This window comes from Paenibacillus sp. N22P23, from assembly GCF_059383735.1.
Window position 1 is genome coordinate 1 of the sequence record NZ_JBXENT010000011.1, and the last position, 57,671, is coordinate 57,671.

The window sequence follows — 57,671 nt, forward strand, 5'->3', positions numbered from 1 at the left end:
AGCGTTCGTCCTGAGCCAGGATCAAACTCTCCATAAAAGTGGTAAGCCCGAAGGCTTGGCCATTTTTAAGAATTCGCTTGTTAGCTCATTCAAAAAACTAGCTTTGCGAAATGTTAATTTCGCGATTTATGACCATTTGACTGGTCGCTCATTGTTCAGTTTTCAAAGAACAAATACTTCTTGTTTAATCGCCTATGTCTCAGCGGCGACTTGATTAATATATCACATTCGCTTACTCGATTGCAAGCTTTTTTTATTTTTTCATATAAAAAACTGTGTTATATTTCATTGCCTCAAAAGCGGCAAGGAGTAATATAACACAGTCTGACAAACGAGGTCAACCTTTATTTCGAAATAATCTTATTGCTTGATTTTCGACATTACTTCTTCTATATAGAGCTGTCGTTCAGTGATAAGGTTCACAATCGTTCCGGATACAGATACCCACGGCCTTGTTGGATGGTTGCGGTCTGAGAATACGATCTCACCGATCCGATCATCATTCAAGCGTACGATTGTTCCATTATTAAACTGAGTGGCCTTATCAATAAAGATCCGTACATAGGCAGGATCCAGCTTGCCGAATGAATCCTGCAACAGCTGTTCAAGCACTAAGTAATGCGAGGACGCTTTACGATAGGCACGTTTCATCGTCATAGCATTGAAGATATCAGAAATCGCTACAAACTTGGCATATGGATGGATTTTCTCCGATCCGATACCTAGAGGATAGCCGCTTCCATCATATCGTTCATGATGCTGAAGTGCCGCCAACTTTACACCTTCATTGATAGCCGCCGCGTTCTTGAGCAGCTGGTAACCAAGAACGGTATGCCTCTTCATATCCTCTACTTCCTCAGCCGTCAGCTTCGTTGGCTTATTGAGGATATTACGGTCAATCTTGGCGTTGCCTATATCATGAAGCAGCCCAGCGAACGCTGACTGCATCCAGTCCTTCTTGGGGAGGTTATTCCACTGAGCGAGCATGTAGCAGCTTAATGCCGACATGACGCTTTTGTGAAACAAGTAATCCTCATTCGGGACATTTTGAGGTGAGAAGGTCATGATCTTGTATTCATGACTATGCGCAAGCAGTGCTTCGAGCTGATTACGCAAATCAAGAATCGGCAGTGCCATACCGCTCATCATCTGATTGAATACCTTCTTGAGCAGCACAACTGTTAAGTCATACTGCTCCATCAATCCCGATTTTGCAGAACTGTCTTTGCCTTGTTCTAGACTTTTCTCTTGTTCTAATTCATCTGCTTCCTTCTTCTCTCCCGGTATGTCGATACTAACACTGGGTACAAGGAAGGCATGCAAAATATCATACTCACGTGGAGTCACCACTTTACCTTTATGCAAAAGCACACTGCCAAGCGGGGTGAGAACGTCTTGTGCAATTTTGTCCCCAAGCTTTACTTGCGAAATCGCTACTGTCCCCATAGCTCTCCTCCACGATGCCTGCGATTATCTTTCTCGTTTATGACTCTTCTTCGGTGGAAGACGTTGCTTCTGTCTCCTCGCCCTCTAGCTCTTCATCATTGTTGTCTGACTCGTCATTACGTGCCACACGTGTCACAGTCGCAACTGAGTCATCTTCACGAATGTTAATGAGTCTAACCCCTTGTGTATTACGGCCCATCGTGGAGATGCCGTCCATGCTCATACGAATGAGTGTGCCTCCGGATGTCATAATCATCAGATCTTCATCGTTTTGTACGACTTTCAAGCTGACAATCGCACCGTTTCTCTCCGTCACATTGAGCGTTTTGATCCCTTTACCTCCACGGCTTTGGCTCCGGTACTCACTAACCGGGGTACGCTTACCGTAACCGTTCGCTGTAACGATCAATACTTCATTCTCCGGCTCTACAACATCCATACCGATTACCTGATCATCATCGTCGGAGTTGATCCCTTTAACCCCAGTTGCTGAACGTCCCATCGGACGAACATCGGTTTCTGGGAAGCGAATGGACATCCCTTGGCTTGTGCCCATAATGATTTCTTTCGTGCCGTCTGTCAGCTTCACGCCAATCAGATCATCGTCATCGCGCAGGTTAATCGCGATAAGTCCAACTTTACGGATGTTCGAATAGTCATCAAGAGGCGTCTTCTTCACGATGCCTTGTTTCGTCGCAAAGAACAAGAAACGATCCGGCTCGAACGATTCTACTGGGATAACCGCATTAACGGTTTCTCCTTGCTCGATTTGAATGAGGTTAATGATCGGTGTCCCACGTGCCGTACGGCTGAGATCTGGAATCTCGTAAGCCTTCAGACGGTACACCTTCCCTTTATTCGTAAAGAAGAGAAGGAAGTGATGCGTATTGGATACAAACAGATGCTCGACGAAGTCGGTATCCTTGGTATCCATCCCGATCACGCCTTTACCGCCACGCTTCTGGCTGCGGTAAGTCGTAACCGGCAGACGCTTCACGTAGCCGGAGTGAGTAATGGAGATGATTACATCCTCACGCGGAATCAGATCTTCATCCAGGATCTCCTCTTCGCTCGCCATCAGTTCGGTACGACGCTCATCACCGAACTTCTCTTTCACTTCTTCAAGCTCATCGTTAATGATTTGCAGAACCAGCTGCTCATCAGCAAGGATCGCTTTGAATTCCGCAATTTTGCGAAGCAGTTCTGCATATTCGGCTTCGATTTTGTCGCGCTCGAGTCCTGTCAGACGCTGCAAGCGCATGTCGAGAATGGCTTGTGCCTGATCGAGACTTAGGCTAAAGCGCGAGATCAAGCCTTCTCTTGCTTCTTCCGTTGTTTGCGATGCGCGAATTAACTTGATGACTTCATCAAGATTATCAAGCGCTATACGCAAACCTTCCAGAATGTGAGCGCGAGCTTCTGCTTTCTTCAGGTCAAACTCCGTACGACGGCGGATGACTTCAATTTGATGCTCTAGGTAGTAATACAAAATATCACGCAGGTTGAGTGTACGCGGCTCGCCTTTAACAAGTGCGAGCATGTTGAAGCCGAAGTTCATCTGCATTTGAGTTTGCTTGTATAGATTGTTCAGTACAACTGTAGGTGTTACATCACGACGAAGTTCAATGACGACACGCATACCATTGCGATCGGATTCGTCACGAAGATCGGTAATGCCCTCGATTTTCTTCTCGCGGACAAGCTCTGCAATTTTCTCAACAAGTCTTGCTTTAACAACCTGGTAAGGCAGCTCATGCACGATAATCCGTGCTTTACCGCCATTCTCCTCGATTGTTGCGCGTGCACGCATGGTAACGGATCCGCGGCCTGTTGTATATGCTTGGCGCATCCCTTCGCGTCCCATTACGAACCCGGCAGTCGGGAAGTCAGGACCTTTAATATAATCCATCAGCTCGATTGGAGTGATATCCGGATTCTGAATGAGCGCTTGTACACCATTGATAACTTCAGTCAAGTTATGCGGCGGAATGTTGGTAGCCATACCTACTGCGATCCCTGTCAAACCATTTACCAAGAGATTAGGGAAACGGGCAGGAAGTACTTTCGGCTCATGCTCTTCGCCATCATAGTTTGGTACGTAATCGACCGTTTCTTTATTGATATCGCGTAGCATTTCCATCGCGATCTTAGACAAACGCGCCTCTGTGTAACGCATAGCTGCGGCCATATCACCGTCAATGGAACCAAAGTTGCCATGACCGTCGATAAGCATATAACGCAGTGAGAAATCTTGCGCCATCCGGACCATGGTCTCGTAAACTGCAGAGTCACCGTGCGGATGGTACTTACCGATAACTTCGCCGACGATTCTGGCCGACTTCTTGTAAGGCTTGTCCGGAGACATGCCAAGCTCGGACATTGCAAAGAGAATCCGACGGTGAACCGGTTTCAGTCCATCTCGTACATCCGGAAGTGCGCGGCTTACGATGATACTCATTGCATAATCCATAAACGATTCGCGCATCTCAGTACCGATATCGCGATCCCTTACTTGCAGATTTTTCTCTTCCGCCATCGTTGACCTCCTAGGGTTGCTTATAACATCAACATGAGCCTTCGAATGCGATTACAGTGTTGTCCGCATTTCGAAAGCAGGGATAATTCGTATAACAGAATACTAGAATCCATTATAGTTTTTTCTCAATCCAGCCAACCTTAAACGTTTGCCAGCAATAAAGTTGCTTCAGGCATCCGCCTTTCAACAAACTTTCGCAAACGTAGGTATACGCCCACTCCATGCACCGTTCTCCGCCATAATCTAAGAGGGAATCGAAGTCCGATTATTAGAGCTTCTTGCGTAGAAGCAAAAATAGGCATTATCCCTATTATAACATCGTTTTCAACCTCTGTCTCCTGCAGGCTGGGGCATTCATGCACCACCTAATATCCCTCTGGAAGGCGGGACCTTGTTGGCTATTCAACGCATCGGAAGTAAATGGGAGAAAACAAAAGTACTGCTGCATTCGGACGAATTACGTCAACGTATTCCGGTCACTCAAGTGTGGAGCACGTCTGACCTTGAGCAGATGCTCAATGAGTTTGAAATGGTTTATGTAAAACCCGATCATGGCACATTCGGCAACGGCGTTATTCGGGTGGAGAAAACAGCCGATCATACGTTCACCTATCAGCTTGGGACCAAACTGCAAACCTTTCCTTCTTTTGAAACGATGGCCCATTCCTTGGGGCAGGCCATTCAAGGACGCAAATATTTGATCCAGCAGGGTATTCACTTACTTACCTATGACAAAAGAAGATTCGACGTACGTGTCATGGTTCAACGCAACCTGAAACGGCAATGGGTAACGACTGGTGTCATCGGCAGAGTCAGCCATCCCTCCAAAGTGGTAACCAACTGTCACAATGGCGGCACTGCAATGTCCTTTGAGAAGCTATTGCGATCCCATCTTTCCGGTGCGCAAATTGCCAGCTATCAAGAATGGCTTGCTGAACTAGGCGTAGCCACCGCCCACCAGATGCAAACCAAGTTTAAGGGAATCAAGGAGATCGGTCTCGATTTAGCCATTGATCAATCGTTCAGGCCGTGGATTCTTGAGGTCAACACGATGCCTGATCCCTATATCTTCCGAAAGCTGCCGGACAAAGACATTTTCCGCCGCATTTACCGCTACCATACCGCAAATAATCGCCGGATGAAATAACACAAGCCGCCCGAAACGCCGGACGGCTTGTTTGTTTGTTTGATATCCTATACGTCGAGGTTCTTCACGTACTTCGCAAACTCTTGAATGAATTCACGACGTGGTTCGACGTTATCTCCCATAAGGGTTTCAAAAATATTGTCAGCCTCAATGGCATCTTCGATTGTAACCTGAAGCATCGTACGGCTCTCTGGATCCATGGTTGTCTCCCATAGCTGCGATGCATTCATCTCTCCGAGACCTTTATAACGCTGCACGTTTACTTTAGCACCTTCACCGAATTCGCTGATGATGGCATCACGTTCTTTCTCGCTTTGCGCATAACGAACGACTTTGTTGCGTTCGATCTTATAGAGCGGCGGCTGCGCGATGTAGATGTAGCCGGCTTCGATAATTTTACGCATGTAGCGGAAGAAGAAAGTCAGCAGCAGTGTACGGATATGCGCACCGTCGACGTCAGCATCGGTCATGATAATGACTTTGTGATAACGAGCTTTGGCGATGTCAAAGTCATCGGCAATGCTTGTGCCTAGTGCCGTAATAATCGCACGAATTTCCGTGTTGGACAAAATCCGATCAAGACGTGCCCGCTCAACGTTCAAAATTTTACCCCGCAGCGGCAGGATCGCTTGGTAATGACGATCACGGCCCTGTTTCGCCGATCCACCCGCAGAGTCACCCTCTACGATGTAGATTTCACTGATGGAAGCATCCTTCGAGGAGCAATCCGCCAATTTACCCGGTAATGCACTCACTTCCAGCGCACTCTTACGACGAGTTAACTCACGGGCTTTACGAGCTGCCTCACGCGCACGCGCTGCTTGAAGGCCCTTCTCGATAATTTTCTTCGAAACAGCCGGATTCTCATTTAGGAACTCTTGGAACTTCTCCGCGAAGAAGGATTCGACAATCCCCCGCACTTCACTGTTACCGAGCTTGGTTTTGGTTTGACCCTCAAACTGCGGTTCCGGAATCTTAACGGAAATGATCGCCGTTAAGCCTTCACGCACATCGTCACCGGACAGATTGGAATCACTGTCCTTGATGGCGTTCATTTTGCGGGAATACTCGTTAATGATACGTGTCAGCGCACTCTTGAAGCCGGACTCATGCGTTCCACCTTCATGCGTATTGATATTATTAGCGAACGAGTAAATATTCTCTGTGTAGCTATCGTTATACTGCAAGGCTACTTCCACGTAGATGTTATCCTTGGAGCCTTCAACGTAAATCGGCTGCTCATGCAATGCCTCACGATTACGGTTCAAATACTTGACGAATTCGTTGATCCCGCCTTCGTATTTGTACGTGTTGGTTGCGCCTGTCCGCTCATCAAGCAGCGCAATTTCAATCCCTTTATTCAAGAACGCAAGCTCACGTATACGAGATTGAAGAATCTCATACTCATAAACCAATGTCTCTGTGAAAATCTCCGGATCCGGTCTGAAACGAGTAGTTGTGCCGGTTTCATCGGTATCTCCGATTACTTTAAGATCATACTGCGGTACGCCGCGACGATACTCTTGTCTATGAATATGACCTTCCCGCTTAACGGTCACCTCTACATGCTCAGATAATGCATTCACGACGGAAATACCGACACCATGCAAACCGCCGGACACTTTATAACCCTCGCCGCCAAACTTACCGCCTGCATGAAGAACGGTCATAACCACTTCGAGAGTCGATTTCTTCAGTTTCACGTTCTCTCCGACCGGGATACCGCGGCCGTTATCGACGACAGTGATACTGTTATCTTCATGAATGGTGACTTCAATGCGTGTGCAGTAGCCAGCTAGTGCTTCGTCAATACTATTGTCAACGACTTCCCATACGAGATGGTGAAGTCCTTTGCCACTGGTAGAGCCTATATACATACCGGGGCGTTTACGTACCGCCTCTAATCCTTCAAGTACCTGAATCTGACTTTCATCATACGTATGCTGATTCGACGACATGCTCAATTTCACTGCTCCTCTCAACTACTCTTGCCGCATCTAATGCTGCAATATCAATTCCCGTTGTGCGACCCTAATTGGTCGCAAAATGGTGCGATCGTTTCTTCAGCGTTGAGGATGAAATCGGCGAATAGTAGATCTTATGCTCTGTCACTACAATGGATTTCGCTTCTTCTTCTCCTATAACTTCAACGTCTTTGCGCTTCCGAGCCTGTGCGACGAATTGCTTGGACAGCTTGGAGGACTGCTCGATTGAGATATCAAATATAGCTACGAGCTCCGTAGCACGAATAATTTTTTCTCCGCCCAAATGAATGTACATAGCCTCCACCTCTCATAGGCAACGCCTTAAGGCTTACTGTTCGACATGACCGTCCTTCACCTGGTACACGCGGGAATCATGGAGCTTGTTAATATTGACGCTTTCAAGCCCGGTCGTCGTAATAAAGGTCTGCACTTTACTTTGAAAAGTTTCTATAAGCTGCGTTTGCCGGTGCTGGTCCAGCTCGGATAAAACATCATCGAGCAGCAGCAACGGATACTCGCCGATTTCTTCATGGATAAGTTCAATCTCAGCCAACTTAAGCGATAAAGCTGTCGTTCGCTGCTGGCCCTGTGACCCATATACAGAGGCTTCTTTGCCGTTTATAAAAAAGGCCATGTCATCACGATGAGGACCAACGAGCGTCATTCCACGACGAAGCTCCTGATCCTTTACCTGTGTTAACTTTATCATAAATTGCTCAAATAATATAGATTCATCTTCGGCCCCGTCGCTTTCGAAAGAGGGACGATAAACGATTGTCAGCTCTTCAGCGCCTGCTGTAATGCCTGCATGAATCTGCTGCGCCCATTTCTGAAGCTTCTCTATGAAGTTTTGCCTTTTTTTCACAATTTTAACACCGTACTCTGCAAGCTGCATATTCCAGACATCCATCATGGCCTGATTGGCATGACCAGGCGACGCTGTTTTCAAGTAATTATTACGCTGCACGAGCACTTTGCTGTACTGTCCTAACGCATGCAAATAACCGGGCTGAACCTGGCCGATTTCCATATCCAGAAATCGCCTTCGGATGCCCGGCGTGCCTTTTACGATTTCCAAATCCTCGGGAGCGAACATAACGACATTAAGCGAGCCGACAAACGCACTTAGTTTGCGCTGCTCAAGCCCGTTAATCTTCGCTTTCTTCCCCTGTGAAGACAAAGAGAGATCCAGTGTGAGCGGACCATATCGTTTCTCCACTTCACCCCGGATCCGCGCTTCAGAAGATTGCCAGCCGATTAGCTCCTTGTCTTTGCTCGTACGGTGAGACTTCGTCAGAGCCAGCACGAAAATCGCTTCCAGCAGGTTGGTTTTGCCTTGTGCATTACGACCGACAAACAGGTTGACCTGATTGTCAGTCGCAAGCTCAATATGCTCGTAATTGCGATAGTGCTGCAATTGAATATTTTTTAAACGCACTTGGATGCCCCCCGGTTACTGCTGACAAGCCGATTTGCTTGCTGCATTACCGTTTCACAATCGTAAAGCTGCCGAACCCTTTTACATCAATCTTATCGCCGACATACAATTTGCGGCCGCGGCGATCGTCTGGCTCTCCGTTAATAAGTACTTCGTTCTCCTGTAAGAAGAATTTAGATGCTCCTCCGGAATCGATACAATCCGAGAGCTTGAGGAATTGTCCGAGCGCAATATATTCTGTTGAAATTCCAATATCTTTCATCGTTTCATTCTCCTTCTTTAGCCTGTCGTCCGGTATGGCAAGATGAGGTGCAGGCTGTGCGGATGGTCGGTCGGCTTAATGATGATCGGGCTCATCGCGCCATTAAATCCGATAAACAAATACTCGCTATCGATAACCTTCAGCGCATCAAGCATGTATTTGGAGTTAAAAGCGATGCGAAGCTGTTCACCGTTCATTTCTTTCGCATCTAGTTTCTCCGTTACTTTTCCGAGTTCCGTGGAGCTTGATGAAATTTCGATGGAGCCGTCGTCATGCGAAATGAGGCGAACAATGTTCGTTTTCTCCTCACGCGACATCAAGTAAGCGCGATCGATCGCATCCGTCAATTTTTTTGTGTGCAGAACGAGTTCTGTTTTGAACTGCTGCGGAATAATTTTAGAAGTATCCGGGTAGGTCCCGTCCAAAATACGCGAGTAGAACAACACGTTACCCACTTTGAAGAGGACTTGATTATCCGCGACAACGATATCCACATGTGTATGATCGTCCGGAATGAGTTTGGATAACTCATTTAGCGTCTTACCTGAAATAACAACATTGGAAAAACGGTAGTTTTCAGGTGTTTCGACAACGGCTGTGCGGCTGGCTAGACGATGACGGTCGGTTGCAACGAATTTCAGCTGCCCCTCTTGTAAATTCCAGAGTGCACCGGTCAATATCGGCGTTTGTTCACTCGTAGAAGCTGCAAATACGGTTTGTCTTATCATCGATTTCAGCAGATCTCCAGGAACTGCGATCGTTTCGCTTTGTTCGATTGTCGGCAAAATCGGGAATTCTTCAGGATCAAGGCCAACCATTTGAATATCGGTCGAACCGGAACTAATCAACGTTTGATGATGATCCTTCACTTCAATTTCGAGATCTTCCGACGGCAGTTTCTTAACGATTTCTACAAAAAATTTGGCCGGAAGCACAACACTGCCTGGTTTCTGTACTTTCGCAATAACAAATTCACCGTTCTCAACGGGAATAAAGCTTTGAATGGAAATATCGGTATCGCTGGCGGTAAGTGTTACACCTTGGTGAGTTACGTCGATTTTGATACCGCCGAGAATTGGAATTGCTGGTCTGCTGGAAGTTGCTTTAGAAACTTGTTGAATCGCGTCGTTCAATTGATCTTTTCGAATGGTTAATTTCATGAATGTCACTCCTATATTGCAGGGATCAATGCGGCGATTAAGGAGGCTGCGTTGTCACCTATATTTGATGATGTTTATTTAAAGTTATTAGTAGAAGTCGTAGTAGGGGCCCTGAATATGTGGATAAGTGGTTCAAACACGGATAAAGCAAGCCTATCCACATGTGTATAGCGTGTGCATAGGCTTGCTGATGAAATGTTGAAGAAGTGTATAACTTTTTGGGCTATATCCACAGTCTTCTTATTTACGTGTGGTTTTTAATTTTATCCGTTAACGTTTGAACAATTTTGTAGAGCTCCGAATCCACTTTCAGCTGCTGCGTAATTTTCTCGTGCGCGTGGATGACGGTTGTATGGTCACGACCGCCGAACGCTTCCCCGATCTTAGGCAGCGAGTAATCCGTTAACTCCCGGGATAGATACATCGCGATTTGTCTTGGGAATGCAACTGCCTTCGTACGCTTACGCGCTTTAAACTCCTCCAGCTTGAGCCCATACAGCTCCCCAACTTTTTGCTGGATATCCTGCATCGTGATCATTTTTGGCCGACTTGATGGAATAATATCTTTAAGTGCTTCGGCCGCCAGATGGGACGAGATGTCTTCATTAATGAGCGATGAGTAGGCTACGACGCGGATAAGCGCGCCTTCCAGCTCTCGAATATTCGTATCGATTTGGCTGGCGATGTAGACCATGGCTTCATTCGGGATGTCCAGGTTCTCCGCTTTCGCTTTCTTCCTGAGAATCGCGATCCGCGTCTCTAGGTCCGGCGGCTGAATATCCGTTATTAAGCCCCATTCAAACCTGGAACGAAGCCGTTCCTCTAAGGTTGGAATTTCTTTAGGCGGGCGGTCACTCGAAATTACGATTTGTTTGCGTTCCTCATGCAGTGCATTAAAGGTATGAAAGAACTCTTCTTGCGTTTGTTCTTTGCCGGCTAGGAACTGTATATCGTCAATGAGCAGCACATCAATGTTTCGGTATTTGTTTCGGAAACTCTCGCCTCTGTTGTCCCGAATGGCATTGATGAACTCATTCGTAAATTTCTCGGATGATAAATATAGAACCCGCGTGTTGGGGTTATGTTCCAAAATATAATGCCCGATCGCATGCATTAAATGCGTCTTGCCTAGTCCAACCCCGCCGTATAGGAACAGCGGATTGTACGCTTTGGCCGGCGCTTCGGCGACAGCTAAAGAAGCAGCATGGGCAAACCGGTTATTGGCGCCAATGACGAAAGTATCAAACATATATTTGGGGTTAAGCATATGCGTGTAGGGCTCTTCCGGCCCAACATGCACAGTTGGCATTATGATTGGTTGGATTTCTGCTGGCTCGGGCGGTTTATTTTCTTCAATGACAAATTTAATGTCATATTGGCGCCCCATAAATTCCTGCAGTGTGGTCCGCACAAGCTTTGTATACCGGCTTTCGAGCCATTCGGCTGCAAAAGTCGTCGGCGCTGTCACAATGACAGTAGAATCACCACTAAACGAAGCCTTAGTCGCTTTAAACCAAGTGTCGAAACTTGGCTTGCTGAGCTTCGTTTGAATGATCGACAGCACCTGTTGCCACATTTCGTGCGTATGGCTATCCACAGATTGTCACTCCTTATCCAATTCACCGAAAACGGCGCGGTCGTGCTACTGATGTCGAAACATCGGGCATTCTGTTCAATTTCATCCACATTATTAAGGATGGGTGCATAAAAATTATCAAAAGGGGATGAATGTTGTTCACATTGTTATCCACAGGGTGTTGATAATGTTGAGGGGGAGTTGGAGTCATCCACACGGAAAACATAATCATCATAGCAAAATAACCCTTGATATTCAACGATTCCGCTGATTTTATCCACAAATTCTATAGGTTGTGTATAAGAGTTATCGACAACACTAGATATTGTTTATATCTTGTTACCAATTCGACATAATACGGGAATCTCCGATAAATTCATCCACATGTTATTAAATTATCAACCTAATGGCCCTGTTTATACTTTTATCCACAGCCTGGCTTTGGAGACTCTTCCCACAGCTGATTCCGGTTGACTTTTGGGCATCTACATGGTTTAATTGAAAAAGGCGTTTTTTCACCGATGGACGCTCGTGGTTTGACTATCGCGGCTGCGCAGCTGTTCACGCTTAGAAAAAACTGATGATCGCTAATCGCGCCAGACGATAGAAATAGTAAATACGCAAGTTGATTTGAGTAAGGTATAGGAGGTGCATTGATAATGAGACCGACATTCAGACCGAACGTTAGCAAACGCAAGAAAGTTCATGGTTTCCGCAAACGCATGGCTTCCGCAAACGGACGTAAAGTGCTTAGCGCCCGCCGTCAACGTGGAAGAAAAGTATTGAGCGCGTAACCTTAAGACCACATTACGTGGTCTTTTTTTCATTTTTACGGCAACAATAAAGGTAGAAGAACGGATTTTTTGCTTCCTTGTAATGAGGGAGAGACGATTGTTCGCATGATTTTTAATTAGAATTGTGTGGCTGAGAAACTCTTTGCTTACTGATATATAAATAAAGGTTCGGTGAAGGTGTACCCGTGCAAAGAAAATTGCGATTGCGTAACCGCGAAGATTTCAGCCGGATTTATCGCAACGGCAAATCATTCGCAAACAGCCAATTTGTCGTTTATTGGTCTCGCCAGCTGAAGGCTGATCCTTTGCGACTTGGTGTATCGGCGAGCAAGAAGATCGGGAATGCCGTCGTTCGTAATCGAATGCGGCGTCTTGTGAAGGAAATCGTCCGTGGGCAGAAGGACCGTATAACTGGGCAGCTGGATCTTATCGTCATTGTGAGGAAGCCGGCAGTAGGTCTTGAGTTGAAGGAACTTGAAAAAAGCATGCTTCACGTATTGAAACGAGCAGGGCTTCTGAAGACTTCACGTTAAGGTGTGTAATCGCTTTTACGTGCACAGGAGGCTTGTTTCTTTGTGCCATAAAATGTGATATAGTTTATTCGAATATGAAAATGCAATGGTCCTTATTACTGGACCTTACGCCATCGGTATGCAGAGAGGAGATTTACATGTTGTCCCGTATTTCGAAACGAACATGGCTGACGGCAATTGCGCTAATTGCGGTCATGCTTTTTCTGAGCGGCTGTTCTTCGGCTACTCACACGGTATCAATGACTGATCTTGAACACGGCAACTTCTGGCAGAGAAACGTAGTGTATTACTTCTCGTTAGTGCTTGAAACGTTTGCCAAATGGTTCGGCGGCGAATATGGTATCGCGATTCTGCTAATGGTTATCATCGTCAGAACGCTGATTCTCCCGCTTACGATTAAACAATACCGCAGCTCGAAAGCGATGCAGGCCTTGCAGCCAGAGCTGGCGAAATTGAAAGAGAAGCATAAAGACAATCCACAAAAGCAGCAGGAAGAAACGATGAAGCTGTTCCAACAGCATAAAGTTAACCCGCTTGCTGGTTGTCTGCCGCTGCTCGTGCAAATGCCGATTTTCATTGCGCTTTATAATGCGATTTATATGAATGAAAACATTCGTGAGCATACATTCCTGTGGTTGGAGCTTGGTGAGAAGGATCATACTTATGTGCTGCCGATCCTGGCTGCCATTACAACGTTCATTCAATCTAAGATGATGTCGTCCCAGCAGAAAACAATGCCAGCGATGCAAGGGATTATGATGATTTTCCCGGTATTGATCTTCGTTATGGCGTTGTCATTCCCGGCTGCATTGCCTCTTTACTGGGTATTCAGCAATATCTACACGATTGTGCAAAACTATTTCCTATATGTACGCAACTCACCTAAGGGCAAGGAGAGTGTACCTGCGAAATGAAGAAAATCGTAGCATCGGGCAAAACGATCGAAGATGCTGTACAAAATGGTTTAACGGAATTGCAAGTGTCAGCGGATCGCGTTAATGTAACTGTTCTGGAGAAACCGTCTAAAGGATTATTCGGCTTGATCGGTGCGCGAGCTGCGAAAGTGGAGCTCGTGCTCGTACCTGTGATCGAGCAGGTGAAGACACCTTCGGTACCTGCAGCAACAGCCAAAGATCCGCTCCTTGAAACGGAACGATTCATCACCGAAGTGGCAAGAACGATGGGGCTTGACATTACGATTGCTCGTAACGATTCGAAAGACGGATTAACCCTCGCGTTATCGGGAAGCGGCGATCTTGGCATGCTCATCGGACGTCGAGGCCAAACACTTGACGCTTTGCAATACCTGGTCAATATTGTGGCCAACCGTTATTCCAACAGCCATCTTCGCATTGTGCTTGATGCGGAAGATTTTCGTGAGCGTCGTCGGAAGACGCTTGAGGATTTATCCGATCGGTTGGCGGGACATGTTATCCGTACACGTAAGGAAGTTGTACTGGAGCCGATGTCCCCGCACGAGCGGAAGATCATTCACTCGCAATTACAGAATCACTCTAAGGTTAAAACATTCAGTAAAGGCGATGAACCAAATCGCCGTGTCGTAATTACGCTTAAGTAAGATGCATACAGCTCTTTTTCAGCAATGGCTCTTTAATGGTCATTGCTCATTTTTTTAAATATGAGGGAAAATAACATGATGATTCAAGATACGATTGCCGCCATTTCGACTGCCGTCGGAGAGGGCGGCATTGCCGTTATACGGGTAAGTGGACCTGAGGCGGTTGCTGAAAGTGCAAAATGTTTCCGATCCAAATCGAATATTGTCACGGCTGATTCGCATACCGTCCATTATGGGCATATTGTCGATCCCATTAACGGTGAAGTCGTAGAAGAGATTTTGCTGACGATTATGAGGGGGCCGCGTTCGTTTACGGCGGAAGATGTCGTCGAGCTAAGCACACACGGCGGTGTTGTCGCAGTTAAGCGCGTCCTGGAGCTACTGCTTCGCTCTGGGGACGTTCGGATAGCAGAGCCCGGCGAGTTTACAAAGCGTGCATTCCTAAATGGGAGAATCGATTTGACGCAGGCAGAGGCAGTCATTGATCTGATCCGCTCCAAGTCGGATCGTGCATTCTCAGTTGCGATGAAGCAAGCCGAAGGGATGCTGTCGAAGAAGGTTAAAGCGCTTCGGCACAATCTGATCGAGCTTCTTGCACATATTGAAGTCAATATTGATTACCCGGAGCATGATGTGGCTTCTATGACGAGTGATTATATCCGTGAGCGCTGCACAGAGGCATGTGCCGAAATCGATCGTTTGTTAAAAACGGCAAGCGAAGGCAAGATATTAAGAGAAGGCATTATGACGGCGATTGTTGGGCGTCCAAATGTCGGCAAATCTTCGCTGCTTAATGCGCTGGTACAGGAGAACAAAGCAATTGTGACAGACATTCCGGGTACAACGCGTGATGTCATTGAAGAGTACGTGACACTTGGCGGAATTCCGCTGCGATTGCTGGATACAGCCGGCATCCGTGAAACTGCGGATGTGGTGGAACGGATCGGGGTTGAACGCTCGCGCTCGGCGCTTGAAGAAGCGGATCTTATCTTGTTCGTGCTTAATGTAAATGAAGAGCTGCATCCGGATGACCGTTTGCTGATGGAGCAGTTTCGAAACCGACCTGTTGTTGTATTGCTGAACAAGACGGATCTTCCCGTAGTGATGGATACTTCTGAGGTAGAAGCCATTTTTACCGCTGAGCAAATCGTACGTTTGTCGGTTCTGCATGAACAAGGGCTCGAAACGCTGGAGGATGTTATTAAGCGCATGTTCTTTGGCGGCGAATTGGAATCCGCGGATTTGACGTATGTCAGCAATGTTCGACATATTACGCTGCTCGGTCATGCCCGCCAATCGCTTGTTGAGGCAATGGAAGCGACGGATATCGGGATTCCGATTGATATTGTGCAAATTGATGTGCGCACAGCATGGGAGCAATTAGGTGAATTGATAGGCGATTCGGTATCAGATTCGCTAATCGATCAAATTTTCTCTCAGTTCTGTTTAGGTAAATAATTTTAGTTGTAAAGGCAAGGAGGGGTAAAGTAATGGGATATCATGCAGGAGATTTTGATGTCATTGTGGTTGGTGCCGGTCATGCGGGTGTTGAAGCTGCACTCGCTGCTGCGCGGATGGGCTGCGAGACGCTGTTGCTTACGATTAACTTAGATATGGTTGCTTTCATGCCATGTAATCCATCGATTGGCGGACCGGCCAAAGGCCATGTTGTGCGTGAAATTGATGCGCTTGGCGGGGAAATGGGCCGCAACATTGATAAAACGTTTATCCAAATGAGGATGCTTAATACGGGTAAAGGACCAGCTGTTCACGCGCTGCGCGCGCAGGCGGATAAGTTTCTTTATCAGCACTTTATGAAACAAACGATTGAAGAAACCGATCATCTGACTCTTCGCCAAGGGATGGCGGAGGAACTCATTATTGAGGATGGCACTTGTGTAGGGATTATTACGAAGACAGGTGCAGAGTATCGGGCGAAAACGGTTGTTGTCACGACAGGAACATATCTGCGCGGTAAAGTGATCATGGGTGAGTTGATGTATGAGAGCGGGCCGAACAATCAGCAGCCTTCGATTAAGTTGTCTGAGAGCTTGCGTGCACTTGGCTTGAAGCTTGTTCGTTTCAAAACCGGAACGCCGCCTCGCGTGCATAAGGATACGATCGATTTCTCTAAAACAGAGATTCAGCCTGGTGATGAGAAGCCTAAGTTCTTCTCTTATGAAACGGAGTATTCGGATAATGAGCAGCTCCCATGTTGGCTCACGTATACATCAGAAGAAACACATAAGATTATTAACGATAATCTTCATCGTGCTCCTATGTTCTCCGGTGCTATTGAGGGAACGGGTCCGCGTTATTGCCCGTCTATAGAAGATAAAATTGTACGTTTCGCCGATAAACCGAAGCATCAAATCTTCTTAGAGCCTGAAGGGAAGAACACATCGGAGTATTATGTTCAAGGGCTCTCTACTAGTATGCCTGAGGATGTACAGCTGAGCATTCTCCGTTCTATCCCAGGATTGGAAAAAGTTGAAATGATGCGCACGGGCTATGCCATTGAGTACGATGCCGTTGTTCCAACACAACTGTGGCCATCGCTTGAAACGAAGGTGGTTCCGGGTTTATTCACAGCTGGACAAATTAATGGAACTTCCGGTTATGAGGAAGCAGCGGGACAAGGCGTTATGGCTGGTATTAATGCAGCACGTAAAGCGCAAGGGAAACCACCGGTTATCATTGATCGTTCGCAAGGCTATATCGGTGTGCTGATAGATGATTTGGTGACAAAAGGTACAACAGAGCCTTACCGCCTGTTAACCTCGCGAGCGGAATACCGATTGTTGCTCCGACATGATAATGCCGATTTGCGCTTGACTCCAACCGGTTATGAGATAGGTTTGATTTCTGAAGCTCGTTATCAGAAGTTCTCGCAGAAGAAGTTGTTGGTGGAGCAAGAGATTGAGCGTTTGAAAACAGTGAAGATTCGTCCTGATGAAATTACGTTACAGTTACTGGAGGAAGCTCAATCCACTCCAATTACACAGACAACGGATGGACTTTCCTTGCTCAGACGTCCGGAAGTTTCGTATGGCATTATTGATCAACTGTCTCCATCGCCGGAAGTGCTTACGGATGATATGAAGGAGCAAGTTGAAATTCAAATTAAATACGCCGGATATATCGAGAAACAGCAATTACAGGTTGAGCGTCTTGCTAAAATGGAGAAGAAGCGGATCCCGGATGATATTGATTACATGGCGGTCAACAATCTTTCCAAAGAAGCAAAATCGAATTTGTCCAACATTCGTCCATTGTCGATTGGGCAAGCGTCACGAATTGGCGGTGTAACACCGGCTGATATCTCCATTCTTCTCGTCTATTTAGAGCACTATAATAAAGTTGTCGCAGCACGGGGGTAACTATGAACGCTACCGATACTTGGTTTATTGAATTATTGCAAGAGCATGGAGTGGCACTTACGTCGCTCCAGCTGGAGCAATTCCAAACGTATTATGAACTGCTTGTGGAATGGAACGAAAAAATGAATTTAACAGGCATTACGGAGAGAGAAGCGGTGTATGAGAAACATTTCTACGATTCCGTGACTCTCTCTTTCTTTGTGAAGATGGATAAAGTATCTTCACTGGCGGACATCGGTTCGGGTGCCGGCTTTCCAAGCCTACCGTTGAAAATTTGTTTTCCGCATCTTAAAATTACGATTGTAGATTCCTTAAACAAGCGCATTCAATTTTTACAGCATGTTGTTCAAACGTTAGGTCTTCATCATGTGGAATGTGTTCATGGGCGAGCCGAGGACATTGCACGCCTAACTAATCACCGAGATGTCTATGATGTTGTAACTGCTAGAGCGGTTGCAAGGCTTAGCGGATTAAATGAGTTATGTCTTCCTTTTGTCCGCAAAGGTGGAGTGTTCGCTGCAATGAAGGGGTCTGATCCTGCTGAGGAAGCTAATGAATCCAAACGCAGCATGATCGAACTGAAGGCGAAACTCACTTCTGTAGAACATTTGAAGCTGCCTTTCGAACAATCTGATCGTCACATTCTTTTGATAGAGAAACTTGGAGCCACACCTGCGAAGTATCCAAGAAAAGCGGGTTTACCACTGAAACAACCAATTATGTAGTGATTATAATTCGATTTTGTTTCACGTGGAACATTTCACGGATAGTCACAATTGTTTCGATAATATATGTCTGTCAAGCAGGAAATCAACTTACAGCCGGCGAATTATATAGGAACGACAATACTCGGCACTTTGAAATCGGGTGGTAGTTGACGATATGAAAGAACAGTTCTCACGTTTATTTGGATTGAGTGATTCCAAAAATGTAAGCCAAGATGAAGTGAAGCAGCTTCCAATTGAAGATGTGGATACAAGTCCGTATCAACCGCGTACTGTCTTCGACGATGATCGTATTGAGGAGCTCAGTCAAACCATCCGCACACATGGCATGATACAACCAATCGTTGTAAGGGTGCGTGGCGGCAGATATGAAATCATTGCAGGTGAACGGCGCTTTCGCGCGGTTAAAAAACTTGGTCTTGAGACGATTCCGGCTATCGTTCGTGAATTCAATGATTCTCAAGCGGCTTCAATTGCTCTGATTGAGAACCTTCAACGTGAGGGACTTACATCCATAGAGGAAGCAGTCGCCTATCAAAAACTTATTGATCTTCACAATCTTACGCAAGAAAGCTTGGCTCAGCGCTTGGGGAAAAGCCAATCAACAATAGCCAACAAAATTAGGCTTCTTGGTCTCGGTGAAACAATTAAGAATGCATTGATGGAACGTAAAATAACGGAGCGTCATGCAAGAGCATTGTTATCGCTTGATACGGAAGAGCTGCAATTGAAAGTGCTTGACGACATTGTTACTAAAGAACTGAACGTGAAACAAACCGAAGCTCGAGTGGCTTTCTACAAAGAAGCTACGAAAGCTAAAAAGCCAAAGCGAATTTCCTTTACGAAGGATGTGCGTTTGGCGCTTAATACAATAAGACAATCCATTGATATGGTTTCGGGATCAGGTTTGCAAATTAAAACCAATGAACAAGATTACGAGGATCATTACGAAATTGTAATTAAGATTCCAAAACGATAATAGCCAATCGACCAGCCGTCCGAACCAGGGACGGCATCGTCATTTTCTTGAAAATATGCGATAATGATCTTTGAGTATGCTTTTACCCAAATAATTATCGTTTTATAAAGCTTCAATAAAGTAATCAACATAGAGGTGAACGGTTTGTCTAAAACGATAGCAATAACGAACCAGAAGGGCGGTGTCGGAAAAACGACCACGTCCGTTAATCTGGGTGCTTGTCTAGCTTCGCTTGGCAAGAAAGTTTTGCTCGTAGATATTGACCCACAAGGTAATACGACGAGCGGAATTGGAATTAATAAAGCAGACGTTGCGCATTGTATTTACGATGTGCTTATTAACGATGTTCACCCGAAAGACGCTACTTGTTCTACTAATATTGAAGGTCTTAATATAATCCCAGCTACGATTCAACTGGCCGGAGCGGAAATCGAGCTTGTTCCAACGATTTCTCGTGAGCAGCGCTTGAAAAAGTCTCTTGCCTTGGTGAAGAATCAGTATGATTACATTTTGATTGATTGCCCTCCATCATTGGGCATCTTGACGATTAACTCTTTAACAGCTTCTGATTCGGTTATCATTCCTATTCAATGTGAATATTACGCGCTGGAGGGTTTGAGCCAGCTATTAAATACAGTACGTCTAGTTCAGAAACATCTGAACACAACACTTCAAATTGAAGGTGTATTGCTTACGATGTTTGATGCTAGGACAAACCTAGGCATTCAAGTTATCGAGGAAGTGAAAAAATACTTTCAACAAAAGGTGTACCAAACGATTATCCCAAGAAATGTCCGCTTAAGCGAAGCTCCTTCGCATGGACAATCTATCATTACTTACGATCCAAGATCCAAAGGGGCAGAGGTGTATCTTGAACTCGCGAAGGAAGTGATTATGTATGAGCAAGCGGCTAGGTAGAGGACTTGATGCGCTTATCCCATCGCTATCCGTAAGCGAAGATGATAAAGTTGTAGAGGTATCGTTAACACAACTTCGTCCGAATCCGTATCAACCGCGGAAGACTTTTGATGACGATGCGATTAAAGAACTCGCGGAATCAATCAAACAACATGGTGTCATTCAACCGATTATTGTGCGTACCGTTCTTAAAGGGTATGAAATTATTGCCGGTGAGAGACGTTTTCGTGCATCGCAGCTTTGTGGCAATCCAACGATACCGGCAGTAATCCGTAACTTTTCTGACCAACAGGTAATGGAAATTGCATTAATTGAGAACCTTCAACGCGAAGATCTCAACGCAATGGAGCTTGCAATTGCATATCAAGCACTCATGGATAAATTTGAACTAACACAAGAAGAACTCTCCATGAAGGTGGGCAAGTCGAGATCACACATCGCTAACTTCTTGCGGTTGTTGTCACTGCCAGAACAAATCAAAGATAATGTTTCACGTGGAACAATTTCGATGGGACATGCAAGGGCAATTGTGGGTGTGAAGGAAGATGCCCGCAAAAAGGAACTTGCTGATCTGACCATTACGAACGAGTGGAGTGTACGTCAATTAGAAGAGGCGATCAAAAATTTAGATCAGCCAGCGGCAGAGAAATCAAAGTCGCAATCATCTAAAAAACGCGATCCCTATATCGATCAATTGGAAGAGACACTGAGGGAACAGTTTAAGACGACGGTTAAGATTAAACAGCAGAAAGATAAAGGTCGCATTGAGCTGCTCTATTATAATAAACAAGATTTAGAACGATTACTGGAATTACTGCAACAATTATCATAATACCAAAACTTTAATAGCATACTCGATTGGGAATCCCCGTTTGAAGTAGGGGAGCCAATCGAGTATGCTATTGTTAGGATTGAAAGGCGTTTCGGTGTGTTGGCTAGAGGAGGGATATTGATGCAGCAGACAACAGGCAAGGGATTGATCTATCTTGATCATGCGGCAACGTCATGGCCTAAACCAACGGGGGTAATTGAAGCTGTAATAGAGGCCATGGAGCGCGATGGTGCTAACCCAGGAAGAGGCAGTCATGCGATGGCTGTTCGAGCAAGCAGGATTCTGTTCAATACGAGAAAATCGCTGGCAAAACTGTTCGAAATATCGAACCCTAATGATATTGCTTTTGCATTAAATACAACTATGGCACTAAACACAGCAATAAAAGGAATACTAAAAAAAGGCGACCATGTGATTGCAACTGCTGTAGAACACAATTCTGTGCGAAGACCATTGGAATATTTGAAACGCGTACATGACATTGAGGTTAGCTACGTGGAACCGAATGAAGCTGGGGAAATGGACGCGAAACAAATTGAAGCTGCGATACAGACTAACACAAAGCTTGTTATTGTGAATCATAGTTCTAATTTGTTGGGCTCCATACTACCTGTTGCGGAAATTGGAGAGATTACACGCAAACATGGAATAAAGCTGCTTGTAGATGCAGCTCAAACAGCTGGGTTATTGGAGATTAACGTCGAGCAAATGGGGATCGATATGCTCGCGTTTCCGGGCCACAAAGGGCTGCTGGGACCGCAGGGGACAGGCGGGTTGTATATTAACCCCAACGTGGAGTTGGAGCCGCTCCTGCACGGTGGCACGGGCAGTCAGTCGGAGGCGATTGAACAGCCAACTGTGCGCCCTGACAGGTATGAAGCTGGCACTCAGAATGCAGCTGGAATTAATGGGTTAAAGGCTGGTGTGCAGCACATTTTGCATGAGACGGTGCAAAACATCCATACTAGAGAATGGATGCTGACACAGCAATTGATGGAGGGACTTCATGCTTTGAATGGAGTTCATATCCTTGGCCCAAAACTCGGCAAACCGCGGACTGGAATCGTGTCCTTCGTTTTGCCGGGAGCAGATCCGTCTGAGATCGGATTTATTTTAGATCAACATTATCAAATTGCTGTACGCACCGGATTCCATTGCACTCCGCTCGCACATGCAATTGCAGGGACGAAGGAAACAGGGGCAATCCGCGCAAGTGTTGGATGCTTCACCACTAAAGAAGAGGTCGAAGCGCTTATAGCGGCTGTGAAGGAAATAAGGCAGCACTACAGCTAGCGTGCTTTAAACGGGGGAGAGTAAGACATCATGGATCAACTTATTGAAAAACCGTCTGATTGGATAACGATTGGACTGCTTGTTGTTGTTCTGATCTTGTTGGTACGCAGTTTCATCATTAGCAGTAAGCTGAGACGATTGCGTAAAAGTTACACGCAGTTTATGAGTGGTGCAGGAGTCGAAGAGCTGGAAAGCGTCATCGTGGAACTGAAGCAGCGCCTTAATGCTCAGGAAGAAGGACAGAGTAAACTGAAGCAAAGTGTTCAAGCCTTAAATGATACACTGAAGAAGAAGAAGGGCAACATTGGTATTCATCGCTATAATGCTTTTGCAGAACGAGGAAATGATCTGAGTTTCTCAATAGCTGTTATTGATGATGCTGAAGACGGAATGGTACTAAGCGGCATTCACGGACGAGAGAATACTTTCGTCTACGCCAAGCCGGTGCAAGAAGGTCAATCGAGGTATCCGCTAACTCCCGAAGAAAAAGAAGCGATCAGTCTTGCGTCGCAGCGGGAATCGAAGTAGGGCGTACGCATTTCATAATGGCTAAGAAGAGACTGTGTGCAATAATATCAGACATACGCATTACAAGATGAAGACGAGTGTTTTGCAAAACAAAATACTCCATAAATCCGCCGACATTCACGATGCCCGTAATATGGATGTCACCGACAGGCGGAAGGTCTTTATTAACGCCGGCACCTGGACGAACAGGACCAGAACCGACTTGAATGCAGCCGACACTAGCGGCTTGACCCAAGCAGGCATCTATCCCAATGACAAAAGGCTTGCGGACAAACTTGTTGATGTCGATCAAGGTTTCATCCAAGTTCATTGCATGGACGGGTTCCTCCAGGGTGCCATAAAGATCGAAGAAGGGGCTCCGATACTTACTGAGAGAAGTGCCGACTAGAGGTCCGAGTGAATCGCCTGTGGAACGGTCAGTACCTACACATACAACAACAAGCCTGCGATCAGCAGGGACGTTGTCCAAAAGGTACGTAATTCGGTTCATCAGCAGTCCTGTAATGTTAGGTTCTGTGTATGGTACTTTGAGCGGTGTTTCTTTCATTCCTGGCAATTTCATAGATTATCCTCCCGCCAACTCTATGAATTCCAACTACCCGATCGATAGAGAAACTGTTGTTATCACTTGGTTACTAGTATATGGTTAGGACAACCATTTTATACTTGCTTGACTAACGAACCTACAATAAAACAATCAGGAGGCGCAGATGCATGCTTATTGCCTTTGACTCCACCCAGCAGGCACTGCGGGCGGAAATGCTATTAGAATATGCTGAGATTGAAATAGATATCTGCCCAACTCCGAAGCAAATTACTGCTGGCTGCGCGCTATCCATTCATTTTCCGGAGAGTGATTTGCTAGTTGTGAAGGATGTCATCAACCAAGAGAGTGTAGAGATTCGAGGTATATTCAAACAGGTCGAAGATCGGTATGAGCCCATTGAGTTATGAGGCTTAAAGGGATACGATAGAGTGTATAAACAGCTTTAGGGGAAAGGGAGCGGACTGTAATGGAGAGGAAGCAGTTTGAACTGGGCGATGTTGTACAAATGAAGAAGCAGCATCCATGTGGAACAAATGAGATGGAGATCATTCGCATGGGCATGGATATCCGAATCAAATGCGTCGGCTGCAAACACAGCGTTCTCATACCGCGTGCAAAGTTCGAGAAAAACTTGAAAAAGGTGCTTCGTTCGAAGGCTGAAGAGGGCGTAAATGAGGGAGAAAGCTTTAATGGAACATCAAGCAATTAGTGCTTGCAATTGGACGAGCACCGTGGTAAGATAAGTTCTGCTGATTGACATTTATGGAGAGGTACCCAAGAGGCCCAAGGGGGCTGACTCGAAATCAGTTAGGCGTGTCAAAGCGTGCGTGGGTTCGAATCCCACCCTCTCCGCCATAATTTAATCAATCAATCAACGACCCTAGCGGGTCGTTTTTTTGTTTTGTATTTAAGTTTTTTTATGAGCAGAGATAGGAGTCGTATCTAAAGAGCTCAGTTCCTATGTAAAGGGAAGAAGAGAAGGGACGCTAGGGCGGTCGAGGGAACTCAGCGGCAACGTTCTTGGCATAAGATAGAGGTCCTCCGGGGCGCTTTGTTTCCAATGTCGCAGACAATTGGAAAAAAGGGTCCTCAGGAGCGCTTTGTTTCCAATGTCGCAGACAAATGGAAAAAAGGGTCCTCAGGAGCGCTTTGTTTCCAATGTCGCAGACAAAATGGAAAAAAGGGTCCTCAGGAGCGCTTTGTTTCCAATGTCGCAGACAAAATGGAAAAAAGGGCTCTCGCGAGCCCTTCCTCCAACGGTGTTTGATTTAGAAAACAGTCACTACAAGCTCTTCGTAAGAAACCTCGGTTCACCGATCTTTAGTCGGTGTGCGTGTGTTACAGACACTGGTCTTTGGCACATCCCTCCGCTTCTATGCTGAGTGGACAAAATCTCCTTGAGGTTCGTGCATGAATGGGTTCAACGGAACCACACCTCTCTTTACACCGTCAACAATTATAATGCGCAGCTTACTTATCTTCTATACAAATGGTTTTGAAAAAGATCAAAAAATTAATACATTCGTTTCCACTTGCGGTCCTTATTCGAAAGGGACGGGAACTTATCGCCTTTCGCCAATCTTACCTTCTGCGGATTGTTAACGCCCATATGGAACGATGCTTCGCCGATTTCAATATACAATCCATCGTTTGGCGCGCGGTCGCCTTCTCGAAATTCTGTCCATTCACCCATTAATGAAATACACCTCCAGTGCGGTTGCACAAATGAGGACGCAGAGATTCCGTCCTGGTCATTAGTGTGCAACAAATGAGGTTGGATCATGAACGGAAGAAAGAGGCAGGCGAATGACTGGAATCAACACTTGTCAAGTGGGGACTAAGTTTGGTATAGTATTCAGGTATGCGAGAAATTAACTCGCTCCTTGCTCCCTTTCGGGGGGGCCGCATAGTCCAAGAGGAGGTGAAACATATGCGCAAATACGAAGTGATGTACATTATTCGTCCGGATGTGGAACAAGAGTCGGTACAAGCTTTGACTGACAAGTTCCAAGCAATCATCGGAAACGGTGGAGAGGTCACAAAGCATGACGTGATCGGTAAACGCCGCCTTGCGTATGAAATCAACAAGATTCGTGACGGTATCTACGTGCTGGTACATTTCAACGCAACTCCAGACGTTATTGCTGAACTTGACCGTGTCATGAAAATCACGGATGAAGTTATCCGTTTCTTAGTTGTTAAAGATGTAGCTTAGTCTCATCAACGCAAGGATGTTTCGATTGGAGGCGATAAACGATGTTGAACCGTGTTATTCTCATAGGTAGATTAACAAAGGATCCTGAAATGCGCTATACACCAGCAGGTGTTGCGGTAACGCAATTTACACTTGCGGTGGATCGTCCGTTTACGAGCGGTGGTCAGAACGAGCGGGAAGCGGATTTTATTCCGATCGTTACTTGGCGTCAGCTCGCTGAAACTTGTGCGAACTACTTGCGCAAAGGCCGCCTAACAGCGGTTGAAGGCCGTATTCAGGTACGGAATTACGAGAACAACGAAGGCAAGCGGGTCTATGTGACTGAAATCATTGCTGATAACGTGCGTTTCTTGGAATCCGGCAACCGTGAGAATGGTCCGCGTGATGAAGGTGCGGCAAGTTATGGCAGCGGAAACGGTAACTACGGTGGAGGCAACCCACAAGGTGGCACCAGCGGTGGTAATCCACAAGGTGGAGGCCGTTCGGGAGGCACACCAAGGAACAACAATAGTCGTGATCCGTTCTCAGATGACGGACGCCCGATCGATATATCGGAAGATGATTTGCCATTCTAACTGAAAGGACGGATGAACATGAGCTTTAAGCAAAGAGATGGTGGCGACGAGCGTCCAGAACGCAAATTCGGCGGTCGTAAAGGCCGTAACAAACGCCGTAAAGTATGTTTCTTCACAGCTAACAAAATTACGCACATTGACTATAAAGATACGGACCTGCTTCGTAAATTTATCAGCGAGCGCGGCAAGATTTTGCCACGTCGTGTAACTGGAACAAGTGCAAAGTATCAACGTCTTCTGACTGTAGCGATCAAACGCTCCCGTCAAGTAGCGTTGTTGCCTTACACAACGGAATAGGACGTAATGAAGAGGCAGCCAATCCGGCTGCCTTTTTTGCGTTCATTAAAGCTGTTAAAACTTGCTCGCTTGCTGCTCTGCGTAATCGCCGATAACAGGCAGCTTGAACCTTTTGCCCTGTAAGGCGAGGAGCATTAATGCAATCCATAGTATAAATGACAGCGGAGCAAGTAAAATGCCAAGAAGCCAGCCGATAAACGGGATAAAGCCGAGCACAATATTAATAACAACAAGTACAACAGACACGAGGATCGATTGCATGGCATGAAATTTCACGAAGTTGCTGCGCTTCTCCAGTACAAGAAACAAGATGCCGGTTACAAAGCTGCCCAAATAACAAAGGAGCCCGACAATCTTAGGGTCCATGCCTGTCGATGATGGGTCAGGTCCAAACAACGGTGCTTGCATAATGATGCTCCCTCCCTTTGTAGGTATGTATTCAAGCGTAGGTCAAACTATGCTTGGTTGAAATCGCCAGAATTGACAAAGGAATATCGTTAACCATTTGTAACTTTCGGGTACACATAATCGTTTAGAATAAGGAAATCCCGTGTAAATAGATTTGTAGAGAATGGAGCGTTACAACGAATATGCAACCGAGAAAATCAAGACGAACGTATAAATGGCTGGCAGCTATCCTTATTATCGTAATCGTTGCAGGAACGGCTGGTTATTTCAATCGAAATGCGCTGGCCATGTGGGGCTTTGATGTTTTCTTATCCGGATCGGTTAAGGACAAGCTGGAGAATTCGTATCAGCCGCTGGAAGGCCACGAGCCGGTCAAGACAACGTATAAGCCGGAGGAGCCGTTCTCCATGCTGCTGCTCGGCGTCGATCAGAGGGATAAAGAGGTAGGTCGCTCAGATACGATGATTTATACGGTCATCAGACCGATCGATGGCGCCATTTTAATGGTTTCCATCCCCCGTGATACTTATGTGGATATCGTAGGCAAAACAACGAAGTCCGGCAACCAATGGGAAGATAAGATTACACATGCTTATGCTTTTGGCGGTCCGAAAATGTCGGTCGAAACGGTGGAAAGGTTATTCAGCACCACAATCGATCATTATGCTACAATTAACTTTACCGGCTTCCGTGAAGTGATTGACGCCATGGGCGGAATCGCACTTCCGATTACGGAGGATCTGGTCAATGACGACCCGGATCACGAGAAGTTCGTCGTTAAGGCCGGTAAAGAGCTCTACAATGGCACTGAAGCACTCAACTTTGTTCGATACCGTGAAGATGCAGGCGGAGATACAAGCCGTGCAGGACGTCACCAGCAGTTCCTAAACGCGATTATGACAAAGGCTTCGCAAGTACAGCAGTGGACGAAGATTCCTGAACTTATTTCAATTATGGGTGCTAATTTTACAACCGATTTAACACCGCAGCATATGATTGATCTGGCGAAGAGCATGCTGCAAAGCGACAACCGCACAATCTACAGTCACACGCTGAAGGGTAATGGACACCGTAAGGTGAATCACGGCGCGTGGTATTATTTTGCGGATGAAGAAGACTTAGCTGCAACGCAGCAATTAATTAAGGCATGGCTGGATCCAGCGAAAACGAAAGCAGAGCTGCCGCTTCCGGAGGAATACCAGGTTAAAGATGAGAAGCCTGTGCAGTCGTTGTCGTCCAAAACGAAAGCAGCATCAGAGAAGCATTAACGGCAATGCGGCGCTTATTGGAATCAAAGGCGCACGTCAAGCTGCAGCTAGGCCCGGAGCTCTTCACGAACAGGAAAGACAAAGTAGAAGGGAATGGGGAACGCAACATGAATATTGCTTTTTTTCTACTGCCTAAACAAGAGGTAGTATGGTTGACGCTCGACGCAACACTGCGTCAAACACTCGAGAAGATGGAGCATCATCGCTACACGGCGGTACCGATACTCGACAATCAGGGCGGATATGCAGGAACACTGACCGAAGGTGATCTGCTGTGGTATATGAAGAACAACCCGCAAGTGACCTTTGATCAGACGAACAAAGTGAAGCTGACGGACGTAAAGATGCGCATGACGAATAAAGCCGTACAAATTGATGCTAATATGGAAGATTTGATCTCACTCGCGAAAGTACAGAACTTTGTGCCTGTCGTAGATGACATGAATCGGTTTATCGGCATTGTACGTCGGAGCGATATTATCGATTATTGTGAAGCACTTATCTTAAATCAACATCAAGCCAGCAAAGAAATGGCTGCCGGCTAAATCAAACGCCGTCCTCTCTAAGAGGGCGGCGTTTTGTCGTACATGTACCGTGGGAATGAGACGCTCCTACTGGACAAGGTCCCCTGTGTTGTCGGAATTGTTTTGTGATATAATGGGGAGTAAAGCATTAGTTCTGTACTAGTAAATCAGCAAGAGGTGAACGGTTTGAAAACCGGTTTAAAGTCAATTCTTTGGAGTTTCTCAGCGCTAATTCTGCTGCTCTTGGTAGCAGTCCCTGTAATGAATGCGCTGGCTGCGGCCGTATTAATGGTGCCAACAGTCGTTCTCTATACGACCTTGTCCAAGCGGGCATTTACGCTGCATATGGCAGCCGTATATGGGATTGGCGTACTCATCATGGGACTGCCAGCTCTTATTGTGGGACTGTTCTTCTTAGTGCCATCGCTGGTTATGGGGCATTTCTACCGCAAAGGAGCACCCGCTCGGAAGGTCATTACAGCTACCGTATTAACGGTGCTTGCTCAGCTTCTGCTTGAGCTGGTTGTATTTGACCTCGTATTCGATTTCTCCTTGATAGATGAAATCCGCGAGATGATTACGACGACAGTGGAGAACTTACGGGAACAAGGACTCATGCCTAGTGTTTGGACGGCAACCGTAACGGAATCGTATGTGCAAAGCTTGATTCATTCCATCCCAATGGCGCTTATTACCGTTTCCTTTCTGCTTGCGATTGTCACGCATGCGATTGCAGCGCCTTCTCTGCGTTCAAGCGGTTTAACGATTTCGCGTTTGCAAGCGGCTCGTGAGTGGAGATTGCCACGGATTTTTGTGTTTTACTACTTGATCGTACTCATAGCGGATATGGCTACACCGAACACGGGCTCTTCATTCATGACGGTGACGCTTCATAATTTGGTACCGCTGATGCAGCTGGCTTTCTCCATTCAGGCGATGGGCTTCTTCTTCTTCGTGGCGCATGAACGCAAATGGAACAAAGCGATACCAGTGCTTCTATCGATAGTTGTTGCGATTTTCCAACCGTTTAGCTTGATTGGGGTTATTGACGCAGCGTTCCCAATCCGTAAAGCGTTTAAGAAATCGTGATGCGGAGGCGAATGAAACGATGCCAAAGTTTTTAATTAATCGCTGGCACGGCATGCACCATTTATGGGCATTCGTGCTGATGATTCTGCTGACGGTCACACTGGCTTTCTATGAATGGAAGCTCGGCATGCTGGGGCTGCTTCTCTCCGGAGCGGTTGGCTTCTCCTCCGTCATGGCGGAGCGAGCCTTCCGACGCGATTTAAAGGTCTATCTGGGGACGTTGTCGTATCGGGTGAAAAAAGCCGGCAATGAGGTTATCAGCGATTTACCATTCGGAATTATTCTTTATAACGAAGACAAGACCGTAGAATGGCACAATGCGTTTGTTACGCACATGCTGGAGCGGGATTCCGTTGTCGGTGAGTCATTGGAGGATCTGTTCCCCACGCTCTCACAGGCGAAAGAACGTGAAGGCACAGTAGAAGCGCATGTCGGCAACTCGGTTTATGAGCTGCAGTTTCGATTCGATGAGCGGTTGCTCTACATTCGTGATATCACGCAGCGCTGGCAGCTGGCAAAGCGGTATGAGGAAGAAAAGCTTGCGCTTGGCATCGTCATGATGGATAACCTCGATGAGGTTACACAGGGCATGGACGATCAACAGCGCAGCACGCTGCTTTCTAAGGCGACTGCCGAAATTACGGATTGGGCGAATAAGTTTCATGTGTACTTGAAACGACTCACCTCTGACCGGTACTTGGTTATTACCGATCAACGGACCCTAAAGCAGCTTGAACTGTCACGGTTTGTTCTGCTTGATGAGGTGCGAGAGATTACGGCAGAGAATAAAATTCCCATGACGCTTAGCATCGGCTTTGCTGCAGGTGCTGAAAGCGTCGTGGAGCTTGGTCACTGGGCGCAAACGAGTCTTGACTATGCACTTGGACGCGGCGGCGACCAGGCAGCGGTGAAGGTCGGACAGCGGCAGTCGTTCTACGGCGGTAAGTCCAATGCCGTTGAGAAGCGGACCCGCGTTCGGGCGAGGGTTGTTGCACATGCACTGCGTGATCTGATCAAGGAAAGCGACCGCGTCGTCATTATGGGGCATAAAATGCCGGATATGGATGCGATCGGCGCTTCCATTGGCGTACTGAAGGCTGCTATGCTCTTTAATAAAGAAGCGTACATTGTGCTGGAGGGAGTTAATCCTTCCATCCAGAAAATGATGGAAATGCTGAAGGAAGAAGAGCGGATTGCAAAGAGGTTCATTACACCGGAACAAGCTAAGGAACTCATCGGCGGCAACACGCTGGTCGTCGTCGTTGATACGCATAAAGCATCGATGGTGAAAGAACCGAAGCTGCTGACGCAAACAGACAAAATCGTAGTGGTAGATCATCACAGACGCGGTGAAGAGTTTATTGCGAATGCGATACTGGTCTACATGGAGCCTTATGCTTCCTCGACTTGTGAGCTCATCACCGAGCTGCTGCAATATATTAACGATCGTGTGCTCCTGGATGTAAGAGAGGCGACGGCGCTGCTCGCGGGAATTACCGTCGACACGAAGAGTTTCTCGCTTCGCACCGGTTCGCGCACCTTTGAAGCGGCATCGTTTCTGCGCCGCAATGGGGCAGATTCGACCTTGATTCAGCGGATGCTGAAAGAGGACTTGGCCGAATACATTAAGAAGGCAGAAATTATTAAGCAGGCCGAAATTGTGTATGAGCATATCGCCATCGCGATGACGGAGCAAGGGCGGCAGTATTCGCAGCTGCTTATCGCGCAGACGGCAGATACGCTGCTTAATATGACCGATGTGCTCGCATCCTTCGTCATTGGAGAGCGGCCGGACGGTCTGATCGGCATTAGTGCCCGCTCACTGGGCCACATGAACGTGCAAGTGGTCATGGAGCGCATGGGCGGAGGCGGACATTTGACCAATGCAGCCGCGCAGCAAGAAGGAACTGTAGTGGAAGTAGCACAGCGCCTGAAGCAGGTGCTGCAAGAACTTGATAAGGAAGAGGGGTTATTCGAATGAAGGTAATCTTTTTGCAAGACGTTAAAGGGCAAGGTAAGAAGGGTGAAGTTAAAGAGGTGTCGGAAGGGTATGTACGTAACTTCCTATTTCCGAAGAACTTGGCGAAGCTGGCTTCCGATGGCAACCTAAAGACGCTGGATTTGCAGAAAGCATCCGAGCAGAAGAAGAAGGAAAAAGAAAAAGAAGATGCAAAGGCGCTTGCAGAACGTCTGGAAGCGATGAAAATTGTTGTTAAAACGAAAGCCGGCGAAGGCGGTCGTTTGTTCGGAGCTATTACAAGCAAGCAAATCGCAGAGTCGCTTGAGGCGCAAGGCGTCAAAATCGACAAACGCAAAATCGAACTGGAAGAGCCGATCCGTACGCTTGGCGTTACGCAAGTATTGGTGAAACTGCATCCAGAAGTGAAAGCGAAGCTGAGTGTACATGCAGCGGAGGAATAAAAGCAATCAAAAGGGGAGTCATGCGGACCAATGAGTAATGAGATGAATTTTGACCGAATACCGCCGCAGAACATGGAAGCAGAGCAAGCGGTACTCGGTGCTGTCTTATTGCAAACGGAAGCGTTAATAACGGCGATGGAGCGACTGCGCAGCGAGGACTTCTACTTGCCGTCGCATCAACTGCTGTTTGAAGCGATGGTGGAGCTTGGTGAAGCGAGCCAGCCGATTGACTTGGTAACCTTGACTGCTTATTTACAGGATCGACAGCAGCTGGAGGAAATCGGCGGTGTTAGTTACCTGGCGAAGCTGGGTAACGCTGTTCCTACAGCGGCTAACGTTGACTACTACGCACAGATCGTTGAAGAGAAATCGATGCTCCGCCGTCTCATTCGGACAGCGACGAACATCGTTTCGGATGGGTACGCGGCAGCTGAAGATGTCGGAGCGATGCTGAGTGAAGCGGAAGCCCGAATTATGGAACTGTCGAACCGTCGCTCAAGTAACGGATTCATATCCATTCGCGACGTGCTCATGGAAGTATTCGAGAAAGTGGAGCATTTATATTCGAATAAAGGCGGCTCCACAGGCATTCCGTCCGGATTTACCGATTTGGACAAAATGACCGCGGGCTTCCAGAAAAATGACCTTATTATTGTGGCTGCACGGCCATCCGTAGGTAAGACGGCCTTTGCACTTAATATTGCGCAAAACGTCGGTGTGCGGGCGCGGGAAACAGTTGCCATCTTCAGTCTTGAGATGTCGGCTGCCCAGCTGGTGCAGCGTATGATTTGTGCGGAATCAAACGTGGATGCGGGCCGATTGCGTACCGGGTATTTGGAAGGCGACGATTGGGAAAAGCTAACGATGGCGATTGGTTCGTTGTCTGAAGCGCAAATTTACATCGATGATACACCGGGTATTACCGTATCGGATATTCGGGCGAAATGCCGTCGTCTTAAGAAAGAGCGCGGCCTTGGGATGATTCTGATTGACTATTTGCAGCTCATTCAGGGGCGCGGCAAAGCCGGCGAGAACCGTCAACAGGAAGTATCAGAGATCTCCCGTACGCTGAAACAGATCGCCCGTGAACTCGAAGTGCCGGTAATCGCACTTTCGCAGCTAAGCCGGGGTGTTGAGCAGCGGCAGGACAAGCGTCCTATGATGTCTGACCTTCGGGAATCCGGTTCGATCGAGCAAGATGCCGATATTGTAGCGTTCCTATACCGGGATGACTACTATGATAAGGAATCCGAGAAGAAGAATATTATCGAAATCATCATTGCTAAACAGCGTAATGGTCCCGTAGGAACCGTCGAACTTGCCTTCTTGAAGAACTTCAATAAATTCGTTGGTTTAGACCGATCGCACCAAGAACCGGGCCACGCCTCCTAATAATGGAGGGTTCTGTCCCACATTTATCGAAATTCCGAACAATGCGATATACGACCTTACAATTGTTCGCTTTTCGTTGACTTTACCACTGCAGACTGCTAAACTAATCATGCTGTCTCAAGCTGGTAGCTATTATGTTTGTTTTTATAATTTCACCTCGGCAGTGCGTGCAAAACTTGTAATGGGGGTATATCCATGTCAACGGTAGTTGTAGTCGGAACCCAGTGGGGAGACGAAGGCAAAGGAAAAATCACCGACTTTCTGGCGGACGGTGCTGATGTTGTAGCCCGGTACCAGGGGGGAAACAACGCAGGTCATACCATTATGATCGGCAATAAGAAATATAAGCTGACGATGATTCCATCGGGCATTTTCAATGAAAATAAAGTGTGCGTCATCGGTAACGGTATGGTTATCAATCCGTCCGCACTGATTGATGAAATTAACTATATACATGAACATGGATTCTCCTCGGAGAACCTGAAAATCAGTGACCGCGCGCATCTAATCATGCCGTATCACCTTGTGCTTGACGGCCTTGAAGAAGAGCGTAAAGGCGATAACAAGATCGGTACGACTCGCAAAGGCATCGGCCCTTGCTACATGGACAAAGCAGCGCGTAACGGTATTCGTGTCGCTGACCTGCTTGATGCAGAAGAGTTCGAAACAAAGCTTCGCCGCATGATTGTGGAGAAGAACCAAGTAATCGAGCAAGTGTACAACGGCGAGAAGCTTGATGCTGACACTATTCTTGCAGAGTACCTGGGTTATGCCGAAACGCTTCGTCCTTATGTAACGGATACTTCCGTTGTGCTGAACGATGCAATCGACGCAGGCAAACGTATTCTGTTCGAAGGTGCACAAGGCGTTATGCTTGATATCGACCAAGGCACTTATCCGTACGTGACTTCTTCGAATCCGACAGCTGGCGGCGTTTGTATCGGTTCCGGCGTTGGCCCTTCGAAGATCCAACAAGTTATCGGTGTTGCCAAAGCGTACACTACGCGCGTTGGTGATGGTCCATTCCCAACTGAGCTTAACAATGAGATCGGTGATTGGATCCGTGAGAAAGGCCATGAGTACGGTACAGTTACCGGCCGTCCACGCCGTGTAGGCTGGTTCGACACTGTTGTTGTCCGCCATGCACGCCGCGTTAGCGGAATTACTGGCTTGTCCTTAAACTCGCTTGACGTGCTTTCGGGCCTTGAAACGGTTAAAATTTGCACAGGCTACAAACTGCGCGGCGAAATCATTACGCATTATCCTGCGAGCTTAAAGCTGATCTCCGAGTGCGAAGCGGTGTACGAAGAAATGCCGGGCTGGAGCGAAGATATCACAAACGCGAAGACGCTGGCAGATTTGCCTGAGAACACGCGCCGCTACGTGGAGCGGGTATCCGAACTTACCGGTATTCCAATTGCGATTTTCTCCGTTGGACGTAATCGCGAGCAAACGAATCCGGTAGTACCGATCTACAGTTAATGATCACCTATATAGAGGACTGCGAGAAATCGCGGTCCTCTTCTTTTTTGCCAATATAAGTCGCTGACTTGGTGAATGGTTCCTAAGCTGCGTGCCCATACTAAGAAGTATGGGCGAAAATGCCCTTGCATAGGAGGGTGATTATCATGTGGAAAATGACAGGGTGGCTGGCGAAAACAATCGCAGCGGGACTGCTGATCAGTTTTCTATCGATCTGGACGACAGGCTATATCGTCAACAGCTATGTCGAGACGCTGCTGAAGCAGTTTAATGTTCCGCTCGAGCAGAAACCTTTTGCACTGAACGGCGTTTGGGGCGGATTATGGGGAGCTGACCCGGTTGTGAAGCAGAAAGGGGACTCGGCAGACTCGACAAATAAGAGCGAGGATGCTGACGTGAAATTAGACACTGGCGCAGGTAAGAATGAGGCTTCGACGGATAACGGCAAGCAAGAAACGAGTACGAAGAAGGATACGGAATCGGATAGCGATTCACCTTCGTCAGTGGATGCTTTCGCGGAGACACCTGGCGGTCAACTGAGTGATATCGGGGGCGGAACCGGTCCGAAAGCAGGCAGCGGCGCTGTTTCTTCATCGAATGAAGAGGATGCTATAACGACAGATGAAATCAATGCTGCGAAATCGCAAATCAGCGACGCTGATAAAGAGAAGCTGTTTAATACGATGACGAAGCTGCCGCAGGATGCGTGGCAGAAGATATCGGTTCTAATGGAGGAAGGGCTGACGGATGCAGAGATGACCCAGGTCCAACAGCTCATGGCGCAACACCTAGATCGGACAGAATACGACGCAATGCTGGCAATTCTGAGCAAATATTAATGTCAAGCCAAGGTCGTTTGGTTGAATCGGAATGCAGCGTTATGATAAAGTATAATTCGTAGCCTGACAATGTAGGATTTACATTGTCGAATCCCATCAAAGTTATGAACCATAACGCGAAAAGGAGACGATCATGGCCTTTTTTAATGAGAGGGGTCGAATCCGGAAGGTATGGAATTCATTCCGACAGACTTTTCGGACCGTCAACCCAAATAGCACGCAAGCTAGTACGAAACACCGATTACTGAGCAAAAAACCGTTGTTTCTAGCGGTAGGCGCAGTAGCTTTACTGACGATTGCGGGTTTTAGCGGCAGTCATTATGTACAAGCACACACCGTAGATTATGTCGAAGTTTATCATAATGGCAAGCTAATTGGGGAAGTAAGCTCGGAGACCCAGGTTAAAGAGTTGATTAGCAGCAAAGAGAAGCAGATCCAGGAGAAAAACGCAGGCATACATATGGTGCTTGACACAGGTACGATCACATATAGTGATAAAAGCGCTTACAATGCCAATCCGGATTCAACTGGGACTCTGCAGAAGCTGGAAGGACTGCTTGCTTCACACGCTACGGGCGTAGAGCTCGTTGTAGACGGCAAGCGCGTCGGCGTTGTGAAGGACAAGGCTACGGCGACTGCGTTGTTGAAGCGGGTCGAAGGCAAATACTCGCCGAAAGTGAAAGCCGGTAAAGCGGAAGTGACAGCATTGTCCCTCTCTGCAGACGGCAGCTTGAAATCCAAATCGGCATTGAAATCCGTGAAATTTGTCGAGAAGGTTGCGACTAAAGAAGCAGAAGTACAGCCAACTGACATCGCGGATCCTGAGCAGCTGTATTTGCAGCTTATTAAAGGGACCGTGAAACCGACCTCATATACGGTTCAAGAGGGTGACTGCGTCGGTTGTATTGCACACAAATTCGATATTTCGCCTCAGGTCATCTATGAACGTAACAAATGGATCAAAGATGACATGATAAAAGTCGGAGACGTGCTTGATCTGACGGTGCTTCAGCCACAGGTGACTGTTGAAACGGTCGAGAACGTGACGGAAACCGAATCGATTGAACCGGCTACGGTCGTTCAGAAGAACAGCAATATGAAAGCGGGCCAGTCGAAGGTTATTCGCGAAGGCCAAAGCGGCAAGAAACAATTGGTGTACCGATTGGTCAAACAGAATGGCTACTTGATGAGTGAAGAGCTGATCAGTGAAGTTGTTCTGAAGCCATCCGTTCCGGCGATAGTTATGAAAGGAACGAAAGTTATGCTAAGCGAAGGCAGCGGCCGCTTCAGCTGGCCGGTAACCGGTGCACGCTTAACTAGCAGCTTCGGTCAACGATGGGGAGCTTTACACCGCGGCGTTGATATGGTGGGTAACCGCAACATTATGGCAGCAGACAACGGTACAGTGAGCTTCACCGGTCAACGTCCGGGGCTTGGCAACTGTATCATTATCAATCACCATAACGGCTATGAAACAGTATACGGCCATCTTAGCAAAATTTCCATCAAGCGTGGTCAGACGGTTGAGAAGGGTCAACGGATCGGCATTATGGGTAATACCGGTCACTCCTTCGGCACGCATTTGCACTTTGAAGTTCATAAGAACGGCGTTTTGCAAAACCCGCTTAAGTACCTATAAGCGAAGCAATCGCAGACCATACGAAACACTGCTCGGTCTTCATGGCCGGGCAGTGTTTTTGCGTTCAGAGGAAAGTCACAAAATCCGCGGAAATTCGACCAATTCTCCCCTCATATGAGGGAACTTTCATTGGGAACTCAGACACTACCTATGGTAGAATAGAGGAAGATTGCTAAGCGACAGGCGGTGTAGCGATGCACGGAAAAATATTAGTCGTTGATGATGAACAACCGATTGCGGATATTATAAAATTCAACCTTGAGAAGGAAGGCTATCAAGTCATTTGCGCCTTCGATGGTGGTGAAGCGGTAAAGCTCGCGTTTGAAGAGCTGCCGGATTTGATATTGCTCGATCTGATGCTTCCGGTAAAGGATGGCATGGATGTATGCCGAGAAGTACGCGCGCGGCTGCAAACGCCTATTATTATGCTGACAGCCAAAGACACCGAGCTGGATAAGGTACTCGGCTTGGAGCTTGGTGCGGATGATTATGTCACGAAGCCGTTTAGCACACGCGAGCTGCTTGCCCGAGTGAAAGCGCATTTGCGGCGCCAGAAGAATGATGCGTCCTCTTCTGCAGCTGCTGCGGCTAATGGCACTTTGCCAGCTGCGGAGGACAAGCAAGGGCTTGGGATTTTCAATTTATTTATCGATACAGACATGTATGTCGTCTATAAAGACAATGAACCGCTCGACTTGACGCACCGTGAGTACGAGCTCGTTTATTATCTGGCCCGCAACTGCGGGAAGGTGATGACGCGCGAGCACTTGCTGCAGGCGGTTTGGGGGTTTGAGTATTTCGGCGATGTCCGCACCGTGGATGTTACGATTCGGAGACTTCGGGAGAAGATTGAGGATGATCCGAGCCGTCCGGAATATATTTTGACCCGCCGTGGACTCGGTTACTTGATGCGTAATCCTAAATCCGGAGGGTTCGGGTACGGATGAACGGGATACGGTTTTTCCGAACCATTCAAGTTAAGCTGATTATTATTTATGTGTTGCTGATTCTAATTGCGATGCAGCTGATCGGCGTCTATTTCATCAGTACGATGAAGACCTCGCTGACATCGACGTTTACGAATAATATGAACGAGCAGGCGAATCTGCTCTCGAAATTATCGGCGCAAACGCTGTCCAATCGGCTGGACAAGACAGGCACCTCCGATGAGAACACGACAGAGGAGTATTTAAGCGTGCTTGTCAGCAGCTTGTTCAGCATTAGCGAGGCGGAAATTCAAATATTGGATGCGAGCGGGAAGGTGTTAGCCACCTCCATGCAGTCGCATCAATCTTATATCGGCAAGAAGAATACGTCGCTGGCCGTGAGCCGGGCCTTGCAGGGCATTCGCGATAATGAAGAGGAAATCATCGATGAGGATGGCTTGCGCAAGAAGATTATTGCCAAACCGATCGTAGATGGGGAGAAAACCGTAGGCGCGATCTATCTGGTCGCCTCGATGAAGGAACTGTACTCCACCGTAGACCGGATTAACCGGATCTTCATGTCCGGGATGCTCTTCGCGCTTGGATTGACGGGCGTTCTCGGCATTCTGCTCGCACATACGATTACCAATCCGATCAAAGCACTGACCCGCCAGGCTGCGGCAGTTGCTGAAGGTCGGTTCGACCAGCAGGTACCCGTTCTCGGGAACGATGAGATCGGGCGATTAAGCGAAGTGTTTAACGATATGACGATGCGCTTGCGCGATGCTCTATCAGCAACGGAAGAAGAGAAAGAGAAGATTTCTTCGATTCTAGCGAATATGAGTGACGGGGTCGTGGCCGCCGACGAGCGCGGTGTTGTTATCATTACGAACCGTCGTGCGCAGGAAATGCTGCGCAAGGATGATTGTCAGGGCATTCGCCTGGCCGACTTGTTCGGTATGGACGAAGCGCAGCTTACGGGATTACAGAAGGGGAATGAGCCGTCGGCCATTCTCTATCATCTGGAGACAGAAGGCGATGAGGAAGAGCTGATGCGTGTGACGCTGACGCCGATTCATCGGAGGGACCAAGGCATCAGCGGTACGATTGCGGTGCTGCAGGACGTCACCGAGCAAGAGCGACTTGAGCAATCGCGGCGCGAGTTCGTTGCGAATGTATCGCATGAGCTGCGTACGCCGCTCACGACGATCAAGAGCTACGCGGAAGCGCTTGACGATGGCGCGATGGATGAGCGAGAGCTTGGTCAGCGATTCGTCGGCGTTATCCGTAACGAGACAGAGCGGATGATACGACTGGTAACAGACCTGCTGCATCTATCGCGGCTGGATTCCAATCAAGCTCCGCTAAGGCGGCAGCAGACGAATGTACCGGATATGCTGGAAGAAGTGGCGGACCGCTTCTCCTTCCAACTGCGGAAGAAAGCAATTCGCGCTTCGGTTCGGGTAGAAGACGCGATTACGTCGATCTGGCTCGACCGCGACCAGATCGATCAAGTGCTTGATAATCTCGTCTCGAACGCGATCAAATACACGCTTGACGGCGGGCGCATTGAAATTGCGGCACGTCGGCTGGAGCCAGCCTCGGTCGCAATTAGTGTGAAGGACACGGGAATCGGTATCCCGAAACGGGACCTTGGCCGTATCTTCGACCGGTTCTATCGTGTCGATAAAGCCCGCTCGCGAAACATGGGCGGTACCGGTCTTGGCTTGTCCATTGCCCGGGAAATTGTGAAGGCGCACGGCGGATCGATTGCGCTTGATTCCGAGCTTAATGAAGGGACGACGGTAACGGTCATTCTGCCTGTGCAAGTCGGCGGAGGTGAGAGCGCATGATGGACAAACTGAAGACCGCGTTGCTCACAGCGCTCGTTATTCTCAGTCTGATTCAAAGTTATTTGCTCGCATACAGCATGCCGGGCCTCGGTGTGACTACTACACCGCAGCAGGATTATGCGCCGGCCGAGCCGATGGGACAAAAAGAGAAGATCGAGAACGTTATTTTTCCGGAAGACATGGTGCTGCATCTGGGCAAGGGCAAACATACGCTTCTGTACCCGGCCTCGAATTTCTATAATTTGATCTTCGGCAAGATCAAGAGCCGCGAGTTTAAAGGCTTCCAGCGGAGCGCAGCTGTCGTCGTCGATTGGGACGAGATTCGTGATCGCGATGAAGGGCTTGAACTGCGGTTCGGGCGCGGCGTTCCGGTTGAACTGTTAAGCAAAGTATTAAAGCTTGAAGGCGACGCGACGTTTATGGATGATGTCGTGAACCGGATATGGATTTATAAAAGCAGTGATCGTGATGAAATTCGAACGTATTTCTTCAGCAGCGATAATCTGACCGTCTATGAATCGGTGAAAGCGGATTTGACGGCACAAGACGTTCAGATGTATGTCGGTTACGGCGAGTATCAGACGAACTATCGGAAAGTCGGCGAGGATCTCTATACGCCGGATGGACCGGTGGAATCGATGCAGTTGACCGTGGGCTACGAAACGTATTCACCGGAGCAGATGCAGCGGTATTTGTTCTTTGATCCCGGCGTTACGCGGGTCATCAGTGACCAAGGCGGCTCGCAGATCTATACAGATGGCAAGCGCGGGCTGCAGGTGGAGCAGAATGGAAGATGGATCAGCTTTACGGATCCCGTATCGGTACAAGGCCGAGACGACAATGAGAGTCAGAATGTGTACGCGGCCATTCAGTTCATTAACGAGCATGGCGGCTGGGATGGCATGCATCGCTTCACACATGCGGGGACGTACGAGAGTGTACAAGTGCTGCGGTTCCAGCAGTATTATGGCTCGTATCCGATTATCCCCCAGGAGCCGTTCATGTTCGGCAGCATGAGGCTGCGTTTGCAGCAAGGTGTTGTTTCGGAGTATGAACGCTCACTGCTTACGCTGCAGAAGAAGGCGCAGCAGCGGGACATCCGCTGGCTGCCGGGCGGAGATATGCTGGAGAATGCGCTCAAGAATTACAATCGCAGACTGGAAGTGTCTGCGATCTACCCAGCGCTCCTGGCAATATCAACAGAGAAGAATGTGATGAAGCTGGAGCCAATCTGGGCCGTCCGCCTTGTAGATGGCACGCAAGAGAACCTGCTTCAAGCGATTCCGGGCGGCTACAAGCCAATGCCCGGTGAGCCGGGCGGCGCGCCGATTCAGAAGACGAGTAATTCCGGCGGAGGCAGTGTTGATGAGCAGGGCAATAATACCGCATCCAGCGGTATTGCTCAGCTGAGCGGCGGGCCGATTTCCGGACACATCAGCAGCTTGATCAGTCTTGAAGGCACGAATGCAAGCGATGCGAAAGATGGAAGTGAAGCGGGAGCAGCTGTCGGCGATAGCGCGGGCTCGAATGCAGGAATCGGCAATGCCGTCCCCGTGGATAGCTATATAGCTGGAGAGCGTGACGCGAATCATGCTGCCAGCATGGAAGCAAATGCGAGTGGCAGCGATAGTGATGTCGGAGGTTCCGCGGAGCAGCCGTAAGCTGGGTTTGGGTCGTTTCGGAAGCTGATCAGGATCGTAGTTGAAGGAGATGAAGGGATGGACTGGGGCAGGGCGAAGAGTGTGCTGATTTTTGCATTTTTGCTGCTGAATCTCGTGCTTGGGTACCAGCTCTGGTCTAATATCCGGGAGGGGCTGCGGACGAGCGCGGATGTAAGCGATTTGCGGCCGGAAACGCAAGCTCTTATGGAAGAGAAGCAGATTAAGCTTGGAACAAGCATCCCTTCGGAGACACCTGAGCTGCGGGATTTGACTTACCAGATCAAAACAAAGCTTGGTAAAGGTGAGCGTCATGAATTAAAGAAGCCGGTAGACAGTAAAGTCGTCTTCGATACGAAAGAGCTGGAGGCGAGCTTGGGAGGCATTATTCCGGAACTGGGAGATTACGCACTTGGCCCTGTTTATGAAGATGAGTTTATTTTCTACCGGATGGTTGAAGGACGCCCGATGTTCGATGCGAAGCTTGAGCTTTATTACCGAAATCAGAAGATTATTGCGTATAAGCAGGACCTTGTCGAGCTGCTGCCGCCACAGAATTCGACCTCTCAGTCGGTTTTGTCGGCCACTAAAGTGGTGACGAGCTTAATAGAGAACCAACTGCAAAACGGCGCGGTAATTGAGGAAATCAAGCTTGGCTATCACGGGCAGATTTTCGACTCCAATACGCAAGTGTCGGCGCCGACTTGGCGCGTGCTGCTGGAAGATGGCGGACAGTACTACATGAATGCGATCAGCGGGGAAGTTGTGACGGAATAAGTGGCGTTTCGCAGTGCCTCGCCGAATGATCGGCGGGTTTGGGGAGCAGGGGAAAGGACAGGTTTAAAAGAAGTATGGGACTTCGATTTACGGTACTTGGGAGCGGTTCGACAGGAAATGCCACGATTGTGCAGTGCGAAGATGCTACCGTGCTCATTGATGCAGGTTTAAGTGCGAAGAAGCTCGAGGAGCTCATGCGGGAGCGAGGCGTCGGCGGTCATGAAATCGATGCGATCCTCGTTACGCATGAGCATTCCGATCATATAAAAGGGCTTGGTGCGTTTGCTAGGAAGCACAAATTGCCGATCTATGCGAATGAAGCGACATGGGGGGCACTTGAGCGTCATGTCGGCACCATAACAAGCGAGCAGCGTGTCATTATGGAGACAGGGGAAACAGCGAAGTTCGGTGCTATGCGGACGACATCGTATGCGATTTCGCATGATGCGGCCGAGCCGGTCGGGTATGTTTTCCAAGATGACGATGTGAAGCTGAGTCTGGCAACAGACCTTGGCTATGTTAGTGACAAAGTAAGACGGATGATAGAAGATTCCGATGTGCTAGTGCTAGAGTCGAACCATGATGTCAACATGCTGCGGATGGGCCGTTACCCGTGGAACATTAAGCGGCGAATCCTAAGCGATATCGGACATTTGTCCAATGAAGCAGCCGGAGAAGCGTTATGCCAGCTGATGACGGATCGCACGAAGCGGGTTTATCTGGCTCATCTTAGCTTGGATCACAATATGATGGATCTGGCTAAGCTGACGGTAAACGGCATCTTGGAGAATAACGGTTTCTTCTTCAAACGTGATGAGCATCCGCTGCGCGAAACGTACCATGACCGGCCTACGGCATGGGATGAAGTGCGCCGACGATAAGCTCGTCCAGCTCGGTATCGAGCGAAGTGATTTTGCGTTCAAGTTCGTCTTGGGTGAGAACTCCTTTATCAATGAGCAGCTCTGTCATCGCGCTGAGGGTAAGCAGGGTGCGATAATGATCCTCTTTGAGGTCGGCAAGCTTGGCCACCAGATTGAGATGGTCGAGGGCTGAGGAACTTCTGGATTTCATGGGATTCGCTCCTTCATCTATTTGTTTATTAACATGATAGAATTTATAAGTTTTGACTATACCTTTCTATCATGTCTAAGGGAAGAAACTTACCATGCCTCCAAAGGACGGCGTTAGCTGTTTCTTCTTGATCTATTATTATTGTAGACCGTTCTACCGATATCATTCCTAGATTCGTAAAATAATGGTCTTGATGTCAGGCTGACATCGAGAGGAGCGATTATAGATGAGCTTATTTGATGATGATTTCTATTCAACGCGTGTATCGCGTCGGATTCGGTCTACGGGTCGCGACGTTTCGTTTAGCAAGCGCGGTACCGGCATTCGCTGGACGCCTGTTCGTGTAGCTGTAGCTTCTTCGGTGGTTAGCGCACTGGCTGCGGTGCTGGTGTTCGGCTTGTTCACGGGCTTTGACCGCAGCGAGAGTTCGGTTTCAGCTGTTGCAGGCGTGACCAATGTGGGGCTGAGTAATGATCCGCTTGAGAAAACAATCTCCGCAGCGGCGAAGATGCGCCCGGCTGTCGTCAGTATTATTAACGAGCAGGCGCAGCCTGAAAGCGACGCGGCTGGCGGTGCTGCAGGCAATGATGCAGGTGCTGCTGATCCTGGTGATGGCTCTGCAGAGCTGCAGCAAGCGGCACTGGGTTCTGGGTTTATTTTCGAGAAGGTCAAGGGCAAAGCGCACATCATTACGAACAATCACGTTATTCAAGATGCAGTTGCTGTAAAAGCCGTACTGAGCAATGGCGAAACGCGGAATGCTAAGGTAGTTGGTACGGATGCGATTACGGATCTGGCCGTGCTGGAGATCGACGCAGACGGAATTGATACGGTAGCTGACTTCGGGGAATCCGAGGGCTTGCGCGCCGGTCAATGGGTCATGGCGATTGGTAATCCGCTTGGACTCAGCGATTCGTTGACGATGGGCATTGTGAGCAAGACGAAACGGATTATTCCGGTGTCGCTCAGCCAAGACGGCAACTATGACTGGGAGCAGGAAGTTATTCAAATTGACGCGTCCATTAACCAGGGCAACAGCGGCGGTCCGCTGATCGATTTGGACGGCAATGTGGTCGGCATCAACAGCATGAAGATCGCTGAGTATGGTGTGGAAGGCGTCGGTTTTGCGATTCCTTCGCATATTGCGATGCCGATTGTGCAAAGCTTACTAGAGTATGGCAAAGTGAAGCGTCCTTACTTAGGCGTGTATACGATGGATCTGGGCTTGTATATGGCTCAGCAGTCGGCAGCCGCTCAGGGGAACGGCGATGGCAGTGCAGGCGCCGATCAGGAAGAGGGGCCAAGTACAACGCCTGATGATGGTGCTGCTGCGGGCGGCGAAGACGAGGGCGTGATGATGCCGCAAGGCGATCTGTTGCTGCCGGACGATGTGAAGCAGGGCGTGATCGTGCTTCAAGCGGTCGGTCCGGCGGAAGAAGCGGGACTTGCATTCAACGATGTCATCGTGAAGCTGGACAAAGAGTCAATCAGCAGCACGATGGAGCTGCGTAAATATTTGTATGGCAAGAAGACGATCGGCGATGAAATTGAAGTGACCTTCTACCGTGACGGCAAGAAGCAAACAACAACGTTTAAGCTGGCGGAGAAGACGGAAGAATAACGGTATAGTCGCGAAGCGGATCAGCTCGTGCAGGCTCGTAGGTACGGGCTTGCGTTACGACGAGCTGATCTCTTTGCGTGGATATGGGGTTGTACGGCGTTAGTGGAAACAGACTACAATTGGGGGATTTGGCAGATGTATTGTGTATGTAAAGAGCATGTGGAGCTGGCGATTGATAAATTTGTGGATGAGTACGAGGATGCACCGGATATCGTGGATTTGGTGACGACGAAGTTCACGGAATGGGAAGCGCCGGCCACGTGCGAGCTGTGCGATCACATTGCAGCGTATTTGGTGGTGTAGCCGGTGCATATTCAAATCGCTGCCGTCGGAAAGCTGAAGGAAAAATATCTCGTGCTCGGCATCGCCGAATACGCGAAGCGTCTTGGCCCGTACGTGAAGCTCACGCTCACGGAAGTGCCGGACGAGCGGGCGCCCGAGACGATGAGCGCCGCCGAGGAAGCCATCGTTCGCGAGCGCGAGGGTGAGCGCTTGCTCGCGGTTATTAAGCCAGACGCGCATGTTGTCGCGCTGGCATTGGATGGGGAGCTTTGGTCGAGCGAGGACCTCGCTGGCCAGCTCGATCATTTAGCCACGTATGGGCGGAGCCACGTGGCTTTTGTCATTGGCGGGAGCCACGGCCTCGCTCCCGCCGTGCTCAAGCGCGCCCAGCAGAAGCTCAGCTTCGGGCGCATGACCTTGCCGCACCAGCTTATGCGATTGGTGCTGCTGGAGCAAGTGTACCGGGCGGTGAAGATTAACCGCGGGGAACCGTACCATAAGTAAGGCAAGTTATTAAGGGAGAGGTAACCGATATGAAAAAAGCCGTCATTTTCGGAGCAAGCGGTTTCGCAGGATCCTATCTCCTCGACCAATTACTTAATCATAATGATTATGAGCAAATAACAGCCATCGTCCGAAAACGCTTGCCCATCCAGCATCCGAAACTAATCATGCTCATTGGGGATTATAGTACTTTGCCTTCTTTGCAAGATCGGATTGAGGCGGATGAAGCGTTTATTGCGTTAGGTGGGACTACGCCGAAGGTTGATTTGGAATATCCCGTACTAGCTGCACGAACCGCTAAAGAAAAGGGAGCTAAGTCGGTTTTTGTAATTACTGCAATAGGGGCTAGTCTAAGTTCGCGTTTGTCCTATCTGAGAGTCAAAGGCGAAATCGAAAGGAATTTAATAGAATTGGATTTTGAACATACTCACATCTTTCGCCCTTCCATGATTATGGGAAAGCGAAAGGAGTTTCATCTAGTAGAAAAAATGATGATGATAATCTGGAAAACATTAAATCCATTTTTCATGTCGGGTATGAACCGCTACAAAGGCATGGAAGCCAGGAATATTGCTAGAGCAATGTCCAATGCCGCAAACCATCAATCTGACAAAATAAAGATTTATCATTGGAAGGAAATGAATGATTTATTATAGGAGCTAGCGCGCTTCAAAACTTGCCGTTATAGAGAGCGCGGAGAACCGTATCACAAGTAGAGCGAATTGGAAGGATTACTCATGAAAAATTTTATTATCTTCGGAGCAAGTAAAGGTTTGGGTGAGGCATTCGTCAAAGGATTACCAGAAAAAGGTGATCATGTTTGGCTGGTTTCTAGAACTTATCCTAACAGTTTAGAGCTTGAACATGGTGTCCTGAAATATTGGATTGAGGCTGATCTAGCGAAATCTGACGCAAGCAATCTGATTGCGCAGACATTAGAAGACGCTACAATAGACGTATTGATATATAACGTTGGGATATGGGAGAGCAAAGGGTTTCGAGATGACTATGATTTTGAAAAAGATGATCCAGCTGAGATCGCCAACATCATTCATATAAATATTACTTCCGCAATTACCTGTATACAGAGGCTTTTACCGAATCTGAAAAAGTCAGATAACGCAAAAGTTTTCTTAATCGGATCTACGGCAGGTCTTGAACATAATGATTTCACGCAAGTTTCATTTGCAGCTTCTAAGTTCGGTTTGCGTGGTATTGGAAACTCTATAAGGGAGCATGTAAAGAAATATGGGATCGGTGTGACTTGTATAAATCCCGGTGAAATTGCAACCCAAATTCCATTGGAAGATGGAATCGAGAAAGTCTTGTCCGCATATAACGGCACACAGATTCCTCTTCAAGATATTGTTTCCTTAGTTAAATGCGTAATGAACCTTTCCAAAGCCTCTTGTGTAAAAGAAATAAATATTCCAGCCATGCTAGATACAAATGCGTAGTCGACTCGCTTGAGAACGATAGTGCAATAACTTTGTTACAATATAAACGTGGACGGGGGCCAATGCGGCCCCCGTTTTTTTTTGGCTCTGTAGATGGTGCGCCAAATCATTGACTTGCAACCGTGAGCATTCTTACACAGCTTGGGCAGATCTGAACCAGGCTATATTCGTTGTAAATTTGTCGAAAAAATCCTTTCATATAATAGCCGAATAGCGCATGAGTTATGGAGGGTCTATTTCCAATTCAGCAGTTTCAACCCTAACCAACATGGTTAATCCACTATTAAGCAAGGGAAGCAAGTTCATTTGAAAGCAGAGGTGATTGTTATGCTAGGATGGGCACTGATGTTTTTCATCTTCGCAATCATCGCCGGCATATTCGGCTTTCTCGGCATCGCATCCGCTTTGGCCGGTCTCGCGAAGATATTATTCGTAGTCTTCCTGGTAATGTTCTTGGTTTCATTGCTGTTCGGAAGACGACGAGTATAGGTACAAGCTGCTAGTCTCAAGCTTCAACTAATTCTAAACATTCATTAACGAGGAGGAATTACAATGACAATCCAAACGATGACGTCGAAGGTACACACGGTTGGCAACTTGAACGAGGTTCAACGAGAGGTTAATCGCTTCCGCCGCGAAGGCTACGATTCGAACAACATCTTCGTACTGACCCATGACAAGGACAGGACGGCCAGAATCGCCAAGAACACGGATGCCGAGCAGATTGGCGTATCCGATGAGGGAGTCGGCACAGCGATTGCCAATGTGTTCCGCTCGACCGGCGATGAGCTTCGTGCTAAGATGAGATCTCTTGGGATTTCCAATCAATATGCCGAGTATCTCGAAAGAGAGATGGATGAGGACAAAATCCTGGTCATCGCCTGGGGTGGCAGGGAATACAAAAACGATGAGTATGACGATACAATCTACTACTACCCGGGATTCGGTGCTTTTTAAGGTCAACATACGCACCTACTCAATAAAAATAAAAAAAGCAGGGAGCATACTCGGTATGCTCCCTGCTTTTTTCGCCGAGATACGGATGCGGCATCCAAGTGTTTACATCCCCTAGTATCGTCGAGCGATTTCCGCGAGCCGCTTGACGCCCTCCCTCAATTGCCCCTCGTTGGCGAACGAATAGCTTAAACGGATCCATGGTCGCATCTCTCTAAGCGGATCACAGAGTACGCCCGGAACGAGGGAGACGGACTGCCGGAAGCTTTCGTTCAAAACTAAACGGGTCATTCAGCGATTTCCGGAATCTTCGTCTACCGCGATCAACGCGGACAAAGCCTTGTCTATTGGCTCGTCTCCAAAACAAATCCCGTCTTTCCGACGACATTTCTCTATGTATCCCCGATGATTGCCCTCGCGATCGGAGTGATATTTTATGGCGAGACGATTACCTGGGTGTCGGTAATAGGCGTGATTACGATCATTGCCGGAACCATCTGGATCAATCTGGACAGTTTGAAGCAATTGATCCCTAAGAAGGCATCGAGCATGTATTAATCAAAAACTTTGATCCCCAAGGAATGGAATACGCAAATGGATTGTAGTTGGTTGTAAACAGTGTTACTCTAACAACGGTAAACTCAAATTTATATTTTGCAATGCATCTAAATAATAGTCACTATTCTAGCTATAAAGAAAGGTAACACTATGATAAAAGTTGAACACTTATCCTTCTCATTTCCGCAAAAAGAACTATATAAAAACATTTCATTTACGCTTGAAGAGGCACAACACTGCGCTTTTATAGGAACAAGTGGCAGTGGGAAAAGTACATTGATCGATATACTGATGGATCCGGAGAGATATCTGTACGAGGGCAAGTTAGAGATAGACCCAACCTGCAAAATAAGGTATGTAAGTCAGTTCTCTCAGCTAGACAGAACCAAAGAAACAACTGTTTTTGAATATATCGGAGATGAATTCATTAAAATACAAAATGAAATTCAATCGATTTGTACTGAAATGGAGACATCATCGGATATTGAGCCGTTACTCGAAAAGTATCAATTAGCTTTAGATGCATTTGATTCAATCGGTGGGGATGATTTTGAAAGCAACATTAATAAGAAACTAAATCTAGCAAAACTCATGAAGCTAAAGGATCTTAGGGTATCCGACTTGAGTGGTGGGGAATTCAAACTTATTCAAGTGATGAAGGAAATGCTTAGTAGTCCCGACGTAATGATTATGGACGAACCAGACGTATTTTTAGACTTCGAAAACCTAAATGCGCTTAAAAATCTTATTAATTCTCACAAAGGAATACTGCTGGTTGTTACGCACAACCGATATCTATTGAATCATTGTTTCAATAAAATTATACACCTTGAAAACACGGAGATCCAAGAGTTTGATGGGCGATATTTGGATTATAACTTCTCATTACTTCAGACTAAAGTTGAGTTACAAGAACTCACAGTCGCTGAGGAAGAAGAAATCGAGAGAAACGAGAAAATCATCAATAATCTAAGAGTTATTGCAACTTATAATTCAGAAGCATCTAGAGGGAAAGCATTAAAAGCCAGAGTTAGGTTTCAAGAAAGATTGGAAGCGCGTAGAATTAAAGCGCCATTTGTTGATATTAAGCAACCGAACATTAGTTTTGGTATTGAACATGAAATTGAAGATACCATTGTTGTAAATGTCAATAATTATAGTGTTGCCTTTGATGAGTTGCTTCTAGACAATGTTAACTTTGAGATAAAATCTACGGATAAAGTAGCCATTATTGGTTCAAACGGTACCGGGAAAACGACTTTACTCCGAGATATTTTCAAAAATAATCATGATTCAATTGCAATAAATGCTGATGTTAAAATGGCTTATTTATCTCAAATGCAAGGTGAAGTGCTAAAGGATTCTAATACAATACTAGAAGAATTCATCGATGCTGGGTTTAAAACTTATGATGAGATTCGATCGTACATTTCAAACTATGGCTTTGAAGGAGAAATCGTTAATCAAAAGATAGGATCTTTATCTGGCGGAGAAAAAAACATGCTTCAATTGGCTAAAGTTTCTGCCAGTAAAGCAAACGTATTGCTTCTTGATGAACCGACAAGCCATTTAGACACCTATTCACAACTAGCACTGGAGAAAGCCATTGAAGACTATAAAGGTGCGATTCTCATGATTTCTCATGATTTCTATTCTGTTGTAAACGGTATGGATTATGTTTTAATCATTGACGATAAGACGATTAGAAAAATGAGTATGCAAAAATTTAGAGAGATGATTTATGCTAGTCATTTTGATAAGGACTATTTGGAAACCGAACAAAATAAAAGAGCAGTTGAAATGAAGATAGAATTGGCTTTAAAAGATACTAATTTTGAACTTGCAAAGGTATTGGTTGAGGAGCTAGAAGGGCTGATTAAGTTGCTTTAAAATACAACCCTCTGATTGAAATGACGAAGGGGCGGCTGCGGCATGCTCCTTCGTTTTTCGCTGTTTAGTGATATGCTGAACCGGCAAGGGGTCCAAATATCTTTTCTTCGTATTATGAAACAACCTCAAATTTCAAGGTATTTCGATGTACTACGATATATTCACCTGTTGATTTATTCATTACTTGAGACACTTCCTTGGTATGCGTGATCTCAAACCAATCATTTTGTATATCCACTAATAATTTAATATCCACATCACTGTCTCCATGTTTTAAACCACTATAAGATAATTTCGTCATTGTCATCATTCCTTATGATTAAAGTGTGTCAAATATGACTTTCAATCATTACATCTCTTTATAGTACTTGATACGGTAATAACTGTTATACCCAAGGATAAACATATAGGCAAAAACCAATAGCACTACCACTATTAAATCTATACCCATTAAGGCAATTGGTATAATTAAAGCTCCAAACATAAAGACCACCATGTCATATGTTTTCGCTTTTGCACGATTGGCGATTGCCAAATTACGCTCATCTTTCATGTCAATCTTGAGCTGCTTTGCTGCGGCGGAATCATTCTTCATAGCGCGTTGGATGACTATTTCCCCCATACCGTGACCGAAAATACTACAGCCAAGTCCAAAACAGATATAAGGCAACGCTCGCAAAATACCTTGTGGATCTTCCATTGTCTTGATGAAGTACAGACCACCTGCTAGTAGTGCTAAGCCTACAACGGCAAAAAAATAAGACGAAGTCGTTTTTTTCATTCCTTTTCATCCTCCTCATAAATAAAGATTTCTTCGATACTCATACCGAAAAAACGAGCAATCTTGAACGCTAAAAGGATCGACGGGTTATAACGTCCGTTTTCCAGCGAACCAATCGTTTGCCTTGACACTTCAAGAGCCGTTGCTAATTCTTCTTGCTTAATTCCGCGTTGCTTGCGGATTTCTTCTAAACGGTTGTTCAATGTGTTCGCCCTCCTTATGGAAAGCTAGCTTCCCATGAGGGAAGTATATCGTGCAATGCAAGTAATGTAAAGCACGCTTTCCGTTTCAATAATTCGGTGCTTCTTTTTGCTGTGACTATCGAATCATTTTTCACGTTTCGCTTGTAACTTGATCGCATTTTAGGTAATTTAGATAGTAACAAACTGTAAGTATCAACATATTACTAAGTAAACGCGCTGGATCACAGTGCAAAAAAAGCCTTGAAAGTGGAGGGGATGCAATTGAATACAACATGGGGTGGTTGGAATCGGTTTGAAATCGCCTGGTTGATTTTGTTTAGCTCGATTGCTGTCATGTTTACGGTTATTTCTAAAGATTCCTTACTTGGTTTTACGGTCTTTATTACCGGGGTGCTGTGTGTGGTGCTCGCGGCAAAAGGAAACCTGATGAGTTATGTTTTTGGGATGTACAATACAATCGGTTACGCATACTTGGCTTACGTCAATGGGTTGTTCGGAGAAGTCATGCTGAATCTATTATTCTTTGTTCCTATGAATGTGATTGGCTTCTACATGTGGAAAAATAACCGGCAGAACGGCAAATTATCTATGCGACAGATGGAGCTAAAAGGTCTTCTCCTCGTGGGGGCGGTCTGTATCATTGGTTGTCTACTGCTAGGATTCGGACTGTCGTTTATCCAGGGTCAAAATTCTCCTTATATCGATGCTATTACGACGGTCTTATCCATTGCAGCCACCTTCTTGATGGTCAGAAGATTCAAGGAACAATGGCTGCTCTATATTATTTTGAATATATTTACGGTGCTGCTGTGGGTGATTCGTATGCTGGAAGGCAGTGACGAAGGCTTACTAATGATCGTATTGTGGAGCGCTTATTTGGTTAACGCAATATACGGCTTCTACAATTGGAGCAAAGGGACGAAGGAGATGTCGGTATGAAGACGCTTGGATTAACGCTGGGGAAGTTTGCTCCACTGCATAAGGGGCATCAATTTATGATTGAGACTGCACTGCAAGAGGTCGACGAACTGATTGTGGTGATCTATGAGACGACCGTAACCCCAATTCCGCTTCATATTCGGGCGAACTGGATCCGCAAGCTGTATCCGGCAGTCCGGGTGATCGAAGCTTGGGACGGTCCGGACGGGTATTCGAACGACCGGGAGCATGAGATTCGGGAGGAGCAGTATATTCTGGGGCTGCTGAAGGGCGAGCAAGTGACGCATTTTTACTCCAGTGAGTTTTACGGTGAACATATGGGTATCGCTTTAGGCGCAGTGGACCGGCGGGTAGATGAAGCTCGTGCGCAGGTGCCGATTTCGGCCACAATGGTCCGTTCCGATCCTTATACGTACCGCGAATTTGTTAGTGATGTCGTATATAGAGATTTAATCACGAAGGTGGTTTTTGTGGGAGCGATGTCAACCGGAAAATCCACAATAACCGAAGCGCTGGCAAGGCGGTATCGCACAGCCTTCGCAAGCGAATATGGGCGTGATTATTGGACCGAACATCAGGTTGACCGCAGAATCGGCTTGGAAGCATTCAATGATATCGCTGAGGGACATATCGAGCGGGAAGAGCGGGCTTCTCTGCAAGCTAACCGGTATCTGTTTGTAGATACGAATGCGATTACCACGTACATGTTTGCCCTCGATTACCACGGCCGGGCTCCGGAGCGCTTAACACGGATTGCGCTAGAAAACGCGCAGCGTTATGATCTATTTTTTCTATGTGACGATGATATACCATACGATGATACGTGGGATCGCAGCGGCGATCAGAAACGACATGTTTTTCATAAGCAAATCATTGCAGATTTGAAGGAGCGTAGAATTCCCTTTATCACGCTAAGGGGAAGCTTGGAGGAACGAATGCGTAAAGTAGACGAGGTCTTGGCAAAGTTCGAGCCTTACCGGAACTATTTTGGAGAGCTGCACGGCTAATGAAGGAGATATAGAAAGAGAGGAGGTAATGGCGTTGGATTTGCTGGATCGTGATGGCTTAACGGAACGCGAATTTTTGGAACAATACCGGGTAGGGGATTACGAGCGGCCTTCGGTGGCGGCAGACATGGTTATTTTCACCGTAACGGACACGGAAGTCGACAGCTACCGAAAACTTCCGGAGAAGGAGTTAAGAGTCCTGCTCATTCGTCGGGGAGGGCATCCGTTCTTAGGGAAATGGGCGCTTCCGGGCGGATTCGTCCGACTTGGTGAGACGACGGAGCAGGCCGCTGCGAGGGAGTTGTACGAGGAAACAGGCGTGGATAATGTGTATCTGGAGCAATTGTACACCTTCAGCGATATAGGGCGGGATCCCCGCGCCTGGGTGATGAGTTGCAGCTATATGGCCTTAATCAACAGTGACCAGGTACAGCTGAATTCAGGGGATGATGCCGCCGATGCTGCTTGGTTCAGGGTAGCCTATCGGGTTCTGCAGGAGCGGAATGAGCGTATCGAGAATGGGGTTGCGAGAACGCTGGAATATGAGCTCAAGCTAAGCAGCGAAGGTGAAGAGCTTACGGCAGTTGTGCATCGCACGGTAACGGCAATGCCAACCTCGACGTCAACCGAATACGCCATCGTATCGAATAATGGATTGGCATTCGACCACGCGAAAATCATTGCCTATGCCATTGAGCGACTACGTGGAAAAGTGAATTATACCGATATTGCCTTGCATTTGATGTCGCCCTTGTTTACCTTGACGGAGCTGCAGCAGGTTTATGAGGTGATTATGGATAAGGAGCTGTTGAAAGCTGCTTTTCGACGTAAAGTAGCTGATCTTGTGGTCGGTACGGATCATTACACTGAACATGCCGGGCATCGTCCGTCCCGCTTGTATCGAAAAAGTTTAGAGGATTTTTAGAAGGAGGAGAGAAAGTGGATCATATTTTATTCAACTATATGTCGCGATTAACCTCCCTTAGTGAGGAAGAACAACAAGTGATCGTGAACGAGATTCATATCGAAGAATTTAAGAAGGGCACCATTCTTTTTAGACAAGGAGAGGTACCCTCAAAATGTTATTTCATCCTGAAAGGATGTATAAGACAGTATTCGATCGATGAAGAGGGAAGAGAAGTTACGTCGAACTTTTATACTGAAGAGCAAGCTATCGCCATTCTAAATCAACATAAGCAAGACAAATCATCTGACTACACCATCGAGTGCGTCGAAGACTCTGTGGTGGTCGTTGGCGACCTGGATACGGAGAAAGACATGTATACCAAGTACACACAATTGGAGTCGATGACTCGCAAGATGATTGAAGAGAACTTCAGTCAGGTACAAGCGGAATTCGCTGCTTTCATCGCTTCTTCGCCTGAAGAGCGCTTCAAGGCACTGTTAATGAACCGCCCCTCTTTAATTGAGCGGGTCCCTCAACATCAATTGGCGAGTTTTCTCGGAATTACCCCGGAATCCCTAAGCAGAATTAAAAAGAGAATGCATCGAGAACATAAATAGCTGAACTGATTATCAGGTGTGCATGTCTATTTCCCACCCCTGGTTAGCAACCACAATCCAAAGCCTAGTTCCCCGGCTGTCATAGGTACAGTAAAAACAAATTCGAATATCTTTCTAATTTCCTCATGATCCGCAAAAAAGAGTTTACTCAGGTGAATGAGAATGTAGCCCATTGAAGCTAACAGCAGTAGGATGCCGATCCAGCGTGGAACGCTGCCTGATTGGAGAGCTAATATTCCCAAAATGAGCAGATGCGCGCCAAAGACGATTAAACCGAGAGACCAGATGGAGTCAAAAGCTTTCAAATGTAACATCACTTGCGCACCAAGTTGATTTGAGGTAAAACTTGATAAATAATCGGCCTTCATCGTAAGCAGCAGCACGAATAGTAGATTTGTGATCGCTATTCCCAATAGGGTCACATAAACAAGGCGGAGCCATGCACCAAGCAACGCTAGATGATTATTTGTGGGCTTCAGGAATAGATAGCAAGACCAAGCTACCACAATATCGCACAGCAGAATGATAATCCAACCTAAAATTTCAGCTTTGAAGAGATGATGATGCGAAATAATGTACTGGAGTACGGCACTTGTGTCGCCTTGTTTCAGGATCCTTGCATGCACAAAACCATATGAAAAGATTGCGGCAAACGTCATGATCATGAGTGCTACACCGGCGGTTAGTGCCGACTTTCGCTGATCTGATAGTGCTCTTCTTTGGACAATCATCAGAGACCCTCCTAGTTACACGTGGTAATTCCATTGTAACTAGGAGGGTTTTTACGTTCATTGACTTAAGTCAATGAACTAATTTCTGCAAGGCGAGGGCTTTCGCATCTATTTTTGAAGATTCGTTATGAAAATTTGAACTCCCTTGGTGGGTTTTTACGTATATCTACTGTCGCCAAAGTAAACATTATTTACGAATGTGTTAGTTGGCTATACTTACTATGGCATAGAAGGGAGAATCAAGTTGGACTCATTATGGTTGGAGTATGCGTGGGCTTTAATTATTCTTATCGGTTTGGAAGGCTTGTTGTCGGCCGATAATGCGCTCGTGTTGGCGGTCATTGCCAAGGGATTACCGGATGAACAGAAGAAACGAGCGATCAACTATGGCATCATTATGGCCTTTGTCTTTCGTTTTGCTGCTCTTTTCGCGATTTCTTTCATTGCAAATGTTTGGCAGGTACAGGCGATCGGCGCAGCTTATCTTCTATACTTAGGCCTGAAGCACATCATCCAAGAGCGATTTGGCAAAAAGAATGACAATATTCATAAGGGCGATAAGAAAGAAGTCGTAAGAAAAGGCTTTTGGCCTACTGTAGGCAAGATTGCGCTAGCCGATCTCGCCTTTGCGATTGATTCGATTCTCGCCGCGGTCGCGCTTGCGCTTGGCCTGCCGGATTCACCGCTCGGCGAGTTCGGCGGCATGGATGGGGGGCAATTTATTGTCGTAGTGCTTGGCGGAATTGCCGGGTTGGTATTAATTAAATATGCAGCTACTTGGTTTGTAAACCTGCTTGGACAACGTCCGGCGCTAGAGACTACGGCTTATGCAATCGTGGCTTGGGTAGGGGTTAAGCTAGCTGTGATTACGCTTGCCCATGAGGATATTCATGTATTGGATCACGATTTCCCTCATAGCACGGGCTGGACTATCGTCTTCTATGCTGTCTTGGTTGTAATTGCCCTTATCGGTTGGTTTACTCCCGGTAATAAATCATCAGTCGAGACTGGGGCACGATAGTCGGATGGAATATAGGTGATAAGCAAACATACATGAGAGGACCTTAACCGGGTCCTCTTTCTTTTTATGGCATAGAAGACGGAAGACTATAAGAAAGCACCAGAAAT

General features: G+C 47.1%; 63 protein-coding genes and 1 tRNA gene. 48 read left to right on the forward strand and 16 right to left on the reverse strand.

Annotated features, from left to right (window positions below):
* The coding region (locus AC506A_RS27135) for a hypothetical protein (protein WP_495464134.1) at positions 1-214 on the forward strand (214 nt) is incomplete at its 5' end.
* Between the two features lie 146 nt (positions 215-360).
* Here AC506A_RS27135 and AC506A_RS27140 read toward each other — a convergent pair.
* Entirely contained in the window at positions 361-1,446 is a 1,086-nt protein-coding gene (locus tag AC506A_RS27140) for an HD-GYP domain-containing protein (protein WP_495464135.1), read from the reverse strand.
* Positions 1,447-1,483: 37 nt separating this feature from the next.
* A complete protein-coding gene (gyrA, locus tag AC506A_RS27145; protein ID WP_495464136.1) occupies positions 1,484-3,982 on the reverse strand; it encodes a DNA gyrase subunit A in 2,499 nt (832 codons plus the stop codon).
* A 394-nt stretch (positions 3,983-4,376) separates the two neighbouring features.
* Here gyrA and AC506A_RS27150 point away from each other — a divergent pair, with 394 nt between their 5' ends.
* Positions 4,377-5,129, forward strand: coding sequence for a YheC/YheD family protein (locus AC506A_RS27150; protein WP_495464137.1), 753 nt, complete (start codon positions 4,377-4,379; stop codon positions 5,127-5,129).
* Between the two features lie 47 nt (positions 5,130-5,176).
* Here the strand turns inward: AC506A_RS27150 and gyrB are convergent, their stop codons facing one another.
* The 6 genes from gyrB to dnaA form a co-directional block, all read right to left on the reverse strand.
* The gene (gene gyrB, locus AC506A_RS27155) at positions 5,177-7,087 is read right to left on the reverse strand and encodes a DNA topoisomerase (ATP-hydrolyzing) subunit B (RefSeq protein ID WP_495464138.1); all 1,911 of its coding nucleotides are present in this window, start codon (positions 7,085-7,087) and stop codon (positions 5,177-5,179) included.
* A 73-nt stretch (positions 7,088-7,160) separates the two neighbouring features.
* On the reverse strand, positions 7,161-7,409 hold the full coding sequence (gene remB / locus AC506A_RS27160) for an extracellular matrix regulator RemB (RefSeq protein WP_090980648.1): 249 nt from the start codon (positions 7,407-7,409) through the stop codon (positions 7,161-7,163).
* Positions 7,410-7,442: 33 nt separating this feature from the next.
* Positions 7,443-8,552 carry a DNA replication/repair protein RecF gene (gene recF / locus AC506A_RS27165; protein WP_495464139.1) on the reverse strand — a complete coding sequence of 370 codons (1,110 nt, stop codon included), beginning with the start codon at positions 8,550-8,552 and terminating at the stop codon, positions 7,443-7,445.
* Positions 8,553-8,598: 46 nt separating this feature from the next.
* A complete protein-coding gene (gene yaaA / locus AC506A_RS27170; RefSeq protein ID WP_495464140.1) occupies positions 8,599-8,814 on the reverse strand; it encodes a S4 domain-containing protein YaaA in 216 nt (71 codons plus the stop codon).
* 17 nt (positions 8,815-8,831) lie between these two features.
* Positions 8,832-9,974, reverse strand: coding sequence for a DNA polymerase III subunit beta (dnaN, locus tag AC506A_RS27175; RefSeq protein WP_495464141.1), 1,143 nt, complete (start codon positions 9,972-9,974; stop codon positions 8,832-8,834).
* Between the two features lie 244 nt (positions 9,975-10,218).
* The gene (gene dnaA / locus AC506A_RS27180) at positions 10,219-11,571 is read right to left on the reverse strand and encodes a chromosomal replication initiator protein DnaA (RefSeq protein WP_495464142.1); all 1,353 of its coding nucleotides are present in this window, start codon (positions 11,569-11,571) and stop codon (positions 10,219-10,221) included.
* A gap of 638 nt (positions 11,572-12,209) precedes the next feature.
* On the opposite strand from dnaA, the gene rpmH reads away from it, so the two are divergent.
* From rpmH to AC506A_RS27240, 12 genes are all read left to right on the forward strand, one after another.
* The gene (gene rpmH, locus AC506A_RS27185) at positions 12,210-12,344 is read left to right on the forward strand and encodes a 50S ribosomal protein L34 (protein ID WP_090574515.1); all 135 of its coding nucleotides are present in this window, start codon (positions 12,210-12,212) and stop codon (positions 12,342-12,344) included.
* A 185-nt stretch (positions 12,345-12,529) separates the two neighbouring features.
* A complete protein-coding gene (gene rnpA, locus AC506A_RS27190; RefSeq protein WP_495464143.1) occupies positions 12,530-12,877 on the forward strand; it encodes a ribonuclease P protein component in 348 nt (115 codons plus the stop codon).
* 137 nt (positions 12,878-13,014) lie between these two features.
* Positions 13,015-13,791: a YidC/Oxa1 family membrane protein insertase gene (locus AC506A_RS27195; protein ID WP_091224662.1), complete on the forward strand. Its 777-nt coding sequence runs from the start codon at positions 13,015-13,017 to the stop codon at positions 13,789-13,791.
* Positions 13,788-14,456, forward strand: a complete 669-nt coding sequence (gene jag, locus AC506A_RS27200; protein WP_495464144.1) for an RNA-binding cell elongation regulator Jag/EloR — start codon at positions 13,788-13,790, stop codon at positions 14,454-14,456. The genes AC506A_RS27195 and jag overlap by 4 nt, the downstream gene beginning before the upstream one ends.
* A 78-nt stretch (positions 14,457-14,534) precedes the next feature.
* The gene (mnmE, locus tag AC506A_RS27205) at positions 14,535-15,914 is read left to right on the forward strand and encodes a tRNA uridine-5-carboxymethylaminomethyl(34) synthesis GTPase MnmE (protein WP_495464271.1); all 1,380 of its coding nucleotides are present in this window, start codon (positions 14,535-14,537) and stop codon (positions 15,912-15,914) included.
* Between the two features lie 32 nt (positions 15,915-15,946).
* Positions 15,947-17,836 carry a tRNA uridine-5-carboxymethylaminomethyl(34) synthesis enzyme MnmG gene (gene mnmG / locus AC506A_RS27210; RefSeq protein ID WP_495464145.1) on the forward strand — a complete coding sequence of 630 codons (1,890 nt, stop codon included), beginning with the start codon at positions 15,947-15,949 and terminating at the stop codon, positions 17,834-17,836.
* A 2-nt stretch (positions 17,837-17,838) separates the two neighbouring features.
* The gene (rsmG, locus tag AC506A_RS27215; RefSeq protein WP_495464146.1) at positions 17,839-18,561 is read left to right on the forward strand and encodes a 16S rRNA (guanine(527)-N(7))-methyltransferase RsmG; all 723 of its coding nucleotides are present in this window, start codon (positions 17,839-17,841) and stop codon (positions 18,559-18,561) included.
* Positions 18,562-18,718: 157 nt separating this feature from the next.
* Positions 18,719-19,540, forward strand: coding sequence for a nucleoid occlusion protein (gene noc / locus AC506A_RS27220; protein ID WP_495464147.1), 822 nt, complete (start codon positions 18,719-18,721; stop codon positions 19,538-19,540).
* Between the two features lie 144 nt (positions 19,541-19,684).
* Positions 19,685-20,458 carry a ParA family protein gene (locus AC506A_RS27225; protein WP_091224667.1) on the forward strand — a complete coding sequence of 258 codons (774 nt, stop codon included), beginning with the start codon at positions 19,685-19,687 and terminating at the stop codon, positions 20,456-20,458.
* On the forward strand, positions 20,439-21,290 hold the full coding sequence (locus tag AC506A_RS27230) for a ParB/RepB/Spo0J family partition protein (RefSeq protein WP_495464148.1): 852 nt from the start codon (positions 20,439-20,441) through the stop codon (positions 21,288-21,290). The genes AC506A_RS27225 and AC506A_RS27230 overlap by 20 nt, the downstream gene beginning before the upstream one ends.
* A gap of 120 nt (positions 21,291-21,410) precedes the next feature.
* Positions 21,411-22,583, forward strand: a complete 1,173-nt coding sequence (locus AC506A_RS27235) for an aminotransferase class V-fold PLP-dependent enzyme (RefSeq protein ID WP_495464149.1) — start codon at positions 21,411-21,413, stop codon at positions 22,581-22,583.
* 30 nt (positions 22,584-22,613) lie between these two features.
* The gene (locus tag AC506A_RS27240) at positions 22,614-23,111 is read left to right on the forward strand and encodes a DUF4446 family protein (protein WP_495464150.1); all 498 of its coding nucleotides are present in this window, start codon (positions 22,614-22,616) and stop codon (positions 23,109-23,111) included.
* Here AC506A_RS27240 and yyaC read toward each other — a convergent pair.
* Positions 23,080-23,673, reverse strand: coding sequence for a spore protease YyaC (gene yyaC / locus AC506A_RS27245; protein WP_495464151.1), 594 nt, complete (start codon positions 23,671-23,673; stop codon positions 23,080-23,082). The genes AC506A_RS27240 and yyaC overlap by 32 nt on opposite strands.
* Positions 23,674-23,825: 152 nt before the next feature.
* Between yyaC and AC506A_RS27250 the strand changes: the two genes are divergently transcribed.
* The 3 genes from AC506A_RS27250 (at position 23,826) to AC506A_RS27260 (ending at position 24,513) form a co-directional block, all read left to right on the forward strand.
* A complete protein-coding gene (locus AC506A_RS27250) occupies positions 23,826-24,065 on the forward strand; it encodes a putative Se/S carrier protein (protein WP_495464152.1) in 240 nt (79 codons plus the stop codon).
* A gap of 59 nt (positions 24,066-24,124) precedes the next feature.
* Positions 24,125-24,367 (forward strand): DUF951 domain-containing protein, encoded by a 243-nt coding sequence (locus AC506A_RS27255; RefSeq protein WP_495464153.1) that lies wholly within the window; start codon positions 24,125-24,127, stop codon positions 24,365-24,367.
* Positions 24,368-24,422: 55 nt separating this feature from the next.
* Positions 24,423-24,513 (forward strand) — tRNA-Ser (locus tag AC506A_RS27260).
* 658 nt (positions 24,514-25,171) lie between these two features.
* Here the strand turns inward: AC506A_RS27260 and AC506A_RS27265 are convergent.
* Positions 25,172-25,351, reverse strand: a complete 180-nt coding sequence (locus AC506A_RS27265) for a YjzC family protein (protein ID WP_495464154.1) — start codon at positions 25,349-25,351, stop codon at positions 25,172-25,174.
* 237 nt (positions 25,352-25,588) lie between these two features.
* Between AC506A_RS27265 and rpsF the strand changes: the two genes are divergently transcribed.
* The 3 genes from rpsF to rpsR are packed head-to-tail and all read left to right on the forward strand — an operon-like array spanning position 25,589 to position 26,745.
* The gene (gene rpsF, locus AC506A_RS27270) at positions 25,589-25,873 is read left to right on the forward strand and encodes a 30S ribosomal protein S6 (RefSeq protein WP_495464155.1); all 285 of its coding nucleotides are present in this window, start codon (positions 25,589-25,591) and stop codon (positions 25,871-25,873) included.
* A 41-nt stretch (positions 25,874-25,914) separates the two neighbouring features.
* On the forward strand, positions 25,915-26,448 hold the full coding sequence (locus AC506A_RS27275) for a single-stranded DNA-binding protein (RefSeq protein ID WP_495464156.1): 534 nt from the start codon (positions 25,915-25,917) through the stop codon (positions 26,446-26,448).
* Positions 26,449-26,466: 18 nt separating this feature from the next.
* Positions 26,467-26,745 carry a 30S ribosomal protein S18 gene (gene rpsR / locus AC506A_RS27280; RefSeq protein WP_090574546.1) on the forward strand — a complete coding sequence of 93 codons (279 nt, stop codon included), beginning with the start codon at positions 26,467-26,469 and terminating at the stop codon, positions 26,743-26,745.
* 54 nt (positions 26,746-26,799) lie between these two features.
* On the opposite strand, the gene AC506A_RS27285 is transcribed toward rpsR, so the two are convergent.
* Positions 26,800-27,153, reverse strand: a complete 354-nt coding sequence (locus tag AC506A_RS27285) for a DUF4870 domain-containing protein (RefSeq protein ID WP_495464157.1) — start codon at positions 27,151-27,153, stop codon at positions 26,800-26,802.
* A gap of 182 nt (positions 27,154-27,335) precedes the next feature.
* On the opposite strand from AC506A_RS27285, the gene AC506A_RS27290 reads away from it, so the two are divergent.
* The 14 genes from AC506A_RS27290 to AC506A_RS27355 all read left to right on the forward strand — a co-directional run bounded on the left by AC506A_RS27290 (position 27,336) and on the right by AC506A_RS27355 (position 43,902).
* Positions 27,336-28,421 (forward strand): LCP family protein, encoded by a 1,086-nt coding sequence (locus tag AC506A_RS27290; RefSeq protein ID WP_495464158.1) that lies wholly within the window; start codon positions 27,336-27,338, stop codon positions 28,419-28,421.
* Between the two features lie 107 nt (positions 28,422-28,528).
* Positions 28,529-28,966, forward strand: coding sequence for a CBS domain-containing protein (locus AC506A_RS27295; RefSeq protein WP_495464272.1), 438 nt, complete (start codon positions 28,529-28,531; stop codon positions 28,964-28,966).
* Between the two features lie 156 nt (positions 28,967-29,122).
* Positions 29,123-30,034, forward strand: a complete 912-nt coding sequence (locus AC506A_RS27300) for a DUF2232 domain-containing protein (protein WP_495464159.1) — start codon at positions 29,123-29,125, stop codon at positions 30,032-30,034.
* A gap of 19 nt (positions 30,035-30,053) precedes the next feature.
* On the forward strand, positions 30,054-32,015 hold the full coding sequence (locus tag AC506A_RS27305; RefSeq protein WP_495464160.1) for a DHH family phosphoesterase: 1,962 nt from the start codon (positions 30,054-30,056) through the stop codon (positions 32,013-32,015).
* Positions 32,012-32,455, forward strand: coding sequence for a 50S ribosomal protein L9 (rplI, locus tag AC506A_RS27310; protein ID WP_495464161.1), 444 nt, complete (start codon positions 32,012-32,014; stop codon positions 32,453-32,455). Before AC506A_RS27305 ends, rplI begins: the two co-directional genes overlap by 4 nt.
* Positions 32,456-32,485: 30 nt before the next feature.
* Entirely contained in the window at positions 32,486-33,847 is a 1,362-nt protein-coding gene (dnaB, locus tag AC506A_RS27315; RefSeq protein WP_495464162.1) for a replicative DNA helicase, read from the forward strand.
* A 195-nt stretch (positions 33,848-34,042) separates the two neighbouring features.
* A complete protein-coding gene (locus tag AC506A_RS27320; protein ID WP_495464163.1) occupies positions 34,043-35,329 on the forward strand; it encodes an adenylosuccinate synthase in 1,287 nt (428 codons plus the stop codon).
* A gap of 146 nt (positions 35,330-35,475) precedes the next feature.
* Positions 35,476-36,168, forward strand: a complete 693-nt coding sequence (locus AC506A_RS27325; RefSeq protein ID WP_495464164.1) for a hypothetical protein — start codon at positions 35,476-35,478, stop codon at positions 36,166-36,168.
* 259 nt (positions 36,169-36,427) lie between these two features.
* On the forward strand, positions 36,428-37,807 hold the full coding sequence (locus AC506A_RS27330) for a peptidoglycan DD-metalloendopeptidase family protein (RefSeq protein WP_495464165.1): 1,380 nt from the start codon (positions 36,428-36,430) through the stop codon (positions 37,805-37,807).
* A 194-nt stretch (positions 37,808-38,001) separates the two neighbouring features.
* A complete protein-coding gene (yycF, locus tag AC506A_RS27335) occupies positions 38,002-38,754 on the forward strand; it encodes a response regulator YycF (RefSeq protein ID WP_495464166.1) in 753 nt (250 codons plus the stop codon).
* The gene (gene walK, locus AC506A_RS27340) at positions 38,751-40,586 is read left to right on the forward strand and encodes a cell wall metabolism sensor histidine kinase WalK (RefSeq protein ID WP_495464167.1); all 1,836 of its coding nucleotides are present in this window, start codon (positions 38,751-38,753) and stop codon (positions 40,584-40,586) included. The genes yycF and walK overlap by 4 nt, the downstream gene beginning before the upstream one ends.
* Complete coding sequence (locus AC506A_RS27345) at positions 40,583-42,247, forward strand: YycH family regulatory protein (protein ID WP_495464168.1); 1,665 nt, start codon at positions 40,583-40,585, stop codon at positions 42,245-42,247. Before walK ends, AC506A_RS27345 begins: the two co-directional genes overlap by 4 nt.
* Before the next feature lie 57 nt (positions 42,248-42,304).
* Positions 42,305-43,021, forward strand: coding sequence for a two-component system regulatory protein YycI (yycI, locus tag AC506A_RS27350; protein ID WP_495464169.1), 717 nt, complete (start codon positions 42,305-42,307; stop codon positions 43,019-43,021).
* Positions 43,022-43,095: 74 nt separating this feature from the next.
* Positions 43,096-43,902: an MBL fold metallo-hydrolase gene (locus AC506A_RS27355; protein WP_495464170.1), complete on the forward strand. Its 807-nt coding sequence runs from the start codon at positions 43,096-43,098 to the stop codon at positions 43,900-43,902.
* Here AC506A_RS27355 and AC506A_RS27360 read toward each other — a convergent pair.
* On the reverse strand, positions 43,871-44,092 hold the full coding sequence (locus AC506A_RS27360) for a hypothetical protein (RefSeq protein WP_495464171.1): 222 nt from the start codon (positions 44,090-44,092) through the stop codon (positions 43,871-43,873). The genes AC506A_RS27355 and AC506A_RS27360 overlap by 32 nt on opposite strands.
* A gap of 226 nt (positions 44,093-44,318) precedes the next feature.
* On the opposite strand from AC506A_RS27360, the gene AC506A_RS27365 reads away from it, so the two are divergent.
* From AC506A_RS27365 to AC506A_RS27405, 9 genes are all read left to right on the forward strand, one after another.
* Positions 44,319-45,713 carry a S1C family serine protease gene (locus AC506A_RS27365; protein WP_495464172.1) on the forward strand — a complete coding sequence of 465 codons (1,395 nt, stop codon included), beginning with the start codon at positions 44,319-44,321 and terminating at the stop codon, positions 45,711-45,713.
* A gap of 135 nt (positions 45,714-45,848) precedes the next feature.
* Positions 45,849-46,016: a CxxH/CxxC protein gene (locus AC506A_RS27370; protein WP_495464173.1), complete on the forward strand. Its 168-nt coding sequence runs from the start codon at positions 45,849-45,851 to the stop codon at positions 46,014-46,016.
* A gap of 3 nt (positions 46,017-46,019) precedes the next feature.
* Complete coding sequence (gene rlmH, locus AC506A_RS27375) at positions 46,020-46,499, forward strand: 23S rRNA (pseudouridine(1915)-N(3))-methyltransferase RlmH (protein ID WP_495464174.1); 480 nt, start codon at positions 46,020-46,022, stop codon at positions 46,497-46,499.
* Between the two features lie 29 nt (positions 46,500-46,528).
* Entirely contained in the window at positions 46,529-47,155 is a 627-nt protein-coding gene (locus AC506A_RS27380) for an NAD(P)H-binding protein (protein WP_495464175.1), read from the forward strand.
* Positions 47,156-47,236: 81 nt separating this feature from the next.
* Complete coding sequence (locus AC506A_RS27385) at positions 47,237-47,956, forward strand: SDR family NAD(P)-dependent oxidoreductase (RefSeq protein WP_495464176.1); 720 nt, start codon at positions 47,237-47,239, stop codon at positions 47,954-47,956.
* 327 nt (positions 47,957-48,283) lie between these two features.
* Positions 48,284-48,445, forward strand: a complete 162-nt coding sequence (locus AC506A_RS27390) for a DUF1328 domain-containing protein (RefSeq protein WP_495464177.1) — start codon at positions 48,284-48,286, stop codon at positions 48,443-48,445.
* 63 nt (positions 48,446-48,508) lie between these two features.
* Positions 48,509-48,913, forward strand: a complete 405-nt coding sequence (locus AC506A_RS27395; RefSeq protein WP_495464178.1) for a YflT domain-containing protein — start codon at positions 48,509-48,511, stop codon at positions 48,911-48,913.
* Positions 48,914-49,216: 303 nt separating this feature from the next.
* Positions 49,217-49,468, forward strand: a complete 252-nt coding sequence (locus AC506A_RS27400) for an EamA family transporter (RefSeq protein ID WP_495464273.1) — start codon at positions 49,217-49,219, stop codon at positions 49,466-49,468.
* A gap of 150 nt (positions 49,469-49,618) precedes the next feature.
* Entirely contained in the window at positions 49,619-51,358 is a 1,740-nt protein-coding gene (locus AC506A_RS27405) for an ABC-F family ATP-binding cassette domain-containing protein (RefSeq protein WP_495464179.1), read from the forward strand.
* Positions 51,359-51,470: 112 nt separating this feature from the next.
* Here AC506A_RS27405 and AC506A_RS27410 read toward each other — a convergent pair whose 3' ends face one another.
* The 3 genes from AC506A_RS27410 to AC506A_RS27420 are packed head-to-tail and all read right to left on the reverse strand — an operon-like array spanning position 51,471 to position 52,342.
* Entirely contained in the window at positions 51,471-51,659 is a 189-nt protein-coding gene (locus tag AC506A_RS27410; RefSeq protein WP_495464180.1) for a hypothetical protein, read from the reverse strand.
* A 48-nt stretch (positions 51,660-51,707) separates the two neighbouring features.
* Entirely contained in the window at positions 51,708-52,139 is a 432-nt protein-coding gene (locus AC506A_RS27415; protein ID WP_495464181.1) for a hypothetical protein, read from the reverse strand.
* The gene (locus tag AC506A_RS27420; RefSeq protein WP_495464182.1) at positions 52,136-52,342 is read right to left on the reverse strand and encodes a helix-turn-helix transcriptional regulator; all 207 of its coding nucleotides are present in this window, start codon (positions 52,340-52,342) and stop codon (positions 52,136-52,138) included. The genes AC506A_RS27415 and AC506A_RS27420 overlap by 4 nt, the downstream gene beginning before the upstream one ends.
* 261 nt (positions 52,343-52,603) lie before the next feature.
* Between AC506A_RS27420 and pnuC the strand changes: the two genes are divergently transcribed.
* The 4 genes from pnuC to AC506A_RS27440 are packed head-to-tail and all read left to right on the forward strand — an operon-like array spanning position 52,604 to position 55,812.
* Positions 52,604-53,281, forward strand: coding sequence for a nicotinamide riboside transporter PnuC (pnuC, locus tag AC506A_RS27425; protein ID WP_495464183.1), 678 nt, complete (start codon positions 52,604-52,606; stop codon positions 53,279-53,281).
* The gene (locus AC506A_RS27430) at positions 53,278-54,288 is read left to right on the forward strand and encodes an AAA family ATPase (RefSeq protein WP_495464184.1); all 1,011 of its coding nucleotides are present in this window, start codon (positions 53,278-53,280) and stop codon (positions 54,286-54,288) included. Before pnuC ends, AC506A_RS27430 begins: the two co-directional genes overlap by 4 nt.
* Positions 54,289-54,322: 34 nt before the next feature.
* A complete protein-coding gene (locus tag AC506A_RS27435) occupies positions 54,323-55,213 on the forward strand; it encodes an NUDIX hydrolase (protein ID WP_495464185.1) in 891 nt (296 codons plus the stop codon).
* A 38-nt stretch (positions 55,214-55,251) separates the two neighbouring features.
* A complete protein-coding gene (locus AC506A_RS27440) occupies positions 55,252-55,812 on the forward strand; it encodes a Crp/Fnr family transcriptional regulator (RefSeq protein WP_495464274.1) in 561 nt (186 codons plus the stop codon).
* 26 nt (positions 55,813-55,838) lie between these two features.
* Here AC506A_RS27440 and AC506A_RS27445 read toward each other — a convergent pair whose 3' ends face one another.
* Positions 55,839-56,543, reverse strand: coding sequence for a DUF4386 domain-containing protein (locus AC506A_RS27445; protein ID WP_495464186.1), 705 nt, complete (start codon positions 56,541-56,543; stop codon positions 55,839-55,841).
* 244 nt (positions 56,544-56,787) lie between these two features.
* Between AC506A_RS27445 and AC506A_RS27450 the strand changes: the two genes are divergently transcribed.
* A complete protein-coding gene (locus tag AC506A_RS27450) occupies positions 56,788-57,564 on the forward strand; it encodes a TerC family protein (RefSeq protein WP_495464187.1) in 777 nt (258 codons plus the stop codon).
* The last annotated feature ends 107 nt before the right edge of the window (positions 57,565-57,671 follow it).

Coding starts and splice junctions, on each gene's coding strand:
- AC506A_RS27390 (WP_495464177.1), top strand. CDS start 48,284: ATGCTAGGATGGGCACTGATGTTTTTCATCTTCGCAATCATCGCCGGC.
- AC506A_RS27305 (WP_495464160.1), top strand. CDS start 30,054: ATGCCAAAGTTTTTAATTAATCGCTGGCACGGCATGCACCATTTATGG.
- AC506A_RS27265 (WP_495464154.1), bottom strand. CDS start 25,351: ATGGGTGAATGGACAGAATTTCGAGAAGGCGACCGCGCGCCAAACGAT.
- gyrB (WP_495464138.1), bottom strand. CDS start 7,087: ATGTCGTCGAATCAGCATACGTATGATGAAAGTCAGATTCAGGTACTT.
- dnaN (WP_495464141.1), bottom strand. CDS start 9,974: ATGAAATTAACCATTCGAAAAGATCAATTGAACGACGCGATTCAACAA.
- AC506A_RS27195 (WP_091224662.1), top strand. CDS start 13,015: ATGTTGTCCCGTATTTCGAAACGAACATGGCTGACGGCAATTGCGCTA.
- gyrA (WP_495464136.1), bottom strand. CDS start 3,982: ATGGCGGAAGAGAAAAATCTGCAAGTAAGGGATCGCGATATCGGTACT.
- AC506A_RS27380 (WP_495464175.1), top strand. CDS start 46,529: ATGAAAAAAGCCGTCATTTTCGGAGCAAGCGGTTTCGCAGGATCCTAT.
- AC506A_RS27370 (WP_495464173.1), top strand. CDS start 45,849: ATGTATTGTGTATGTAAAGAGCATGTGGAGCTGGCGATTGATAAATTT.
- AC506A_RS27255 (WP_495464153.1), top strand. CDS start 24,125: ATGGAGAGGAAGCAGTTTGAACTGGGCGATGTTGTACAAATGAAGAAG.
- AC506A_RS27240 (WP_495464150.1), top strand. CDS start 22,614: ATGGATCAACTTATTGAAAAACCGTCTGATTGGATAACGATTGGACTG.
- noc (WP_495464147.1), top strand. CDS start 18,719: ATGAAAGAACAGTTCTCACGTTTATTTGGATTGAGTGATTCCAAAAAT.
- AC506A_RS27275 (WP_495464156.1), top strand. CDS start 25,915: ATGTTGAACCGTGTTATTCTCATAGGTAGATTAACAAAGGATCCTGAA.
- mnmE (WP_495464271.1), top strand. CDS start 14,535: ATGATTCAAGATACGATTGCCGCCATTTCGACTGCCGTCGGAGAGGGC.
- AC506A_RS27320 (WP_495464163.1), top strand. CDS start 34,043: ATGTCAACGGTAGTTGTAGTCGGAACCCAGTGGGGAGACGAAGGCAAA.
- rpsF (WP_495464155.1), top strand. CDS start 25,589: ATGCGCAAATACGAAGTGATGTACATTATTCGTCCGGATGTGGAACAA.
- AC506A_RS27385 (WP_495464176.1), top strand. CDS start 47,237: ATGAAAAATTTTATTATCTTCGGAGCAAGTAAAGGTTTGGGTGAGGCA.
- AC506A_RS27290 (WP_495464158.1), top strand. CDS start 27,336: ATGCAACCGAGAAAATCAAGACGAACGTATAAATGGCTGGCAGCTATC.
- walK (WP_495464167.1), top strand. CDS start 38,751: ATGAACGGGATACGGTTTTTCCGAACCATTCAAGTTAAGCTGATTATT.
- AC506A_RS27325 (WP_495464164.1), top strand. CDS start 35,476: ATGTGGAAAATGACAGGGTGGCTGGCGAAAACAATCGCAGCGGGACTG.
- AC506A_RS27445 (WP_495464186.1), bottom strand. CDS start 56,543: ATGATTGTCCAAAGAAGAGCACTATCAGATCAGCGAAAGTCGGCACTA.
- AC506A_RS27235 (WP_495464149.1), top strand. CDS start 21,411: ATGCAGCAGACAACAGGCAAGGGATTGATCTATCTTGATCATGCGGCA.
- yycI (WP_495464169.1), top strand. CDS start 42,305: ATGGACTGGGGCAGGGCGAAGAGTGTGCTGATTTTTGCATTTTTGCTG.
- AC506A_RS27285 (WP_495464157.1), bottom strand. CDS start 27,153: ATGCAAGCACCGTTGTTTGGACCTGACCCATCATCGACAGGCATGGAC.
- AC506A_RS27345 (WP_495464168.1), top strand. CDS start 40,583: ATGATGGACAAACTGAAGACCGCGTTGCTCACAGCGCTCGTTATTCTC.
- AC506A_RS27410 (WP_495464180.1), bottom strand. CDS start 51,659: ATGACGAAATTATCTTATAGTGGTTTAAAACATGGAGACAGTGATGTG.
- AC506A_RS27440 (WP_495464274.1), top strand. CDS start 55,252: ATGTCGCGATTAACCTCCCTTAGTGAGGAAGAACAACAAGTGATCGTG.
- AC506A_RS27430 (WP_495464184.1), top strand. CDS start 53,278: ATGAAGACGCTTGGATTAACGCTGGGGAAGTTTGCTCCACTGCATAAG.
- AC506A_RS27365 (WP_495464172.1), top strand. CDS start 44,319: ATGAGCTTATTTGATGATGATTTCTATTCAACGCGTGTATCGCGTCGG.
- AC506A_RS27295 (WP_495464272.1), top strand. CDS start 28,529: ATGAATATTGCTTTTTTTCTACTGCCTAAACAAGAGGTAGTATGGTTG.
- rsmG (WP_495464146.1), top strand. CDS start 17,839: ATGAACGCTACCGATACTTGGTTTATTGAATTATTGCAAGAGCATGGA.
- AC506A_RS27360 (WP_495464171.1), bottom strand. CDS start 44,092: ATGAAATCCAGAAGTTCCTCAGCCCTCGACCATCTCAATCTGGTGGCC.
- AC506A_RS27140 (WP_495464135.1), bottom strand. CDS start 1,446: ATGGGGACAGTAGCGATTTCGCAAGTAAAGCTTGGGGACAAAATTGCA.
- AC506A_RS27250 (WP_495464152.1), top strand. CDS start 23,826: ATGCTTATTGCCTTTGACTCCACCCAGCAGGCACTGCGGGCGGAAATG.
- rplI (WP_495464161.1), top strand. CDS start 32,012: ATGAAGGTAATCTTTTTGCAAGACGTTAAAGGGCAAGGTAAGAAGGGT.
- jag (WP_495464144.1), top strand. CDS start 13,788: ATGAAGAAAATCGTAGCATCGGGCAAAACGATCGAAGATGCTGTACAA.
- AC506A_RS27405 (WP_495464179.1), top strand. CDS start 49,619: ATGATAAAAGTTGAACACTTATCCTTCTCATTTCCGCAAAAAGAACTA.
- yaaA (WP_495464140.1), bottom strand. CDS start 8,814: ATGAAAGATATTGGAATTTCAACAGAATATATTGCGCTCGGACAATTC.
- AC506A_RS27355 (WP_495464170.1), top strand. CDS start 43,096: ATGGGACTTCGATTTACGGTACTTGGGAGCGGTTCGACAGGAAATGCC.
- remB (WP_090980648.1), bottom strand. CDS start 7,409: ATGTACATTCATTTGGGCGGAGAAAAAATTATTCGTGCTACGGAGCTC.
- dnaB (WP_495464162.1), top strand. CDS start 32,486: ATGAGTAATGAGATGAATTTTGACCGAATACCGCCGCAGAACATGGAA.
- yyaC (WP_495464151.1), bottom strand. CDS start 23,673: ATGAAATTGCCAGGAATGAAAGAAACACCGCTCAAAGTACCATACACA.
- AC506A_RS27230 (WP_495464148.1), top strand. CDS start 20,439: ATGAGCAAGCGGCTAGGTAGAGGACTTGATGCGCTTATCCCATCGCTA.
- mnmG (WP_495464145.1), top strand. CDS start 15,947: ATGGGATATCATGCAGGAGATTTTGATGTCATTGTGGTTGGTGCCGGT.
- yycF (WP_495464166.1), top strand. CDS start 38,002: ATGCACGGAAAAATATTAGTCGTTGATGATGAACAACCGATTGCGGAT.
- rpmH (WP_090574515.1), top strand. CDS start 12,210: ATGAGACCGACATTCAGACCGAACGTTAGCAAACGCAAGAAAGTTCAT.
- AC506A_RS27415 (WP_495464181.1), bottom strand. CDS start 52,139: ATGAAAAAAACGACTTCGTCTTATTTTTTTGCCGTTGTAGGCTTAGCA.
- AC506A_RS27395 (WP_495464178.1), top strand. CDS start 48,509: ATGACAATCCAAACGATGACGTCGAAGGTACACACGGTTGGCAACTTG.
- rpsR (WP_090574546.1), top strand. CDS start 26,467: ATGAGCTTTAAGCAAAGAGATGGTGGCGACGAGCGTCCAGAACGCAAA.